The organism is Pseudomonas sp. Root569 (genome assembly GCF_001427465.1).
In the GTDB taxonomy this organism is placed as follows: domain Bacteria; phylum Pseudomonadota; class Gammaproteobacteria; order Pseudomonadales; family Pseudomonadaceae; genus Aquipseudomonas; species Aquipseudomonas synxantha.
The window spans coordinates 124,202-181,872 of sequence record NZ_LMGQ01000006.1 but is presented as its reverse complement, the minus strand read 5'-3'; the positions used below and the strand labels follow the sequence as shown (position 1 = coordinate 181,872).

Genomic DNA, 57,671 nt, shown 5'->3' with positions numbered 1-57,671 from the left:
CAAGCGCTGTTCCAGTACCTCGTTGAATACTGCCGGTTGACGCAACGGGTCCTTGCCGCTGTTGGCATGGCTGCAATCGACCATGATCCGCGCAGCCACCTTGGACTTGGCCAGGTCATGCTTGATATGGGCGACGCTTTGCGCATCGTAGTTCGGCCCACGATGACCGCCGCGCAGCACCAAGTGGGTGTCGGGGTTGCCCGGGGTCTGGATGATCGCCGGATGGCCCTGGCTGTCGACGCCGAAGTGGCGGTGGGGGTGTGAGGCGGAGCGCATCGCATCACAGGCAATCGCGACGCCCCCGTCGGTTCCGTTCTTGAAACCCACAGGCATGCCCAGCCCGCTGGCCATCTCGCGGTGGATCTGCGACTCAGTGGTGCGTGCACCAATCGCGACCCAACTGAGCAGGTCATCGAAGTAGCCGGCGGCCATGGGTTGCAGCAGCTCGGTAGCGACCGGCAGGCCCAGGCGCAGCATTTCGCGCATCAGCTCACGCGAGAGCCTCAAGCCGGCGGCCATGTCATCGCTGCCATCCAGGTGCGGATCGTAGGCCAGGCCTTTCCAACCGATGGTGGTGCGGGGTTTTTCGACGTAGGCACGGATTACCAGCAGCATCTGGTCGCTGACTTCAAGCGCGAGCTTCTTCAGGTTGCGTGCGTATTCCATGGCAGATTCCGGATCGTGGATCGAGCACGGTCCGACAATCACCAGTAAGCGTGAGTCTTCGCCATTGAGGATGGCGCGCGTAGCTTGGCGATGTGCGTGGATCTGTTCATTGAGGAACGGGCTGAGGGGCAACTGATGCTTGAGCTCCAGGGAGCTGGGCAGGCGCAGGGTCAAGGCTTCATTGGCGCTGTTCAGGGCAGAGACGGGCAAAGCGGCGACGGAGGAGTTCATATTCAAGGCTTCCTGGGCAAGCGGCGGGTGATTCCCGCACGCTTGGCCTACTGGGGTGTTCGACAATTGGCCGTATCGGCTGTACGTGTTGGCTTGCCACCAAGAGGTGACCGGTCGGAGGCGGCAGGCTGTCCCGAACGGAGCTGGCTAAATCGCCATGCAGTGCAAGTGTCGTAGCGGTAATAAGTGGTGTAGTTCATGGCGCGGTTCCTTTAAGTTCTTGATCAAACAAAATAAAAAGAGGCTGAAAAAACAAAACCCCCGGTCGGGGAGCCGACCGGGGGTTTAGATTTCTCTGGTAGGCGACCCCTTGAGTAGTGGGCGCCGATTTCAGGTATCAGGCGCGCCAGTGGCTAAACCAATACCCAAAATAAAAGCCAGCCAGTGCGCTCGAACCGTTCACGCGGGTAGCCGACACCGAGCGCAAGGCGCTGGCAGCAGGGCAAACCTGAGTGTGGGTGAGTTGCAACATGAGTAGCTCTCCAAATGTTGGGGGGAGCTTACTAGAGGCGTACGGTTGGATTCAATCAGTAATTTCTATTGCGTGGGGGACTTACGACTATGGGTGTGTGCCGATATGCTGATGACACTTAAACAATGATTGCCAGGACGCGACCATGACTGCCTTGACCCTTGCTGCGGCGCAAACCCTTTCCATTGCGGGCGATGTTGCGGCCAATATCCAACGGCACCTGGTCATGATGCAGGCTGCGGCCGAGCACGGTGTGCAATGGTTGGTGTTTCCGGAACTGTCGTTGACGGGCTATGAACCATTCCTGGCGGCGGACCTGGCTATCGCCCCCGAGAGTGACGTATTGGCTCCGTTGCGTGAAATGGCGCGGGAGTTGCGTTTGACAGCTGTGGTGGGCATGCCGGTGCAGCTGGCGCCACAAGCGGGTGTACTGATTGGTGCGCTCGTGCTGGGAGCGGACGGTTCAATTGGCGTCTACACCAAGCAGCATCTGCACTCTGGAGAAGAGCTGGCATTTACGGCCGGGCAGGGTGGCGAGATTCTGGGATGGGAAGATGAGCGCATTGCGCTGGCGGTGTGTGCGGACTTTTCCCACGCCAGTCACCCACGCCTGGCGGCGGAATCGGGCGCCACGGTATATGCCGCCGGCGTGCTGGTCAGCGAGGGTGGGTACGCGGCGGACAGCGCGCTGCTTCAAGGCTATGCGGCTGAGCATGGCATGCTGGTACTGATGGCTAATCATGGTGGCCCTTCGGGAGGCTGGGCTTGCGCAGGCCGCAGTGCGGTCTGGAGCGCAGATGGCAATTTGCTTGCCGCTGCGCCCGGTGTCGGCGACGCGTTGGTGATCGCCCGTCGCGAAGGCGGGTTGTGGACTGGCCAAGTGGTAGCCCTCTGAATGACGTTTCACTTGCGCCAGGCGACGGACCAAGACCTGCCCTTTGCCCGAAGCCTCACCTATGAAGCCATGAACCGCTATTACCTGCAGTACGGCTTGTTGTGGTCCAACGCCGGCTTCGATACTGCATGGGCGGGTCGCGAAAACTGGCTGGTGTGCAACGATGATGGCGTAATGGGGTTTGTCAGCCTGAGTCGCGACGAGAAAGCTCTGTATATCCGCGAGCTGCACATGCTGGAGCGCTGCCGCAAGCAGGGGGCGGGCAGTTGGGTGCTGGAGCAGATGGCGCTCAAGACACATACCGAGGGCCTGGGCTTGTTACGCTTGACGGTATTCAAGACCAACCCGGCAAGAGGGCTGTATCAGCGCCAGGGGTTGAGTATCGTGGGTGAAGAGGACTGCTTCTGGCGCATGGAGCGTGAGTGTCGGGCACTCACCTCGGACTAAAACAGTCACGCCGTGCGAATAAGCGCATACTGCTGTCAGTTAACGCCTTGCTGATCTTGGGTTCGAGCTTCGGGCTCATCCACGATAATCCCTTCTTTCATGCCCAACAGGACCGCCACCTTATGGGCCTCTCCACGCCGTCCCTTTTTTCGCCCAGCGAGCACTTGATAGGTGGTTGCCGGGTCCACGCCATGCTCCCGGGCAAACGCTTGAACTGACTTTCCTTGGTGTTCAAGCCAAGCCTTGGCTTGTGCAGCAGTGCGGATACCGGGCATAGTTCAAAACCGTTCAAGTTTGTTTAACGAAGTGATGGTGTGTCACCTCTTGGGGTGTGCCAATCTAGGATCATACATCCAAATGAGTGGAATCGGTTCGCGCTTAAGGCAAGAAAGAGAGCGGCTTGGCCTGTCGCAGAAAGTTTTTGGTGAAATAGGAGGCGTGGAAGCCAACGCACAAGGCAAATATGAAAATGGCGGTCGTGCACCCAAGGCCGACTATCTGTCTCGTGTCGCCGAAAGAGGTGTGGACCTCCTTTACGTGTTGACCGGCAGCCCAACGCCAATCCAACTGGATAACCTCAGCCAGGTCGAAGAAAAAGTATTGGGTAACTACCGCGCCATGTTCAAGGAAGACCAGGATGCAATCCGTCGCTTGACCAGCACATTGGCCGAGCATTCATCCGTATTGAACGGAAAATCCAAGCCTACCGCCCCGGATTCCTGACCTTTCACCCAGGAAACAACGCTGTTTGCCTCCCGGCAAACAGCCGCAGCGCGTCAAAACTCTATATATATGCCACTTGCACCTAGGTCTGCGCCTTGGTTTTTTGCTAAGGTGTTCAGCAATCTATAAGACCATATCGCGAGGTGTCTGCTTGATTAGGGTGCTAGTAGTCGATGACCATGATCTCGTTCGTACAGGCATTACACGAATGCTGGCTGACATCGACGGCCTGCAAGTAGTCGGCCAGGCCGAGTCCGGGGAGGAATCCCTGATCAAGGCCCGAGAGTTGAAACCCGATGTGGTGTTGATGGACGTCAAGATGCCGGGCATCGGCGGCCTGGGCGCCACGACCAAATTATTGCGCAGCCATCCCGACATCAAGGTCGTGGTGGTGACGGTGTGCGAGGAAGACCCGTTTCCGACTCGCCTCTTGCAGGCCGGTGCAGCCGGTTATCTCACTAAAGGCGCGGGCCTGGCGGAGATGGTGCAAGCCATTCGCCTGGTGTTTGCCGGCCAACGCTATATCAGCCCGCAGATTGCCCAGCAATTGGCCATCAAGTCTTTCCAGCCCACCAGCGATTCGCCGTTCGATGCGCTGTCGGAGCGGGAAATCCAGATTGCCCTGATGATCGTCGGTTGCCAGAAGGTGCAGACGATCTCCGACAAGCTGTGCCTGTCGCCCAAGACCGTCAACACCTACCGCTATCGTATCTTCGAGAAGCTCGCCATCAGCAGTGATGTTGAATTGACCCTGCTCGCGGTGCGCCACGGCATGGTGGACGCCAGCGCCTGACATGACCACACCGTTTGATCCAAGTGCCTTTCTCTCGACCTGCAGTGGCCGCCCCGGCGTGTATCGCATGTTCGACAGCGAGGCACGCCTGCTGTACGTGGGCAAAGCCAAGAACCTGAAGAACCGTCTGGCGAGCTACTTCCGCAAGACCGGCCTGGCGCCGAAAACCGCCGCTTTGGTGGCGCGCATCGCCCAGGTGGAAACCACCATCACCGCCAATGAAACCGAGGCGCTGCTGCTTGAGCAGACGCTGATCAAGGAATGGCGGCCGCCCTACAACATCCTGCTGCGCGACGATAAATCCTATCCCTATGTGTTTCTATCGGACGGCGATTTCCCACGCCTGAGCATTCACCGTGGGGCGAAGAAGCAGAAGGGCAAGTACTTCGGCCCCTATCCCAGCGCGGGCGCGATTCGTGAAAGCCTGAGCCTGCTGCAAAAAACCTTTTTTGTGCGCCAGTGCGAAGACAGCTTCTACAAGAACCGCACGCGGCCGTGCCTGCAATACCAGATCAAGCGCTGCAAGGCGCCCTGCGTAGGCTTGGTGGAACCGGCAGAGTACGCCGAGGATGTGCGCCACTCGGTGATGTTCCTCGAAGGGCGCAGCAATGCGCTCACCGATGAGCTGTCCGTGGCCATGGAGCAAGCCGCCAGCACTCTGGATTTCGAGAAGGCCGCCGAACTGCGCGACCAGATCTCTTTGCTGCGCCGGGTCCAGGACCAGCAAAGCATGGAAGGCGGCACCGGCGACGTCGATGTGATCGCCGCCTTCGTCAACCCGGGTGGTGCCTGCGTGCACCTGATCAGCGTGCGCGCTGGCCGGGTGCTAGGCAGCAAGAACTTCTTCCCGCAGACCGGTATCGACGAAGACGTCGCTGAGGTGATGGCCGCGTTCCTTGGTCAGTACTATGTCAGCAGCCCCGAGCGCGACCTGCCGTCGGAGCTGATCGTCAACGTGGTACATGAAGACTTTCCCACCTTGATCGAGGCCATCCACGAGCTGCGCGGCCGTGAGCTGGACATCAGCCATCGCGTACGCGGCACCCGCGCGCGCTGGCAGCAATTGGCGGTGACCAACGCCGAACAGGCCCTGGGCGCACGCCTGGCCAATCGACAGCACGTTGCCGCACGCTTCGAAGCCTTGGCCGAGGTCCTCAACCTGGACGAGCCGCCCCAGCGCCTGGAATGCTACGACATCAGCCACTCCAGCGGTGAGGCCACGGTCGCCTCTTGCGTGGTGTTCGGGCCGGAAGGGCCGATCAAATCCGACTACCGGCGCTACAACATCGAAGGCGTTACCGCCGGGGACGATTACGCGGCGATGCACCAGGCCCTCACGCGGCGTTTCAGCAAATTAAAGGACGGGGAGGGCAAGCTGCCCGATATCCTGCTGGTAGACGGCGGCAAGGGCCAGTTATCCATGGCGCGAGACGTGCTCAACGAATTGGCCGTGCCCGACCTGATCCTGCTCGGCGTGGCCAAGGGCACCACGCGCAAGGCCGGTTTCGAGACGTTGTACTTGAATGATGCCGCCCATGAGTTCACTTTGAAGGGCGACTCACCCGCGCTGCACCTGATTCAACAGATCCGCGACGAAGCCCACCGTTTCGCCATTACCGGCCACCGGGCGCGGCGTGGCAAAACCCGGCGAACCTCAACCCTGGAAGGGGTTGCCGGGGTAGGTCCGACACGGCGTCGCGACTTGCTTAAACATTTTGGTGGCTTGCAGGAGCTGTCCCGTGCCAGCATTGACGAGATAGCCAAAGCACCCGGTATCAGTAAAAAGCTCGCTGAGCTGATTTATGCAAACCTGCACAGCGAATAGAATGCCTTCTCACCTCGTAGCCAGTTGTGCCGATGAATATCCCTAATCTGATTACCGTTCTACGCGTCCTGCTTATCCCGATTTTCATATTGTTGTTTTATTTGCCGTATGAATGGAGCTATGTAGCCTCAAGCTCCGTGTTCGCCTTCGCAGCCGCCACCGACTGGCTCGACGGCTACCTGGCCCGCCGCCTGGAACAGAGCACGCCCTTTGGCGCGTTCCTCGACCCGGTGGCCGACAAGCTCATGGTGGCCGTCGCCCTGGTGCTACTGGTGCAGGAGCACGGCAACCTGTGGCTGACCCTGCCGGCTGCGGTGATCATCGGTCGCGAGATCGTCGTCTCGGCCCTGCGCGAATGGATGGCCGAAATCGGCGCCCGCGCTCACGTCGCCGTGTCGAACATGGGCAAATGGAAAACCGCCGCGCAGATGCTCGCGCTGGTCATCCTGCTGGCCAACCCATCGGACTTCTCGTTCTGGGTCCTTACGGGCTACGCCTTGCTGCTGATCGCCGCCGGCTTGACCCTGTGGTCCATGCTCCAATACCTGCGCGCCGCCTGGCCCCACCTACGTACCACCGTTGAAAAGAAATAAAACTTTTTTGAATCAAGGGCTTGACGGGTGCTGAGGATTCTATACAATGCGCATCACCAAGCGGGAATAGCTCAGTTGGTAGAGCACGACCTTGCCAAGGTCGGGGTCGCGAGTTCGAGTCTCGTTTCCCGCTCCAAGCATTAAAGAAAAAAGCCACTCTAACGAGTGGCTTTTTTTTGCCCGCGATTTGTGAAATAGACGCTTTGGCGTCTTTTTTGTTGTTGGAGCAAAACGCTCGTTCCGGCAGTAATGGGCATCTTACTGTCAGCGGCCTTCGCCGCGCTGGCGGTGTTCAATAACCTCACCGCCAGCACCTCAAATGTCAACTTCGACCAGCAATTACTGAGCCTGGACGCCACTTTCTCCGGCAGGGTCGTCATGTCGCACGCGATGCCCGCACCGGATGTCGGGCTTACTTCGTGCAGGTCAGGCGCGAGTACGTCGGCGGCTCAAGCAGGATGCCCGGGGTCATGAATGTCGAGCAGTTGAATACGCGTCCCTTTGCTGTCGTGGCTTTAAACGTCAGTTCAGCACCACCTAGGAAGTCTTCCTTGCCTTTGGTCACTGGGCCCATGGTCAGCTCATCCGTTGAAGCGAGGCCGATCGCCTCGGCGGTGACTTTGTGCATCTGCAGAACATTGGGGGTGGTGGAGCAGCCTGTTAGCAGGCTGGCCAGTACAAACAGTAAGAGAGTGGTTGAGGTTCTGGTCACGGGTGTGGCTCCTTGCGAGTGGCGGCGGCAGCGAGCAGGGAGTTTTGCTACATGCCGCTTGTTCGAATCTTCGAAGGGACAGGGATTTGCCCTACGGCTGCGGAGTCTAGGAACACGTAATTGCTCCCACAATCACTTGGACGAAATCGAGACGGAACCCACGGCAGATATTTCTGGAGCTGTAGGAAATCAGCTACAGCAGGGTTTAGCGGCCCGTTGTTGCTTATCGGTCACGCGGCGGACGCTGATTGATCAAGCTATGGAAACGGCCCATGTCTGATTGAAATGAGCGCGTTGTCATGTTCAACCAACGGGGCTTTGCGGCATAGAAATTGGGCTAGGTGAGCGTCGTGTTTATACCCAGCGAGCCCGCATCGTGAACGGGGCAAAAAAAGACAGGGAGTTACACAAGGAGCAAGGAACGGCTCGCAACGGTTATCGACTTCTGGACGGGAGGGTGTTGGCGACAGGCTCCCGGCAACGTATCCAACCCCGCAGATACTTCATCGTCCGCCGCCCCATGACGGCGTCACTTTTTATGGGTGAGGGCATTCGGACCCGCTGGTTTCCCTGACCGCAAACATCAGGCATCGCACCGCTTCACGATCCTGTTCCGACAAGCAACGGTAGTTGCGCACCAGTTGCTCTTCCTCTCGAGTGAGCTGGTGGGGGTGCAGGGATGTACCGGGGGCAGTACGCAGTGTGGGAGAGTGTGGAGTACTTGGCATGATCCTGATTCTTCATGAGGTGAATGGAGACGTGGGCTTCTTGCCCAGTACAACTGAATACATAACGTTTATTTTGGAAAAGAGCTCGTTATTTTTCGTGACTGTTGGGTATTTCAGATGGGGCCGTCGGAAGTGCTTGGCAAAGATGTAGGAGCGATCTTTCAATGGAGGTGGAAAACACGCGATGAGGGGGACGCTACCGCAGATCGGGTCCTATGCAGTGCCTGAGAGGTCCGGGTGATGGCTTTCGATGAGGCAGCCGCGGGCGTCATCCCGATAGTGAATGTGCTCGCAACCAGCGGATCTTCTTCCCAGAGCAGGTTGCCCTGGGCATCGTAGCTGGAGCGATAGGTACGCCCGGCAGTGTCGGTGACTTCGACAGGCAAGGCCCAGTGCCGCAGGTAGCGGATGTGTTCGCTACGCCCCAATGGGTCACGCGTCTCGATCAGGCGGCCAAGGCTGTCGGTGACGTGAGTTTCACCCCGTTCCAGGTCGTTTTCGAATCGATATTCTTCGCCGTTCGCTGTCCCAGTGGCGGGAGACGCGCCATTCGAATAGTGGCAGAAGTTGGTACGCGGTGCCGTCTGCACGCTTGGGTGTGGGGCGGTTCTCGGGGATGGCAAAGCGCGCCCATTCGTACTCGCGGGAGCCGGTCATCGTATTAAGGCTGCTTCGGTTGATGGCTTGTATTCAGGGCGCGGTGCGTGACTCCAGGTCTATTTCTACTGGCCATCGCACTCTGGGGGCCAAGCGACGCGCGAGATTGAAGGTCACGTCTTCGTTGTTCCAGTCGCGGGGTGGGCGGGGGAAAGCGGGCATCGCCGTGCCAACCCGCGCACCTTCACTTCGAGCGTCCAGGCGTTCCAGCCACCGGGCCTTTAAAACCCAGCGACGCGGTACGTTGATCGGCGATGCCCGAGCGACGCAATCGGCTGAGCAGGTGGTGATCATGGAGATTCTCGACCCGTTCAATCAACAAGCGGTTGCCAGTTTTGTCGAGCATCCTAGCGAGGGGGTGTGGAAGGAGTTGGTGGTCGCCAGCCCAGGAAGGCCGACGTCTGTGCCGCCCCAACGCTCATTGGCAAATTTGAAGCGTGCCGCCGATCAACTGACCGCGCAAAAACAGGACATTCGGCGCTCGATCCATTTCCAGATGAAAAAACTGCAGGATCCGACACGCCGCGAACACGTCGACCCGAGGGATTGGGAGGTCATGCTCACGCAACAAGCCAATAAGCTCAACGCGATCATCCAGGAAATTGAAGCGGCCCACGCGGACAAGCCCGGTGTGGCGGCGTTGCTCGGCGAGTACAGTAGCGAGGTTGCCAGCCTACTCGAAGAAGGGCGCGATTACCGCAGCACAGGCTACAAGGCGCAACGCCCGTCCCAGGAAAATGTTGACTACCTGTGGACCCACCGCAAGGTCGATATCAATTTGGTGCATCGGCGCCAACCCACTGCCAGTGGTGACTACGTCGCTGAATTTTCAGTTCGGGAAAAGCACCAGCCGCACGTGCTCTGGTATGCGCACTTTCACTATGCCGACACCGAGGTGGCGGACGATGCCTACCGCGTCGCCCACCTCAAATTGGCCCACCAGCGCTTCCTGCTGCAGAAGGATCTGGTGCGAGACTCCGGCGCCAACGACAGCGCGGTGTTGAAGGTGATCTATGCTGATGTGACGCCGCCGTTGGATCACAAGCTGTTTCTTGGGTTACTGGCGAGCGTGCGGCAGTAGTGCCTGCCTGGCCCCCGCCGCGGGCAGGGCGGACGCGGGGGCCTAGCCAGCCGCCGTGAAGCGGTACGAGGCAATCAGCTTTTGGCGGCTATCGGCGTGGCATTAACTCTGCGCGCAAACGTCTGGCAGCGCACCGCTTCACGAGCCTGTCCCGACAAGCAACGGTAGTAACGCACCAACTGCTCCTTATGATTGAACCGGCCGGGGCGCAGGGATGTACTGCGCTGAAAGCCGGAGTTGCAACGGGAGATGTCGAAACCATAATAGGCTCGCCCAGTGACTGACAGCCCCGGCTGACACCGAAGATAATCTTTTTTCAATTCATCCCCTCCCGCAAAGCTCTCATCCGTTCGCGCAAAGGCCTTGGCAGGTCTGCACCTCGATAATCGCCCTTCACTCAACCCTGCCGCTGCAACCGAGCACCGCGTACCATGAACCTGCGCACCTTCATCCGTCCCTACTGCCTGAACTCCAGGCTCGCCACGCATGCACTGACCCGTCTGCACAAGTCGCTCTCTTTGCTGGTCTCCTACCTGGCCCAGCAAGGCTTCGATTCCAACACCTGGCCGACCAGCCGTGACGAAGGCGCTTACGACCGTCGCCTCAACAGCCTGTGCCCGGAGTTGGCCGCCACCGTGTTCAGCCACGCGCGCGACGGCATTATCCTCGTCGACCCGTTCGGCCGGGTTATCGCGGTGAACGAGGCGTTCACCCGGCTCACCGGCTACGGGCAGGACGAAGTGCTGGGGCGGGAGTTGAATGCCCATCGCCTGGTGCGTCGGCTCGCGACGTTTTATACGCCAATGAAGAACGCGCTGGATTTCCACGGGCATTGGTCCGGTGAGATCCAAAGCAGCCATAAGAACGGCCGGGAGATGACCTCCCGTATCAGCATCAGTGCGGTGCATGACCGGCACGGGAATGTGCAGCACTATGTAGCGCTGTTCAGCGATGTGACGCAGATGAAGCAGCGCCTCCAGTTGCTGGAGCGTGATGCCCGGTATGACGCGCTCACGCAATTGCCCAATCGGCTGCTGTTGGCCGAGCGGATGCGCCAGGCGCTGGGCAAGGCGCGTCTGCATCAGCAGAAAGTGGCCATCGCGTTTATTGACCTCGATGGGTTCAAGGCGCTTAACGACAGTTATGGGCATGATTGGGGCGATCGGGTCCTGGAGATTGTCGCGGCACGGATCAATGCGACGTTGCGTGAAGGCGATACGCTGGCGCGGCTGGGGGGCGATGAGTTTGTGGCGGGGCTGGTAGGTTTACAGGCCGTGGAAGACAGCGAGCCTTTGCTCAAGCGGATGCTGCAGGCGGCCAATGCCCCGATTGTGATTGGCGCGCAGACGGTTGAGATTGCGGCGAGTATCGGGGTGGCGTTTTATCCTGAGCATGGGGTGGAGATCGATGGGTTGATCAGCAAGGCGGATCAGGCCATGTACCTGTCGAAAAAGGCCGGCGGTAACCGTTTGGCGTTTTGTCCGACGCGGTTCATTTCGCTCAATAGCGAAGCCTGACGGTGGTGCCGAGGGTGCGTTCGCTGCCGGTCATGACGCCGTAGTCACCGGCGCCGAGCAGTGAATACACGGCGGTGATGTAGTGGCGATCGAAGAGGTTGCGCACCCAGCCTTCCACCTCCCAGGCACGGTCCTGGCTGCGCAGCCCCAGGCGCAGATGGGTGAGGCTGTAGCTGGGTTGATAACTGCCTTCGCCGCCTTCGAGGGTGCCGTAGTAGCCGGACCTGAAGCTGTAATCGATGCCGCTGTAGGCTTCCAGCCCATGCGGCAGCGGGTGGCTGTGGTCGAGGCTGCTGCTGAGGTTCCATTGCGGCGCGTTGTAGAGGCGATCGCCACTGAGGTCGCAGGTCCATTGGCCCGAGGCGGGTGGGCATGGCGCGTTGGGGAAGCTGCGGTAGCGCGCATCGCTCCAGGCCAGGCCCAGGCGCCAGGTGAGTTGAGGCTGCAGTTGCCAGGCGGAATCCAGTTCGATGCCGCGCAGGCGGACTTTGCCGACGTTGATCAGGTTGTCGCGCAGCGGGGGCGCGAATAGCGATGTCGGCGGGCTATAGGTCAGCGCTTGATAGTTGTCGACGTCGGCCTGGTAGACGGCGAGGTCGAGCATCGCGCGCTCGTCCCAGAAGCGCGTTTTAATGCCCAGTTCCAGAGACGTGGCGCGCTCCGGCTCGAAAGTAGGGGCGGTGAACGGGCCAACCACATCGAAATTGATGCCGCCGGCCTTGTACCCCCGCGACCCGCTGACATAGCCCATCACGGCATCATTGAAGCGGTAGCTGGCACTGAGCAAACTTGAGACGTTGTGCTCTTCAATCGCATCTTCACGGTAATAACCACCGCCCAGGGCGATGCCGCGCAACAATTGCCCTCCCGCTTGGAAAACCGCGGGCAAGCCATTTAGCGGGGCGAGGTTGCTGACGTCGCGGGAGACCCAGCCGTCTTTGCGATCCTGGCTGTAGCGCAGGCCGCCGGTGAGTTCCAGCGCGTCAATCGGGCGCCAGGAAAGCTGGCCGAAAATGGCCCGGCTGTCGCCCCTTTGCTCGCCGTCGTAACGTTGTCGGGCGCCTTCGAGCAGCATGGCCGGCACCTGCTTTGGATCGGTGAAGTTGATGCCGTAGAGTTTTTTCAGCGGTTCCAGTTGATCGCCGACGAACCAGGGCGCGGCGTCCTTGCCGAATTCGACGTCGATCTTACGGTCGAGCTGCTGACGCAAATAATAGAGCCCGGCGACATAGTCGATGGACGAGCCGGCGGTGCCGGACAGGCGCCATTCCTGGCTGAACTGGCGGTGACCCAGCTCGGTTTCGGACTCGGCCACCGATAGCGCAGTGCTGTCGCCGTCGCGAGCGGCGCGGTAGTCCCAGTCGCGGTAGGCGGTGATGCTGGTCAAGCGCAGCGCCGCGTCGAGGTCCCAGTTCAACTCCAGTGAGACACCGCTCTGCAAGGTGTGCGGACGCCCCGGCGCGTCAATGCGGGTCTCGCGCTTGTAAGGGGCGGGTTCTGCCAGCGGATAGCCGAGGAACTTGGCGCGCTGACGAGTCTGGTCACTGTAGTGATTGACCAGCAGCACGTTGCCGGCCTCGTTTTGCTCGGCATGGTCGGCGATCAGGCGCGCGCTGAAGTCCGGGTTTGGCGTCCACAATAATTGCCCACGCAGGCCCTGGCTGTCGGCGTCGCCGAGGCGGGTGCCATCTTGCAGATTGTCCACTGAACCATCGACCGAACTGTTGAAGACGTTCAGGCGCCCGGCCAATACGTCGTCCTGCAGGGGGCCGGAAATCGCCCCGCGATATTCCCGCAAACCGTGCTCGCCGTAGCGTGCTTCAAAGTTGGCCTCGGGTTGAAAGGTCGGCTGGCGGGTGATGATGTTCAGTGCCCCGGCGGTGGTGTTCTTGCCGAACAGGGTGCCCTGTGGCCCGCGCAGAATTTCGAGGCGTTCGATGTCCATCAATTCAGTGAAGGCCATGCCCTGGCGCGCCTGGTAAACGCCGTCGACGTAGGTGCCAACGCTGCCTTCCAGGCCATCGTTGTAGGCGGTGGCGCCGAAGCCGCGCAGGCCGAACCCGGCGAACCGCGCATCGTGACCGGACACCACCAGGCCGGGCACCCGTTGTTGGATGTCCTGAAGCCGATGCAGGCCGGTCTCGTCCAGTTGCTCGCCGTAAAGCACGCTCATCGGAATCGGCACGTCTTGTGGGGCTTCCTCGCGGCGTCGGGCGGTGACGGTCGTGTCGTCGAGCGTGAGGGTGCTGGGCGCCTGTTGTCCGGCATTCACCGACGCCCAGGGCCAAGCCGCAAGGCAAAGCAAGAGCAGCCGATAACCCGAGCCCGGCATGCTAGAACTCCCGAGCCATTGCGCGGCGCACTGTATCCGTGCAGGCCAGCATCTTGACCCAAGCCAGCAATTCTCGGCTATCGACGGGCTTGAGCAGTACTGCATCGAATACCAGATTGTCTGGATAATCCTGCGGCCGGCGTGGCGGGACCGCGGAATACAGCATCACCGGCAAGTGGCCCCAGCGCTCGCGTACTTGCCGCAACAGTTCCCAGCCGTCCATGCCGGGCATCATCTGGTCGCTGATCAGCAGGTCGACCGATTGTCTGGCCAGGCAGGCCAAGGCGTCTTCGCCGTTCGCCGCCATGCTCACGTCAAAACCGTAGCCGGCCAGCAGGTCATACAGCCACTCGCTGTTCTGCTCGACGTCATCGACCAGCAGAACGTGCTTGCCCTGGCCATCGAGCGGCGTGGCGTAGTTGTCGACGAGGCCGAGTTCCAGGTCTTGTTCCTCAGCGCATCTGAGCCGCAGGCGAAAACTGAAGTGGCTGCCGCCTTGCTCGGTGGCCTGGGGTTCGAGCCGGCTGTCCATGCGCTCCAGCAGTTGGGTGACGATCGACAAGCCCAGCCCGCTGCCGTCGTAGCGCTGCGCATTGCGGCCGCGGCGGAAGGGTTGCAGCAGTTGTTCGAACTCTTGCGGATCAACGCCGATGCCGGTGTCGATCACGCTGAAACGCAATTCCACCTCATCGGCGTTTGCCCCCGGGTAACCGCTCACTTCGAAACGGATCTGGCCGTTGTGGGTGAATTTTGCCGCGTTAGCCAGCAGGTTCATGAGAATTTGCCGAAGGCGTTTGAAGTCGGCCTCGACCAGTGGCGGCAGGTCATCGGCCAGCACCGCTTCGAAGCTGTTGCCCTGACGCGCGGCGAGAAAGCCGCCTTCGTCGACGATCTCCTTGAGGAAACCGTACAAATACCCCGGCGCGAGGGCCAGTTGCATTTGCTCCAGCTCGCCACGGGAGAATTCGAGCATCTCATCGATCAGCTCCAGCTGCTGGCGGGCATTGCGTTCGATTGTGGCTGGGTAGTCGCGGTTTGGCCCGGCGTGCATCAGGCGCGCGTAGTCGATAATGCGTACCAGCGGCGAGCGCAGGTCGTGGCTGATTCGCGCCATCAACGCACTGCGAGCCGCGAGGGAGTCGCGCAATTGCGCGGTGCGCAGTGCAACGGTCCTTTCCAGGCGTTCGTGCTCGGCCTGGCGCTGTTGTTCGAGGCTGGACAGCGCGTGCTTCTCGCGGTCGCGGCTGCGGGCCACTTCCATGATTAAAGTGCACACCAGCAACGCCACGCCTGCCAACGTGGACGATAGGCTGTATTTGCTTTGCGCAGACTGCCAGGGCAGCTGTTCCTGAGGGAAGAAAATCCGCATCAGCAATTGGCCCAGCAAGAGCCCTGGCACCAGCCAGGCCATCCAGCTGTAGCTCAGGCGCCGGCGCCAGGCCATGAATAATGTCGCGAGCAGCACTGCGTAGAAGCTCATCAGCGATACTTGGACCAGCTGCGCGCCCTGGACTGCATCGACTTTCAGCCACCAGAGTCGGCCGAGGATGCAGTCCGACAGCGGCACCCAATAGCTCCAGCCAATGATGCGGGGCAGGCGGGACACCTGCAACAACACGCGCATGTAGGCCAGAAACAGAACGAACGAGACCGCGCTGGCGCAGGTCAGCAACTCGCGTGTCCAGCCCAGTGCGGTGGGCCAATAGACCAGGTAGCCGTTCAGAATGCAGGTGAGCAGGATGTAGCTCAGCACCGCGCCTGCGTTCACGGTCAGCAATCGGGAGCGCAGGATCCAGCCGACGATCAGGCCGAACGGCACGACCAGCAGGACAATGCCGAGGGTGAGTCCATCGCTCAGGTAGGTCTGTTGCTGACTGCGCAGCAGCGCCGGTTCGGACCACAGTTGAGGTTCCAGCAGTATTTGGAAATTGCTCGCCACTCGGACGAACACCGTGACGCTTTCCCGCGCCGCCAGCGAGACCGGGAACGCCGGCTGGCGCGCAGGTAGCTGGGGCCATTCGGCCAGGGGGTGAGCGCTTCCCGCATGCATATCACTCCAACGTCCGCCGGTGGACTGATAGACGCGGATGTCCTCCAGGCGCGGCGCCCCAACCACCAGCAGGCGCGAACAGGCCGCATCGCTTGAATTGGTGAGCTGCATTTTTAACCAGAACGCGGAGCGGCTATAGCCTTGGGGCGGCCAGTCTGGGGTCGGGGTGTTGAAACGCGCTGCGGGCAATCCAGCCACTTCGTCCAGGCTCAGGCTGGCCTGGGTATCCTCGAAAACTTGCAGCGTGGGCATCAGGTCCAGCTGCTCGGCCTGGCAACTTTGCACAGGGGCGGCGCGCAGCAGGCCTGCGGATAACAACGCAAGCGTCAGTAACATGAGCTGTAGAAGCCGCATCAGGTGCGTCCGGCCAGCTCTGCATCCTCAAGGCCCAGGGTTTGCCGACGAAACTGACTGGGCGTCATGCCGATTCGCTGGCGCAAGGCGGTGGCGAAGTTGCAGGCATTGCGAAAGCCCACCAGCTCGGCGACGTCTTGCACGCTCATGGCGCTTTCGCCGAGCAGTTCCTGGCCGCGACGCAGCCGGGCATCGCGTATATAGGCGAACACGGTCAGCCCCAGGTGCTCACGGAAGATCGCGGTGAGACGTTTTTCATGGGTGCCGACTTTTTGGGCCAGCCAGGGCAGGGAGGGTATATCGTCCAGCTGGTTTTCAATCAATCGCATCGCCGCCCTCAGCACGATTTCATCACCTTGTGGTTGCGGATCGACCGGGCCGTCCTGAATGGCCGGCGGCGCTCGCCAAGTCAATTGCAGGTGAATCTTGATGCGTGCCAGCACTTCTTCGGGGGCGTAGGACTTGGGGATGTAGTCGACCGCGCCGACCGCCAGCCCCTCGAGGCGCTCCAGTGGCGTATTGGCCGACGACAGAAACAGGATCGGAGTAAGCCGGGTGGCCGGTGCCTCGCGTAATAGCCGGCACAGGCTGAAACCATCCATCTGTGGCATGTGAACATCCAGCACGATCAGATCCGGGCGCAGGCTGAGTGCCCGTTGATAGCCCTGATGGGCGTCGCTGGCCAGCGAAAGGCGCCAAGGCTGGGTCTTTAGCAGAACGAGCGTGGCACGGATATCTTCAGGAACATCGTCGATCAGCAGAATATGCGGCAACGCGTCGGACACCGCCGTCGCTGCCCGCCTTGCGTATTGTCCATTGTCCATTGGCCACGTTCTCTTATGGTGTTTCGCCAGGTCATTGCGGCGACATTGCCAGCGAGCCCCCCGGAGACTCGCAGCAGGAGTTCACTCAAGAGTTCTGCCTGCCGGATTGCCTTGTCGACAGTTTGCAAGATAAGGCACGTTACGGACGGCGACAAATCGATATAGCAATAGCGGCAGGTGAAGCGAGAACTGAAGCTATCAAATTTTTACTCGGCGATAAATGGTCGGCCTCGTTCGAGATGGCTGCGGTTGCAAATATCTACCATAGACACTGCGGTTCGAATCTTCAGCTCCCGCAACAGCCGGTTTCGACCAGGGCTTAGCTGCCGCCATCGTCAACGAACATCTGGCGATGTCCGGCTTGCCTCCAGCACTGATCGCGTCGGCAAACAGCCTCCCGACAGCACCCGCTGTGCTCAGGTCAGCCGGCAACGCCAAGGCTAGGGCCCCGCAATAGCCTTGTCTGGATTACTTGATTGATGTCAACCGCAGGCGTCGGCCTGCTCTGTATCCTGCTGAAACCCACTCTGCAGGCTTGAACCTGAATGTTGGCGCGGCGGTGTTGCTTGTGCATCCACCCGGCATGACCGCAAAGGTGTTGGCCAAGATCGCCGACGAAGCACGGCCTGACGGTTCCCTCGCCGTAAGTCAATCGTGTCCAGCTCAAATGAGAGCGAGTACCCCATGCTCTATCCGCTGTTTCTGACGTTGCATCTGTTTGCCGCGCTGATTTTCATCGGCACGGTGTTCTTCGAAGTCCTGTTCCTGGAAAGTATTCGTAAACAGCTGCCGGTCAAGGTCATGCTGTTGGTCGAACAGGGTATCGGTCGACGCGCGCGCACCCTGGTTCCATGGGTTTTGCTGGTGTTGTTTGGGGCCGGGGCGGGGATGGTCTGGTTGCGCTATTTGCCGACCCTTGCCACACCATTGGCCTCATCGTTCGGCACATTGTTGATGTTGAAGATCGCAGTCGCCGTCAGCGTGCTGCTGCACTTCCTGGCCGCCATGTATCTGTTCAGAAGTGACCGGATGACTGCTCGATACCTGCATTTCATCCATGCCAGCCTGTTCTGCCACATGATCGTCATCGTGCTGCTGGCCAAAGGGATGTTTTACCTGACCTGGTGACCAGGTTTGCCCGGCGGTCTGTTGCGCCACCAGCATTGGCTTGCGCTTGATACAAATCAAGACGCATTGAACGCCAGGCCCTGACACTGGTAGTGCGCAGCCAGTCTCGGAGACCCGTCATGCTCAATCCATCTCACAACCGCGGCGAGCTGAACGTTCGGTACGATCAAGGCGTGCTCGATCCCGACTGCCCTGTTGGCACTGAAAAGTTCCATGAAGGGATCGGTTCCCTGGATTTGCTTCGCGCTTTACGTGTCAGCCGCCAAAAATGCCGTCCGCTGTCGCTGAACGTGCAACTGCCGGCTAACCCGAGGCCTACCTTGTGTTCCCCGGACGATGTTTCATGCGAGCACAGGGACGGTGAAAACTACCTTCGGCGTCTGCAGCACGAGATTGACCTCGTCAGTTGTCACCTGGGCACGGGGCAGCGGGTCGAGCAGTTTCATCTGGCGGGCGGTATACCCGCAATCGCCCAGCTCAAAAGGCTGATGAACCATCTTCGTGGCCGATTCAACCTTCTGGGGCATGAGTGCGGTGAGTACAGCATTGACGTTGACCTGCACCACACCGACTGGTCGACCATGGGCGTGCTGCGCGACCTTGGATTCAACCATGTCAGCATTGGCGTTCCGGACATCGGTGCCGACAGTGATATGTCGGTGGACTGCTACCAGAACCCGGCCCCCATCCATTCGCTTATCGATGCCGCGCGTACCTTTGGTTATCGTTCCATCAATGTGGATCTGGGGTATGGCCGTGCCTGGCAGACGCCGGAAAGCTTCGCATTGAAATTGGCCACCCTTATCGAACTGGAGCCGGACCGGCTGCTGGTATTTGACTACTCACGGCCACCCCAACGCTATCGGGCGATGGCCGGGGACGAAATCAGAGCGCTGTGCAGCCTGGATGATAAAAGCGCGATGCGCCAGAGCTGTTTTGAACAGTTGCTCGGCGGGGGGTATCACTACATCGGCCTGGGGCAATTTGTCCGGCCCGACGATGATTTGGCGATAGCGCAGGAGCGCGGCCGGTTACGTCGCACCAGTGAAGGTTTTACCCGCCACGGGTATTGCGATCAAATCGGGTTCGGTTTGGGCGCCATCAGTCAGATTGACGAGCTGTACGCGCAAAACACCGACCAACTGCAACGGTATCAACAATGCCTGGACATCGACCAATTGCCGACGAGTCGTGGCTGGCGTTGTGAGCCACGCAGCCAGATCCGGCTCATGGTCATGGAACGCCTGGCGTGTGATTTGGAGCTGGATATCCAGGCCATCGAGACGCGTTGCGGACTGATCTTTCGCCAGTACTTTTACGCCGCCTGGCCTGTGCTGGAGCAATTGGCCGGTGACGGGTTGATTGAGCTGTCTGAGCGTTTCATCAGTATCCTTCCGGCCGGTCGGCCGCACGTAGATGCCATCTGCAACCTGTTTGAAAAGGACTCGAGCGGCGCGGGGCGTGAACCCTATAGCGAGTGGATTGATCATGACACCTTCATTTGATTTCAATCGCGCCCTGGTCGAAAAATATGACCGACCGGGCCGCGCTATACCTCCTACCCAACCGCACCGCAATTTCATCAGGCGTTCGCCGTCGATGACTATCATTGTGCCGTCACCGATAGCAACCTGGCGCCTGTGCCCAAGCCCCTGTCGGTGTACATTCACATTCCGTTCTGCAAGAGCCTTTGTTACTACTGTGCCTGCAACAAAATCATTACGCAGAAAACCCACCGTGCCGTCGAACCAGGATGTTCGGTTGGATCGAGTACATATCCATTGTTTAGGTGACGGCCGCTATTGGTTCCGCCCTTACGGCGGGTCACTTTTGAAAAGCGCAAAGTAACCAAACGCTCTTGCCCCACCACTCGGCACCTCGCCCAGGCTCGGTGTGCCCGTAATCCGACAGGGATTTGGGGGGCCGCCGCCACGCGCCATCCATGGCGCGGGGCGGCTAAACCGGCATCCCTGCCGGTTTACCCCCCAAATCCCTGTCGAATTCCGGCCAGCGTGGTTTAACGGGGCGCCTAAGATCAAAAGCAAGATCAAGAGCGGATCGCTTCGCATCGTGGTTACTGACGGTCGCATGTCAGAGTTGTGTAGATACCCATGGTTGCAGATGGGCAACCAGCCGCATTGCGCGCAACGGCCGCCCACAGCACGGGGGGGGCTCACGCAATCTCGACAGCAGCGCATCCGGCTGATCCAGCCAGAGCGTGCGAAAGGGCGTGTGCCGGACATTGCCCACCGAGTGCTGCCACCAATAGGTGTCCGGGTGCACTTCGCCGGTATTGTCGATATTGGCGATACCGCTGCCCGAGGCATTGCCGCCCCAGGCGCGAAGCATGTTTTCCAGGTGCGGGTAGTGCGCAGGCAAGCGGCTCGCGGCCCATTGCAGCAAGAGAATGGCGTCGGCATCGTTGTTGCCAGAAGCAGATCGAGGCTTTCATTAAGTACCCGATGCTTGAGCAAGACGCGGGCCATGCCTGGAGGCCTTTATTTATGGGGATGGGAAGGCGCGGGGGTAAAAATGACCCTGGCCGATAGGGTTTGAATAACCGCATCAGGGTTATTTTTACCCTGACCTGTTCACCGTTGCAGCCGTGCAGGCCCGCACCGGCAATAAGTCGCCTCAGGGCACGGCCCTTGCACTCTTGATCTGCGACAACGGCGACTGATCGCCTATACCCGATGATGCATCCGGATTTACCTCGGCACTCGCGACTAAGTGTCAGGTCGGCAACAGGTTAGAGGAGTGGCGTTATGCAAGTGCTTGAGCGGCGTAAAGCGATGGCGATCCCGCCGCTGTTACGGCTGGCCTTCCGGCCTTTTTTCCTTGCCGGCTGCCTGTTTGCGGTGTTGGCCATTGCGCTGTGGCTGGCAGCCTTCGGCGGTTCGATTTCCCACTGGACTCCCGCAGGCGGTTGGCTGGGCTGGCATCGGCATGAACTGCTGTTCGGCTTCGGGCTGGCGATCATTGCAGGTTTTTTGCTGACGGCGGTGCAGACCTGGACCAGTCGCCCCGGGCTCAGCGGCAAGCCGCTGGCTGCCCTGGCGCTGTTGTGGCTGTGCGCACGGGCGGCCTGGTTGCTCAATGCGCCCTGGCCGCTGCTCATGGTGCTGGAATTGGCATTCCCACTGGCGGTGGCGTTGCTCATGGGGTTGAGCCTGTGGAAGGTGCGACAGAAACGTAACTATCCGATTGTGATGGTGTTGCTGTTGTTAGCCGTGGCCGATGGGTTGTCGCTTTATGGCGTACGCGAAGGCCATGAAGGCTGGCAGCGCCAAGGCGTACTGGCGGGCATCTGGCTGGTGGCAGCGATGATGGGGTTGGTCGGCGGGCGGGTCATTCCGTTTTTCACCCAGCGTGGTCTCGGTCGGGTCGAGGGGGTTGCTCCATGGCCTTGGCTGGACGGGGTGTTGTTGATCGGTGCGGCGCTGGTTGCGTTGCTGTATGCAGCGGGTCCGGCCCTCAACCCCAATGTCTGGGTAGGGCTGCTGTTTGCGGTGTTGGCGGCGGGGCATCTGGTGCGCCTGGTTCGCTGGCATGATCGGGCGCTCTGGCGTGTGCCGTTGTTGTGGTCGCTGCACCTGGCCTATGGCTGGTTGGCAGTGGCGTGCCTGGGCATGGCGCTGTGGCATTTCGGCATGCCGGTCAACCCGAGCCTGGCGGTGCATTGCCTGACGATCGGTGCCATGGGGGGGTTGGTGCTGGCGATGATTGCACGGGTCAGCCTGGGGCATACCGGTCGGCCACTTGAGCCGCCCTCGGGCATGACCCTGGCGTTCATCTTGCTCAATCTGGCGTGTCTCAGCCGGGTTGTGTTGATTGTGTTCCTGCCCTTGCCGGCGCTGTGGCTGGCCGGCCTGTGCTGGGCGCTGGCGTTTGCGTTGTACGCCTGGCGTTACGGGCCGATGCTGCTGCGCACTCGGGTTGACGGTCATCCGGGTTGAGCCGGCGAATGTATGGAGGTGGACAGTGATATACCCCTTTTTGCTGGTGACCCACTTGCTCGCGGCAATCGCCTTCATTGGTACGTTGTTTTTCGAAGTGGTGATCTGGCATCACGCCCGCCAGCAGTTGCCGGATGCGCCACGGTCGACGGCCGATCAGGCCATTGCCCTGCGCTCGCGCAAGGTCCTGCATGGCGTGGTGGTGCTGTTGTATGGCGCCGGCATCAGTCTGGCGTGGCAGTACCGGGGCGCCTTGAGCCAGCCGCTGGCCAGCAGTCTTGGCACGTTGTTGAGCCTGAAGATCCTGTTGGCCCTGAGCATCATCGGGCATTATTTGCTGTTGGCCTATTGGCTGAAAAACGCCCGGCTGAGCGCTCAGCGGGCAAGCTGGATTCGCCGCAGCATCCTCGGGCACATGGTGTTGATCGTGATCCTCGCCAAGGCCATGTTTTATTGGCATAGCTGATCGATAAAAGTGCCCGGCAGACAAAACCCGCGACAACCGATGGGCTGGCGCGGGTGGGTTGCAAGCGGCAATCGATCAGTGCCTGGGGGTCAGGGCGTTTACGAACAGCACATTGTTTTCCAGGTGGATGTGTTGCATCAGGTCGTTGCGAAACTCCAGCAGCCCGCGATACAAGGCACGCCAGGTGTTACAGGCATCCGCTGGCGGGGTGATGTTGTTGGTCAGGGCCAGCAGTTCCTCCAGTTGGATTTCAACGGTTCCCCAGCCTTGTTGCATCCGGCATGCCATGTTTAATGGATTGATAAATAACGATTAATTATTAGGTGTGGTGATAGTTACCCTGACGCTCTAGGGTGAATGCCACCATAGAGGGTGATGACTACCATGCTGCGAGAAAGCCTGGCCGCCGACTTGATCGTCGAGTTGCCCAATGCCGTACGGTTCCAGCGCCTGGTCCAGACCCTGCGCGAATATTTCAACAGCGGTGCCGTGGGCTTGCTGCGCCTGGATGAAGATAGCCTCAGGCCTGTCGCGACAGTGGGGTTGGTCCACGAAGCGTTGGGGCGCCGATTTGTCATCGCTCAGCATCCTCGACTGGCTGCGATCATGGCGTCGCGCGAGCCGACGTGGTTCGAGCCGGACAGCCGCCTGCCGGACCCCTACGACGGCTTGCTCGACAACCACGTGGGAGAACCGTTGCCGGTGCATGACTGCATGGGTGTGAGCCTTTACGTGGAGGGACGCATCTGGGGCGCCATTACCCTTGATGCGTTGCATGCCGGCACCTTCGACAGCCAGGCGCGGGAGGAACTCAAGCGTTGCACCTTGCAGATCGAAGCCGCCGTGCGCGTCACCCGTCTTGAACAGGAAAACCGCAGCTTGCGCTTGTCCCGCAGCGGCCTTCAAGACGTTCGCTTGCCCGCCGATGAAGGCGAAATCCTCGGCCAGAGCGAGGCGTTGCACCAGTTGCTCAATGAGCTGGATGTACTGGCCGATTCCGACCTGCCGGTATTGCTGTTGGGCGAGACCGGTGTCGGCAAAGAGTTGTTCGCCCGGCGCCTGCATCGTTTGTCGGGGCGCAGCCACAAGCCGTTGATACAGGTCAATTGCGCCGCCTTGCCGGAATCCTTGGCAGAAAGCGAGTTGTTCGGGCACGTCAAGGGCGCCTTTTCCGGCGCCACCAGTGACCGCGCCGGACGTTTCGATGCGGCCAACGGCGGCACACTGTTTCTTGATGAAGTCGGTGAGTTGCCGCTAAGCGTGCAGGCCAAGCTGTTGCGCGCATTGCAAAACGGCGAGATCCAGCGGCTGGGGGCGGATAAACCGTTGCACGTGGATGTACGGATCATCGCCGCGACCAACCGGCACCTGCCCGACAGTATCCGCGATGGCCTGTTCAGGGCTGACCTGTATCACCGGCTCTCGGTGTACCCGGTGCCGATTCCGCCTCTGCGCGAGCGCGGTAACGATGTGCTGATGCTCGCCGGGCATTTCCTCGAGCTCAATCGGGCACGGCTCGGCTTGCGCGGTTTGCGCTTGTCGCCCGCGGCCGAGCGGGCCTTGCTGGCCTATACTTGGCCGGGCAATGTGCGCGAGCTGGAACATGTGATCAGTCGCGCTGCGTTGAAGCAACTCAGCCGCGGCACCAGTCGCGCGCTGATCATGACGCTGGAGGCGCAAATCCTCGATCTTGACAGTGCGATGGGGGCGTCGGGAATGCTCGTCGAGCGCTCGCTGGAGCTGATGCCTGATGCGCCGTTCCAGGCCTTGGGCGCTGCGGTGGATGACTGTCAGCGAGAAAAAATTCTTCACGCCCTGAGTCTTTCTGCCCACAACTGGGCGGGCGCCGCACGGCTGCTGGACGTCGACCCCAGCAACCTGCACAAATTGGCCCGGCGTCTTGGCTTGAAGTAAGCCGTGGCGGCGCCGCCTGTTGATGGCGATCAAGGTGAGGTCAGCCAGTGGCTTGCACACTGGGACAAACCCCCACGGAGATCACCGTTATGCCACTTTCCCTGGCTCAGATGCGCCGTAACTACACCCTCAACGGTCTGCTGGATGAGGCAGCGCCGGACGATCCACTGGCCATGTTCCGCCAATGGCTGCAGCAAGCGAGTGACACCGAATGCGCGCCTGTCGAGGCCAACAGCATGATGTTGGCAACGGTCGACGGTGACGGGCAACCGCACTGCCGGGTCCTGCTGCTCAAGGGCTTGAGCGACGATGGCTTCACGTTTTTCGGCAATTACCAGAGCGACAAAGGCCTGCAACTGGCCGCTAACCCGAATGCCGCCATGACGTTTTTCTGGCCAGGTCTGGAGCGTCAGGTGCGCATTGAAGGCCAGGTATCCAGGCTCGATCCGCAACTCTCGGATGCCTACTTCGACTCCCGCTCAGTAGCCAGCTGCCTGGGCGCCTGGGCTTCACCGCAAAGCCAGCCGCTGGCCAGCCGGGCAGCGCTGGATTCGCGTTTGGCCGAAACCATCAAGCGTTTCGTTGGTCAGGCCGTGCCGCGACCGCAGCACTGGGGTGGTTACTGCCTGCGCCCGGCACGCCTGGAGTTCTGGCAGGGGCGTGCCGATCGCCTGCATGATCGACTCGACTACCGTTTGCAGAACGGCGAATGGTGTCGCCGCCGCCTGGCGCCATGAGTCTGTATTCGCCCTGTGGAGGTACCTCGTTGGAGGAATAGGCCGGGCGGCGATTCCGGTTCAGGCTTGGCCAAACCCTCATCTACGGGAAGGCTTTTATATGGCCCATTTGGCGCAACGCACCTTTATTCCCCTGAACATCGCCGTGCTGACCATCAGCGATACACGCACCTTTGACACCGATACCTCGGGGCAGACCCTGGCTGGCTTGCTGCAGACCGCCGGCCATGTGCTGATCGACCGGGCGCTGGTCAAGGACGACATTTATCAGATTCGCGCCATTGTTTCCCGGTGGATCGCCGACCCCCAGGTTCAAGTGGTACTGATGACCGGCGGCACCGGTTTCACCGCGCGCGACAACACGCCGCAAGCGGTCCTGCCATTGCTCGACAAACAGGTTGAAGGCTTTGGCGAACTGTTCCGCCAGGTCTCCCTGGCGGAAATCGGCATGTCCAGCTTGCAATCGCGGGCCCTGGCTGGAATGAGCAATGGGGTTCTGGTGTGTTGCGTCCCGGGTTCGCCAGGTGCATGCCGGACAGCCTGGAACATGATCCTGCTGGGACAGCTGGACAGCCGCACCGGCCCCTGCAATTTCGCCCCGCATTTGAAACCGCAGCCGCAACGAGGCAATGATGCCTGCGAGACGCGCTCATGACCGGTCGAGTGTGCGACCTCGGTCATCTGATGCCGGTGGACGAGGCCATCCAGCGTTTGTTGGATCACGCCCCGACACCTCCGTTGGCGCAAATGATCGGCCTTGATCAAGCCTTGGGACGAGTGCTGGCAACCGACATTCATTCCCTGGTGAACCTGCCGGCCTGGGACAACAGCGCCATGGATGGCTATGCGCTCCGGGCAGCCGACCTGCCATCCCAGGGGGGTTACTTGCCCATTGGTGGGCGAATTGCTGCCGGGGATCAAGCCGGCTCGCCGTTGCTCGCCCAGCAGGTGGTGCAGATTTTCACCGGCGCACCATTGCCTGCGGGCGCCGATACAGTGGTGCCGCAAGAGCGCTGCCGGATCGACGACGAGCGCGTCTGGTTCCCGTCCGTCAGTGCGGGCGATCACGTGCGCAAGGAGGGTGAAGAGGTTCGCCGTGGGGACCTGTTGCTCAAGGCCGGCAAGCGCCTGCGTGCACAAGAATTGGGCTTGTTGGCTGGCGCAGGCGTGGCGCGGGTCGCGGTTCATCGACCGTTGCAAGTGTGCTTGCTCAGCAGCGGCAATGAGCTGCGCGAGCCGGGCGATACCTTGGCGCGGGGTCAGATTTACAACAGCAACCGCTATTGCCTGTCTGCGTTGCTGCGCGGCTGGGGCATGGAGGTGCACGACTATGGCGTCATGGCAGATGAGTTGGCGGCCAGCCGCGATGCCTTGAGCCTGGCGTCGTCGGAGTGCGATTTGCTGCTCAGTTCCGGTGGTGTGTCGGTCGGCGAGGAGGACCATCTCAAACGGGCGATTGAGGAGCTGGGTAGTCTGGATTTCTGGCGGCTGGCCATTCAGCCGGGTAAACCACTGGCCTTTGGCGAAGTCGCCGGCAAACCCTGGATCGGCATGCCGGGCAATCCTTCGGCGGCACTGATTACCGCGTTGGTGGTCGTGCGGCCGTTTCTGCTCCGGGCGCAGGGCGTCACGGACGTGATGCCTGTGCCATTGGCCGTACCGGCCGGGTTCGACTGGTTGCAACGCAACAAACGCCGTCAGTACCTGCGGGCCAGGCTGACGCCCGGTGCCGACGGCCAATTGAGCTTGGCGCTGCACCCTCAGCAAAGCTCGGCGATGTTGACCGCTGCGTGCTGGGCCGACGGGTTGGCCGTGATCGAGTGCGAGCAGCAAGTGTTCAAGCACGACAGCGTGATGTTCCTGTCCTTCGCCGACCTGATGCATTGATCGCAATTGATTGTCGTCAAGGCCATGGCTGCTGGTCTGGCTAGACTGGCAGCGCCTTTCTGATCGCTGCACTACCGATCCCGGGCGAGGGGCAAGACGCGTTTTTCATGAGGATTACCCATGCAACTGGTTTGTCCGGCAGGGAATCTGCCTGCGCTTAAAGCGGCGGTGCGCGAAGGCGCGGATGCCGTCTATGTCGGTTTTCGCGATGACACCAACGCCCGGCATTTTGCCGGCCTGAATATGGATGACAAGCAGTTCGACGCTGCGGTCGCCCACATCCGTCAGCACCAACGCAAACTCTACGTCGCGGTGAATACCTACCCGCAACCCAAGGGCTGGGAACGCTGGCAGCGGGCAGTCGACCGGGCTGCCGATTTCGGCGTGGACGCGCTGATCGCCGCCGATCCCGGGGTGCTCAACTATGCCAGCCAGCGGCACCCGCAACTGGCGTTGCACCTGTCGGTCCAGGGCTCGGCCACCCACGCTGCGGCGCTGCAGTTTTACGCCCAGCGCTACGGTATCCGGCGTGCGGTGCTGCCACGGGTGCTGTCGTTGGCGCAGGTGCGTCAGGTCGCCGCCTCCAGCCCAGTGCCGATCGAAGTGTTTGGCTTTGGCAGCTTGTGCATCATGGCCGAAGGGCGTTGCCACCTGTCCTCCTACATCACCGGCGAGTCGCCGAACCTGTGCGGTGTCTGTTCGCCGGCCAAGGCTGTGCGCTGGAGCGAAGACGCCCAAGGCTTGAGTGCGCGGCTCAGTGAAGTACTGATTGATCGTTACACCCCAGACGAGCCGGCCGGTTACCCAACGTTGTGCAAGGGCCGCTTCCTGGTCGACGGCAAACGCTTTCATGCGCTGGAAGAGCCCACCAGCCTCGACACCCTCGACTTACTCCCTGAGCTGAGCGCCATTGGCGTCGAGGCGGTAAAAATCGAAGGTCGCCAACGCAGCCCGGCCTATGTCGAGCAAGTCACCCGTGTCTGGCGGGCCGCACTCGATGCCCATCGCGGCTCACCGGGCAGTTTTCAGGTCAAGGCGCAATGGCGCCAGGTGCTGGCTGGTTTGTCCGAAGGCAGCCAGACCACCCTGGGTGCTTATCATCGATCGTGGCAATGAGGGACGAAACATGCAGCTCAGCCTTGGACCGGTCCTGTTTTACTGGGACAAAGAGCAACTCAGCAACTTTTACGCCGAGATGTCGGCCTTGCCCCTGGATGTGATTTATCTAGGGGAAACCGTGTGCTCGAAACGCCGGGCTTTTTCACTGGATCAATGGCTGGGGTTGGGGCGTGAGTTGCAGGCCTGCAGCCAGGCGCAATTGGTGATCTCCAGCTTGACGCTGATCGAAGCCGCGTCCGAACTTTCCAGCCTGCGGCGGCTCTGCGACAACGGCCAGCTGCTGGTGGAAGCCAATGACATGGGCGCGGTGCAGTTTCTGGCTGAACGCAAGTTGCCGTTCGTGGGTGGCCCGGCGCTCAACCTGTACAACGGGCATGCGCTGGCGCAATTGCTCGACTGCGGCATGACCCGTTGGGTACCGCCGGTGGAGTGTTCAGCTGCGTTGATCAGCGATGTGATCGCGCAGGTCCGCGAGCTCGGCCGTGACGTGCCGGAAGTGGAAATCTTCGCCTATGGGCATTTGCCCTTGGCCTATTCCGCCCGCTGCTTTACCGCCCGCGCGGAAGATCGACCGAAGGACGACTGCCAGTTCTGTTGCATCAACTACCCCGATGGCCTGGCGCTGGCCAGCCAGGAAGGCCAGCCGTTGTTCACCCTTAACGGCATTCAAACGATGTCGGCGCAGGTGACCAATCTGCTGGCCGATTATTCCGGGTTGGTGGCCTGCGGGGCCGATCTGCTGCGCCTGAGTCCACGAGCCCAGGGCATGAGCGAGGTGATCGAGGCGTACCAACGGGTTCGCCTGGGCCAGACACCGCCGCTGTTCGTCGAGGGTTGCAATGGTTACTGGCATGGCCAGGCCGGCATGCTGCGCGTTGAGGAGGTCGGCCTGTGTTGAACCGCAAAGCGTGGCTATTGAAAGGCGCTGATCGCTTACTGCCGCTGGTACGCCGAGTGCCCTTTGCGGTGCAGCGCCTGGCGCTGCAGCAGGCGCTGAATCGCTGCCTCGCCGAGCCGTTGCGCGACGGTGAATTCGAAGTGCTGCGCGGGCGTTGGCTGTGCCTGCGAATTGCCGATCTGGGGTTGTCCTGGTACCTGACCCTGGGCCGCGAGGGCTTGCAAATTGCCCGTCAGGCCCAGGCTCATGTGACCATCAGCGGCAATTGGCGAGAGTTCCTGCTCCTGGCCAGTCGCCAGGAAGATCCGGACACGCTGTTTTTTCGACGGCGTCTGGTGATTCAGGGCGATACCGAGTTGGGGTTGGCGCTGAAAAACCTGATCGACAGCCTGGACCCTGACGTCTTGCCGGTCTGGTTGTGGCGCAATCTTGAGCGGGCGGGCAAGGGGCTGGCGGTGCAGTAGAGGCATAGGTATCTACACCACTTTGCCACGCCGCTGCTCCCTGACAATTTATCGCTGTCTACTGATGCACGCGGTCCAAATGTGGGAGGGGCGGTGCGACGATTCGACTTGCTCCCGATGGCGGCCTGACAGCCGACCAGGGTCTTGGATCAGACCGAGTACATATCCATTATTTAGGTAACGGCCACTATTGGTTCCGCTTTTACAGCGGGTCACTTTGAAAAGCGCAAAGTAACCAAACGCTCTTGCCCCACCACTCGGCACCTCGCTCAGGCTCGGTGTGCCCGTAATCCGACAGGGATTTGGGGGGCCGCCGCCACGCGCCATCCATGGCGCGGGGCGGCTAAACCGGCATCCCTGCCGGTTTANGGGGGGCCGCCGCCACGCGCCATCCATGGCGCGGGGCGGCTAAACCGGCATCCCTGCCGGTTTACCCCCCAAATCCCTGTCGAATTCCGGCCAGCGTGGTTTAACGGGGCGCCTGAGATCAAAAGCAGATCAAGATCAAGAGCGGCTCGCTGCGCATCGTGGTTAGCGTCGGCTGCTACACAGTTGCGTAGATACCTATGCAGTAGAGCCTGGTATTGCGCATTGATCGCAGCCAATCGTGCCTATTGGAACGCAGCCAGTTCCTTTTCGGCGAGGATGCTGATGTTGCGTCGTTGCATCTGGATCAGTCCGCACTCGACCAGGCGATGCAAAATCCGCGAAAAGGTTTCCGGTTGAATCCCCAGCTTCGACGCCACCAGGCGTTTGGATACCTGCAAGACAATCTGCCCGGTAACCGGGTGGCGTTCCTGGAGGAGAAAACTGATCACCCGACGGCTCGCGCTCGCCATGGTCAAGGTGTCGATGTCCCGCAGGCGCAGGTGCAGATGGACGCTCATGCTCGCCAGGATAGCCAGGCAGACTTTCGGCTGGTCTTCCAGCGCCTTGCGGTAATGGTGGCCCTCGATACTTACCAACACGCTGTCCTTGAGGGCGGTGCCGCTGACCGGGTAAAGCCGGGCCTGGCTGAAGAGCAGGGCTTCGGCGAAGGTCTGGCCGGGCTGAATGATTTCCACCAGGTTTTCCTGGCCTTCACCGTTGAGGCGGTAGAGTTTGATCTGGCCGCTGACCAGCAGGAAAAAGCGCTTGGCCGGATCGCCCTGGTACATCAGCGTGGCGTGGCACGGCAGGCGCTTGAGCATGGCCAGGCCGCAGACTTGCTCGAAAACGTTCTCCGGCAATTGGCTGAACAGATGATGACGACGCAGCGTCAAGACGATGGAAGGGTGGGTCAGCATGGCGTACCTCCGCTGACGGTCATTGTAGAGCGCGCAGGGGGGTTGACCTATGCCTCTGCCGGCCTACCTCCAAGGAGGCATGCCTCAGCCCGTAATGCGCAGATGCTCCATGGCCCATACCGCCGCTTCGACCCGTGAACGCAAGCCGAGTTTGTGCAGCAGGTTCTTGACGTGGACCTTGACCGTTCCTTCGGTGATGCCCAGCTTGTGTCCGATAACCTTGTTGCTGTAGCCGCTGGCGATGGTCTTCAACACCTGGCGTTCACGCTCGGTCAGTTCTACCACCGCTTGACGCGGCGGTGAGCGCAACGCCTGGGCCATGACCTGCGTCAGGCCAGGGCTGATGACCAATGCGCCGTCGAGGGCATCGCGGATGTACTGGATCAGCAGCTCGGGCTCCATGTCCTTGAGCAGGTAACCGTCGGCATCCAGGCGCAGCGCATCGCGAATGTCGTCTTCGGCATCCGACACGGTAAACAGCAGTACCTTGCCGGTGTAATGCATGGCCCGTAATCGACGCAGGGTCTCAATGCCATTCATCTGCGGCATGTTGTTGTCGAGTAGTACCAGGTCCGGTTGCAGTGGCTCGATCAGGGTGAGTGCTTCTTCGCCATGGTTGGCTTCGCCGACGATCAGGAAATCATCTTCGAGTTCAAGCATCTGGCGAATGCCGTGACGCATCATTGGATGATCGTCTACCAGCAGGATTCTATGGTGGGGGGACGGGGTCATGCGACGCTACCTTCTGTTTGCCGTTCGAGAAACTCGGGATGAAACTCCAGTTGGACGCGGGTCCCTTGCGGCGTCCTGGAAAATATCTGCAACTGGCCGCGCAGGCTGCGCGCACGTTCATCCATGATGTTCAGGCCGTGGTGTTCGCGTTGGTCGACAGTGCCGCTGAAGCCGCGCCCGTCATCTTCGACCGAGAGCCTGACGGTTTCGCCGTCCTGGCGCAGTTGCAGCCAGACGTTTTGCGCATGGGCATGGCGCAGACAGTTGGAAAGCGCCTCGCGGGTGATCTGCAAGATGTGGATTTGCTCGCTGGCGCAGAGCTGGAAGGCCAGCGCATCGACGTGCAGGTGGACCTTGAACTCGCCGCGACGGGAGAACTCCTCGGCGGTGTCCTTGAGCTCCTGCACCAGGCCTGCATCATTGATCTGCAAACGAAAAGTGGTCAGCAGTTCGCGTAGCTGGCGGTAGGCATTGTTCAAGCCCTCGCGCAACTCAGCGGTGACGGTTTCCAGGGTTTCGACCGGTTCGCCGCGGCGCATCAGGGTTTGCATGCGGCTGACTTGCAGCTTCATGTAGGACAGGGCCTGCGCCAGTGAATCGTGCAATTCGCGGGCGATGATCGTGCGCTCTTCAAGTAGCAGCAGGCGATGGTCCTGTTCCCGTTGGCGTTTGAGCGAAAGCGAGGTGCCAATCAGGTTGGCGAGGGCCTGGATCAGTTGGGTTTCCCAGGCTTGCGCGCAGTGGCCGTCGACAAAGTGGGCCTTGAGCTCGCCCAGTTCGCTGCCCTGGTTGCTGATGCTGAAGGTTTGCGGGCTGGTTTTGTGGTGTTTCTGGCACGTGGCGCAATCGCTGCTGGCGCAGACATCCCGACTGTTGGCACCGTGCAGGGCGAGTAATTGCTGGGCCGGTGCCTGCAAGTGTCCTTGCAGGCACAACGACAGGCGCAAGCCGGGCAGGCGTTGCTGGAAGCGCCGGATCAACTCGTCCAGCCCCTCGGCATTGGCCAGGCGCGTGGCCAGGCTTCGGCTGCTTTGATAGAGCAGTTCCAGCGCCGCGTTGGCTTGCTGCAGGTTCAAGGTTTTTTGCTGGACCTGGCTTTCAAGCGTGCGATGCGACTCCTCGATCGTCTCGGCCATGGCGTTGAAACTGGTGGCCAACTGGCCCAGTTCGTCATGGGACTGATGGTTGACCCGCACCTGGAACTCGCCGCGACGAAAGCGCTGGGTGGCGGCCACCAACTCTTGCAGCGGCGAGACGACGCCATACTGCAGTTCGTAGAGCCCGAGCAGCAAGACGATCAGCGTGGTGAACAAGGCCAGGCCTTGAATGACCTGTTGCCAGCCTTGCTTTTGCTCGCTCTGGCGCTGCAGCAGGCTGACGAACTGGTTCAGTTGTTCGACGAAGGGCAGGGCCATGGCCTGAAAAGCATTTGCATCGCCACGTTGAAGTGCCGGGTGCAAATCATCCTTCCAGCGTTGCTGGATCTGCCCATAGCTAGTTTGCAAATCGGTGGTCGGGCCATCTTCCAGCACCGCTTTGAGGGAATGGCTATTGAGGCGGGTTTGCAGGCTGTCGGTGATGGCAGCGATTTCTTCGCGGGGAGCGCCAGCGGCCAGTTTCCAGCTCAGGTGGTAAGTCTCCATGCGCACCGAGCCAGCGGTATTGATGGCGGCGGCATCGCCTTGGCTGAACCAGGCGATCAATCCGGCGCTCAACGAGCTGGCCAGGGCGAGGATGGCGATGAGGATCACCGCCAGCCCGGCGCGAGCGGGCAGGGAGCTGCGCAACCAGCGCATCATCAGCGCTGACCCTGGGCAAAGCCACGAAAACTGAGCATACGGCGTCCCGGAACACGGTTTTGCATCCCGTCCCGGGTGCGCTACCTCTAAAGAGTTGCCGACCGCTCCCTGTCAGTAAAGGTGGGGCTGGAAAACCTTAAGAGGCTGATAAATAAAGGCTTTCCAGGTGTCCATGCTCTACCTCCTTAGAGGTAGACAGGCTAAGCATAGGCCTATGCCCCCTTGGGCTTCGTTGACATGGGTCAAGTTTTTGCAGGGTTGGCGTCTCTAGTCTGCCGGCATGGTTAGCTGACTGGAGAACATTGTGACCCAACCCCGTGTACGACAAGGCTTGGTGCTTGGCATGAGCACACTGGCCTTCACCGTGTGTTTTATGGTCTGGATGATGTTCGCCGTGCTCGGCGTGCCGATCAAGGAACTGCTCCAGCTCAACGAAACGCAATTTGGCCTGCTGGCCGCCACCCCGGTGCTGACCGGCTCACTGGCGCGTCTGCCCCTGGGCCTGCTCACCGACCGCTTTGGTGGGCGCAGCGTGTTCCTGGTGCTGATGCTGACCTGCGTCGCACCGTTGTACCTGATCAGCCACGCCACTGCTTACTGGCAGTTCCTGGTGCTGGGCCTGTTCGTCGGCCTGGCCGGCGGCTCGTTTTCGGTGGGGATTGCCTACGTCGCCAAATGGTTCGACAAAGAGAACCAGGGCTTTGCGATGGGCATCTTTGGCGCCGGCAACGCGGGGGCTGCGGTGACCAAGTTTCTCGCGCCGGCCCTGATCGCCGCGGGTAGCTGGCAACTGGTACCGAAAGTCTTTAGCGCCATCCTCTTTGTCACGGCGTTGCTGTTCTGGTTTCTCAGTGCAGAAAACAAGGACCATCGCAGTGCGACCGGCGCCAGTTTGCGTGAGCAATTGAGCGCCCTGAAAGACCCTGCGGTGTGGCGCTACTGCCAGTACTACTCGATCGTCTTCGGCGGCTATGTGGCCCTCGCATTATGGATGACCCAATACTACGTGCGCGAATACGGTTTCAGCCTGCAAAGCGCCGCGTTGCTGGCCGCCTGTTTCTCCCTGCCTGGCGGTGTATTGCGTGCCGTCGGCGGCTGGATGTCGGATCGCTGGGGCGCGCAAAGCGTGACCTGGTGGGTGTTGTGGGTCAGTTGGATCTGCCTGTTCCTGCTTTCGTACCCACAGACCCAGTTGCAAGTGCAGTCGATCAACGGCCCGGTCAGTTTCCACATCGGCCTCACACCCACGCTGTTCACCGTGCTGCTGTTTGTCATGGGCATCGCCTTCGCATTCGGCAAGGCCTCGGTCTTCAAATACATCGCCAATGACTACCCGCAAAACATGGGCGCGGTGTCGGGCATTGTCGGCCTCGCGGGCGGCCTGGGCGGCTTTGTGTTGCCGATCCTGTTCGGCGCCCTGGTGGACCTCACCGGCGTGCGCTCTTCCTGCTTCATGTTGATGTACGGCGTGGTCTGGGTCTCCCTCACCTGGATGTACTTCAGCGAAATACGCAAGCGCCCGCTGCTGGGCAAACAGCCGCCAGCGACGTCGTCCCCGTTTTCCAGCATTGCCCAAGGAGAAGAACATGTCCGTTCTGCAAAAGCCTGACAAAGGCCCGGTCATCCATGACTGGCGCCCCGAAGACCCTGCGTTCTGGGGAAGCAGCGGCAAACAGACCGCCACCCGCAACCTGTGGATCTCCATTCCTGCACTGCTGCTGGCCTTTGCGGTGTGGATGGTCTGGAGCACGGTGATCGTGCGGTTGAACGCCATCGGGTTCAGCTTCACCACCGACCAGTTGTTCTGGCTGGCGGCATTGCCGGGGTTGTCCGGGGCGACCCTGCGCGTCTTCTATTCGTTCATGGTGCCGATCTTCGGGGGCCGGCGCTGGACCGCCGTGAGCACCGCGTCACTGCTGTTGCCGTCGATCTGGATGGGCTTGGCGGTGCAAGACCCGAGCACCTCGTACAGCGTGTTCGTGTTGATCGCGTTGCTCTGCGGCTTTGGTGGCGGCAACTTTGCCTCGAGCATGTCCAACATCAGCTTCTTCTATCCCAAGTCTCAGCAGGGTACAGCCCTTGGTCTCAACGCCGGGCTCGGCAACCTGGGTGTTTCGGTGATGCAGTTCTGCGTGCCGCTGGTGATTACTTTTGGCGTGTTCGGTTTCCTGGGCGGCCAGCCGCAAGTGCTGCAGGACGGCGCTCAGTTGTGGTTGCAGAACGCCGGGTTCATTTGGGTGCCATTCATTGTGTTGGTGACAGTGTTGGCCTGGTTTGGCATGAATGACCTGTCCAGTGCCCGCGCCTCGTTCAGCGAGCAGGCGGTGATCTTCAAGCGCAAGCACAACTGGTTGATGTGCTGGTTGTACCTGGCGACCTTCGGTTCGTTCATCGGCTTCTCCGCGGCGTTTCCGCTGCTGATCAAGACCTCCTTTCCGGACGTCATCGCCTTGAAGTTCGCGTTCCTCGGCCCGCTGGTCGGCGCATTGGTTCGTCCGTTGGGCGGCTGGCTGGCGGACAAGCTCGGCGGCGCGAAAGTGACCCTGTGGAACTTCGTGCTGATGATCGTGATGGTCTTCGGTGTACTGCACTTTTTGCCCCAGGACGGATCGGGCGGCAACTTCTACGGTTTCCTCGGCATGTTCATGCTGCTGTTCATCACCACCGGCGTGGGCAACGGCTCCACCTTCAGGATGATCCCGGTGATCTTCCGCACCCTGCATGAAAGATCCGCTGCTGGAAAACCCGCCGCCGTGCGCGAACAAGCGCTCAAGGATGCCGGCAAGGAATCGGCCGCCGTCCTGGGTTTCAGTTCGGCCATGGGCGCCTTTGGTGCGTTCTTCATTCCCAAATCCTTCGGCACTTCGATGGCCCAGACCGGCGGCCCGGAGATGGCCTTCTACATGTTCGTCGGCTTTTACCTGAGCTGCATCCTGGTGACCTGGTGGTGGTACGCGCGCAAAGGCGCCGCGACACCCTGCTGAGTCGAGCCCGAATCCAACCATTGCGTGGGCGGGGCACAGAACCCCGCAGCAAGCCTGAGAGGTGTACACCGTGAGTCATTTACTGGACCAATTGCGGTTTTTCAATCGCAAGCAAAACGAGTTTTCCGACGGTCATGGAGAGACCCGCAAAGAGTCTCGCGACTGGGAAAACGTCTACCGTTCCCGCTGGCAGTACGACAAGATCGTGCGCTCCACCCACGGGGTGAACTGCACCGGGTCCTGCTCGTGGAAAATCTACGTCAAGAACGGCTTGATCACCTGGGAAACCCAACAGACCGACTACCCGCGCACCCGCAACGATCTGCCTAACCATGAACCCCGTGGTTGCCCGCGTGGCGCCAGTTATAGCTGGTACATCTACAGCGCGAACCGGCTCAAGTACCCGAAAATCCGCAAGCCGTTGCTGAAATTGTGGCGCGATGCGCGCCAGACCCTGGCGCCGGTCGAAGCCTGGGCGAGCATCGTTGAGGACAAGGCCAAGGCCGAGTCCTATAAAAGCCAGCGCGGCATGGGTGGCTTCATTCGTTCCAACTGGGAAGAAGTCAACGAGATCATCGCGGCGGCCAACGTCTACACCATCAAGCAATATGGGCCCGACCGCATTGTCGGCTTCTCGCCGATCCCGGCCATGTCGATGGTCAGCTACGCCGCCGGCTCGCGTTACCTGTCGCTGATCGGCGGCGCATGCCTGAGCTTCTATGACTGGTACTGCGACTTGCCACCGGCCTCGCCGATGGTCTGGGGCGAGCAGACCGACGTGCCGGAATCGGCCGACTGGTACAACTCCAACTACATCATTGCCTGGGGCTCCAACGTCCCTCAGACCCGGACCCCGGACGCGCACTTCTTTACCGAAGTGCGTTACAAGGGCACCAAGACGGTCGCCATTACCCCCGACTATTCGGAAGTCGCCAAGCTCACCGATCTGTGGCTGAACCCCAAACAAGGCACCGATGCGGCACTGGCGCAGGCGTTCAACCATGTCATCTTCAAAGAATTCCACCTGGACAAACCGAGCGCCTATTTCACCGAATACGCCAAGCGCTTCACCGATTTGCCGGTGCTGGTGCTGCTCAAGCAAATGGTCGACAAGGCACCGGGTGCCGGCTATCAGCCGGACCGTTTCCTGCGCGCCAGTGACCTGACCGACAACCTCGGCCAGGAAAACAACCCGGAATGGAAAACCATCGCCCTCGACGTCGACGGTGAACTGGTGTCCCCTCAGGGGTCCATCGGTTATCGCTGGGGAGAGAAGGGCAAGTGGAACATTCTTGCCCGTGAAGGTGGCGAAGGTCGCGAGATCGATCTGAAACTGAGCCTGATGGGCGATGACGTCGCCGAAGTGGCGTTCCCATATTTTGCCGGTGAGTCCCACGAACACTTCCAGCACGTCGCCGGCGATGCCGTGCAATACCGCCGGGTGCCGGTGCATAACGTGGTGCTGGCCGATGGTAGCGTCGCTAAAGTGGCCACCGTGTTCGACCTGTCGGCGGCCAACCTGGCGATTGATCGTGGCCTGGGTGGCGAAAACGTCGCCAAGGATTATGACGACGCCTCGGTGCCCGGCACCCCGGCCTGGCAGGAGAAGATCACCGGCGTGAGCCGCGAAAAAGCCATCCAGATCGCTCGTGAGTTTGCCGATAACGCCGACAAGACCAAGGGCCGCTCGATGATTATCGTCGGCGCGGCGATGAATCACTGGTACCACATGGACATGAACTACCGCGGGCTGATCAACATGCTCATGCTCTGCGGGTGTGTCGGCCAGACCGGTGGCGGTTGGGCGCACTACGTCGGCCAGGAAAAACTGCGCCCACAATGCGGTTGGCTGCCCCTGGCGTTCGGCCTGGACTGGAACCGTCCACCGCGGCAAATGAACGGCACCAGCTTTTTCTACGCCCACAGCTCGCAATGGCGCCACGAGAAAATGAGCATGCACGACGTGCTCTCGCCGTTGGCCGATAAATCCCAATTTCCCGAACACGCCCTGGACTACAACATCCGCGCCGAACGGGCCGGCTGGCTGCCCAGCGCGCCGCAACTCAATACCAACCCGCTGCACATCTGCCGCGATGCGGCCGCCGCCGGCATGGACCCGAAAGACTATGTGGTCAAGTCGTTGCAGGACGGTTCGTTGCGCTTCTCCTGCGAGCAGCCGGACAGCCCGGTGAACTTCCCGCGCAACATGTTTATCTGGCGTTCCAACCTGCTGGGCTCCTCGGGCAAGGGCCACGAGTACATGCTCAAGTACCTGCTCGGCACCAAGAACGGCGTGATGAACGAAGACATCGGCCAGGTCGGCGACTGCAAACCCGAAGAAGCCGAATGGGTCGACGAGGGCGCCATCGGCAAGCTCGACCTGGTGACCACGCTGGACTTTCGCATGTCCTCGACCTGCGTGTATTCCGACATCGTCTTGCCGACCGCGACCTGGTACGAAAAAGACGACATGAACACCTCGGACATGCACCCGTTCATTCACCCCTTGTCGGCCGCCATCGACCCCGCGTGGGAGTCGCGTTCCGACTGGGAGATCTACAAGGGCATTGCCAAGGCGTTTTCCAGCATGTCCGAAGGGCACCTGGGCGTCGAACAGGACCTGGTGACCCTGCCACTGATGCACGACAGCGTTGGCGAACTGGCTCAGCCGTTTGGCGGCACCGACTGGAAAAGTGACGGAGTGGCGCCAGTGCCGGGGAAAAACGCACCGAACCTGCATGTGGTCGAGCGTGATTATCCGAACATCTACAAGCAGTTCTCGTCCCTGGGGCCATTGCTGGAAAAACACGGCAACGGCGGCAAGGGCATCAACTGGAACACCGAAGACGAAGTGAAATTCCTCGGTGAACTGAACCACCACGAAGGCGATGCCGGCATCAGCCACGGTCGGCCGAAAATCGACACGGCCATCGACGCCGCTGAGGTGATCCTGTCCCTGGCGCCGGAAACCAACGGCCAGGTTGCCGTGAAAGCCTGGGCCGCGCTGTCGGAATTCACCGGCATCGACCACAGCCACCTGGCGCTGTCCAAGGCCCACGAGGCGATTCGTTTCCGCGACATCCAGGCCCAGCCGCGCAAGATCATTTCCAGCCCGACCTGGTCGGGTCTCGAAGACGATCACGTCAGCTACAACGCCGGCTACACCAACGTGCACGAGGCGATCCCATGGCGCACCATCACCGGCCGCCAGCAGTTCTACCAGGATCACCCGTGGATGCAGGCGTTCGGCGAACAGCTGATGAGTTATCGCCCACCGGTCAATACCCGCACCATCGAAGGGGTGAAGGGCAAGCGCAGCAATGGCGAGATCGAGATCGTCCTGAACTGGATCACCCCGCACCAGAAATGGGGTATCCACAGTACCTACAGCGACAACCTGCTGATGCTGACCCTCAGCCGCGGCGGGCCGATTGTCTGGCTCTCGGAGAATGATGCGAAAAGCGCCGGTATTGAAGACAACGACTGGATCGAGTGTTTCAACGTCAACGGTGCGCTGACCGCCCGTGCGGTGGTCAGCCAGCGGGTCAAGGACGGCATGGTGATGATGTACCACGCCCAGGAACGAATCGTGAACGTGCCCGGTTCCGAAACCACCAAGACCCGTGGCGGCCACCATAACTCGGTGACCCGCGTCGTGCTCAAGCCGACCCACATGATCGGTGGCTACGCCCAGCAAGCCTACGGTTTCAACTATTACGGCRCCGTSGGCTGCAACYGCGATGAGTTTGTCGTGGTGCGCAAAATGTCCAAAGTCGACTGGCTCGATGGTTCGTCCGGTGATGACCTGCCGCGTCCGCTGCCGACCGATATCGAGGAGAACTGAGATGAAGATTCGCTCACAAATCGGCATGGTTCTGAACCTGGACAAATGCATCGGTTGCCACACGTGTTCGATCACCTGCAAAAACGTCTGGACCAGCCGCGAAGGCATGGAATACGCCTGGTTCAACAACGTTGAATCGAAGCCGGGCATCGGCTATCCGAAGGAATGGGAAAACCAGGACAAGTGGAAGGGCGGCTGGATTCGCAACGCCAACGGCACGATCAACCCACGCATCGGCGGTAAATTTCGCGTATTGGCGAACATTTTTGCCAACCCGGACCTGCCGAGCCTCGACGACTACTACGAGCCGTTCGACTTCGACTACCAGCACCTGCACACCGCTCCGCTGGGCGAGCACCAGCCCACCGCGCGCCCGCGTTCGCTGATCTCCGGCAAACGCATGGAAAAAATCGAATGGGGCCCGAACTGGGAAGAAATCCTCGGTACCGAATTCGCCAAGCGTCGCAAGGACAAGAACTTTGACAAGATCCAGGCGGACATCTACGGCGAGTACGAAAACACCTTCATGATGTATCTGCCGCGCCTGTGCGAGCACTGCCTCAACCCGACCTGCGCGGCGTCGTGCCCCAGCGGGGCGATCTACAAGCGCGAAGAGGACGGCATCGTCCTGATCGACCAGGAAAAATGCCGTGGCTGGCGGATGTGCATCAGCGGCTGCCCGTACAAGAAGATCTACTTCAACTGGAAAAGCGGCAAATCCGAGAAATGCATCTTCTGCTACCCGCGTATCGAAGCCGGGATGCCGACGGTTTGCGCCGAAACCTGTGTCGGCCGTATCCGCTACCTCGGGGTGCTGCTGTATGACGCCGACCGTATCAGCGAAGTCGCCAGCACCGCCGACGAGCAGGACCTGTACGAAAAACAACTGGAGATCTTCCTCGATCCGAACGATCCAGCAGTCATCCGCCAGGCCTTGGCCGATGGTGTTCCGCAGTCGGTGATCGACTCGGCACAACGCTCGCCGGTCTACAAGATGGCCGTGGACTGGAAGCTCGCGCTGCCGCTGCACCCGGAATACCGCACCTTGCCGATGGTTTGGTATGTGCCGCCGCTTTCGCCGATCCAGAACGCCGCCACCGCCGGCACCGTGGGCATGAATGGGGTGATCCCGGATGTGGACAGCCTGCGCATTCCCCTCAAGTACCTGGCCAACCTGCTGACGGCGGGCGATGAAAAACCGGTCAAGCGTGCGCTCAAACGCTTGCTGGCGATGCGCGCCTACAAACGTTCCGAGCAAGTCGATGGCGTGCAGGACTTGCAAGTGCTGGCGGATGTCGGCTTGAGCGTGGCCCAGGTCGAAGAGATGTATCGCTACCTGGCGATTGCCAACTATGAAGACCGCTTCGTGGTACCGAGTGCGCACCGTGAAGACGCCATGAGCGACGCCTTCGCCGAGCGCTCCGGTTGCGGCTTCAGTTTCGGCAGCGGTTGCAGCGGCAGTTCCGACACCAACCTGTTTGGGGCGAAGAAAGCCAACCGCCGCGACATCCTCAAAACCGTGCAGGTGTGGGAGCAATGAGCATGCAAATTCTCAAAGTGATTTCGCTGCTGCTCGACTACCCGACCGAGGCACTGACGGGCGGTCGCGACGAACTGGAACAAGCAATTGTCCAGTCCCGGAAAATCAGCCCGACGCAACGTGGCGCATTGTTCGAGTTGCTGGAACTGATCTGCGCCAATGACCTGATGGACGGGCAGGAGCACTACGGTGCGCTGTTCGGCCGCGGGCGCTCGCTGTCGCTGCTGTTGTTTGAGCACGTGCACGGTGAGTCCCGTGACCGTGGCCAGGCGATGGTCGACATGATGGCCCAGTACGAAGCCGCCGGTTTTGCCATTGGCGTCAAGGAGCTGCCGGACTATATCCCGCTGTACCTGGAGTTCCTCTCGACCCGCGAAGACATTGAGGCCCGCGAAGGCCTGGCGGATGTGGCGCATTTGCTGGCCTTGCTGGCGGCGCGCCTGGAGGAGCGTGAAAGCGCTTACGCCAGTTGCTTCCGGGCGTTGCTGCAGATCGCCGGGGCCGAGCCCCATCAAGCGGTGGCTGACCTGCGCGAACAGGTCGCCGCAGAACCGCGCGATGACTCCCTCGAAGCCCTCGACAAGATCTGGGAAGAAGAGGCCGTGGACTTTCTGCAAGCCGAACAGCAGGACCGTTGCAGTTCGCTGCCAAGCGCGCCGGGCAAGGCCCGGGAAGAAAGCGCGGTGCCGCTGCACTGGGTCGATTTTCAGCATGAAGGGCTGGCCGCTGTGCCAGCCAAGGAGGTGGGTAATGTCTAAATGGAATCTTTTGCTGTTCGGGGTTTACCCTTATGTGGCCCTGGCGATTTGCCTGCTTGGCAGTTGGGCACGCTTCGATCTGTCGCAGTACACGTGGAAGGCCGGCTCCAGCCAGATGCTCAACCAGCGTGGCATGCGCGTGGCGAGTAATTTTTTCCATATCGGCGTGTTGTTCGTGCTGGCCGGGCACTTCGTCGGCCTGCTGACGCCGGCATCGGTCTACCACCATGTGATCAGCACGCAGAACAAGCAGTTACTGGCGATGGTTTCCGGTGGGGTCTTCGGCCTGTTATGCCTGGTGGGGTTGCTGATGCTGATCAAGCGGCGGCTGACCGACCCACGGGTTCGCGCCACTTCCAGCCCGTCGGACATCTTGGTCCTGCTGGTGCTGCTCGCGCAATTGCTGCTCGGCCTGCTGACGATCGTCGCGTCCACCGACCACATGGACGGCTCGGTGATGGTGATGCTCGCCGACTGGGCGCAGAACACTGTGCTGCTGCGGCCAATGGAAGCAGCGGCGTCTATCGCACCCGTCGGGCTGACCTACAAGCTGCATGTATTTCTCGGCTTGACCTTGTTCGTGCTGTTTCCCTTCACCCGTCTCGTACACATGATCAGCGCACCGGTCTGGTACTTGGGGCGTCGCTATCAAATCGTTCGGCAGAAATTCTGAGGAGACAATCATGTCAGGTGGATGTGGATGTGGCGGCGGTAACGGGGGCAGCGGTGGCTGCGGTTCTTCAAAAAAACTCGAGGCCGATGTAGTGGATATCGCGCCGACCGATGTGGTGCAGGTTGATGAGCTGCCGGTTGCGCCAGCAGCCGATGACGCCCCGGCGCAGTTGATCGCCAGCAGCGAGCAGGAGTGGCCGATCATCAGCGTCAATGAGGTGTCGATCACCCCACAGGCGCTGGCCCAGGAGTTGCAATATCACCCGGCGCCAACCCGCGAGGAGGCGGTCTACCAGGCCGCTCGAGCGCTGGTGATCCGTGAGTTGTTGCAGCAACGCATTGCCGAACTCGGTGTGTCGCTGCAGATCGGCGCCGGTGAGAACGAAGAAGAAGCAGCCACGCGCTTGTTGCTTGAGCGTGAGGTGCATGTGCCGCAGTGCGACGAAGAAACCAGCCGGCGTTATTACGAAAATAACCGCGGGCGCTTTCACAGCGCGCCGTTGCTGGCCGTGCGGCACATCCTCCTTGAATGTGCGCCGGACGATGCCGAGGCCCGTGCACTTGCGCATGCCCAGGCTGAAATCCTGCTGCAACGGCTGGCGGACCTCCCCGGCAGTTTTGCCGAGCTGGCGGTGAAGTATTCGGCCTGCCCGTCGAAGGCTCAGGGCGGCTCCTTAGGGCAGATCAGCAAGGGCCAGACCGTGCCCGAACTGGAACGCCAGCTGTTCACCCTGGCACCCGGGCTGGCCAGTAAACCTTTGGAAAGCCGTTACGGCTGGCACGTGGTCAGTGTCGATCAGCGGATCGAAGGCATGCCGTTGCCCTACGAAGTGGTGTCGACGGCGATCCGCACGCAGTTGCAGCAAGGCGTCTGGCAAAAAGCCCTGGTGCAATACCTGCAAACCCTGATCGGTGCGGCGGATATTCGCGGCATCCATTTGCAGGGTGCCGACTCGCCGCTGGTGCAGTGAGCCTTGGGGCAACGGGAGAAGTGATGAACGCGGTCATGCAGGATGGTTTTGGACGGCAGATTGACTATCTGCGAATGTCGGTGACGGACCGTTGTGATTTTCGCTGTGTGTATTGCATGGCGAAAAACATGACGTTCCTGCCGCGTCAGCAGGTCCTGACGCTGGAGGAGTTGCAGCGTCTGGCGACGCTGTTCGTCGGCCTCGGTGTACGCAAGATTCGCCTGACCGGTGGTGAGCCGCTGATCCGTCCCGGCATTGTCGATTTATGCCGCAGTATCGCCGCGTTGCCGGGTTTGCGGGAACTGGTGATGACCAGCAACGGCTCGCAACTCGGCCGTTTGGCCCGGCCGTTGGCGGAGGCGGGCGTCAAGCGCATGAACATCAGCCTCGATAGCCTGGACGCGCAGAAATTTCGCGCGATCACCCGCAACGGCGATCTCGACCAAGTGCTGGGCGGCATTGAAGCGGCGCGCGGCGCGGGGTTTGAGCGGGTCAAGCTCAACTGCGTGGTGATGAAGGGGCGCAACTTCGATGAAGTGCTGGGGCTGGTGCAGTACGCCATCCGGCAACGCATCGACATCAGTTTCATCGAAGAAATGCCCTTGGGCGACGTAGGGCGCTCACGGGGCGAAGCGTTTTGCTCCAGCGATGAGGTGCGAACGCTGATCGCCAGCCGGCACCGGTTGCTCGACAGCGCCGAAAACAGTGGGGGGCCGGCGCGTTACGTGCGCCTGGAGAGCCATCCCGATACTCGCATCGGCTTCATCTCACCCAACAGTCACAACTTTTGTGGCAGTTGCAACCGGGTACGGATGACCGTTGAGGGGAAGCTGTTGCTGTGCCTGGGGCAGGACGACGCGCTGGATTTGCGTGGCTTGCTGCGCCGCTATCCGCTGGACGATCAACCGCTGATCGACGCCGTGCACAAAGCCCTGCACGGCAAGCCATTGCGCCACGACTTCAACCCTGGCGGCGAGGTGCAAGTAGTGCGCTTTATGAACATGAGTGGCGGCTGAACGGGATACGCCGAGCCACCGTGGACCCTCGTTGGCCATGTATTTGTCATCGGTCCTGGGGGCGTTTTTTTGCCTCACAATCTTGATATTGATCAATTGCAAAAGCACCTATTGCCCGTAGTCTTCACTGCATATTGTGTTTTTTGTTTATTAAATACCTATATGTAGTGTTTGGAGGCTTAATGCAGAGCACGCTGGTTTCAGTGGGATTTACCCGTTTGCACAAGCGCGACGGCAACCTGGTCGCCTTCGATGCGGACAAAATTCGTCAGGCATTGATCGCGGCGGGCAAGGCCACCGGGGAATATACCGAGGTAGAAGCCGAAGGATTGCTGCAGGCGGTACTGGCCCGGCTGGAAGGCTTGTCCAGGCTGCATGTCGAGCAAATCCAGGACGGCGTTGAAAGGGTGCTGATGGACGCCGGTTATTTCCTTTCCATGCGGGCCTACATCGTCTATCGCGAACAACACGGGCGTTTGCGCCGTGACCGGCGGACCCTGGTCGAAGTGGCGGCGTCGATGAACGAATACCTGGACCGTGAAGACTGGCGGGTCCAGGCCAATGCTAATCAGGGCTACTCCCTGGGTGGGCTGGTGCTGAATGTGTCGGGTAAGGTCACTGCCAACTACTGGCTGGACGAGGTGTACAGCGAAGCCATTGGCCAGGCACATCGCGAGGCTGATCTGCATGTGCACGACCTGGACATGCTGGCAGGATATTGCGCCGGCTGGTCGCTGCGGACCTTGTTGCACGAGGGGCTCAACGGCGTGCCAGGGCGTGTCGAAGCCGGGCCGCCAAAGCACTTGAGCAGTGCCCTGGGGCAAATGGTGAATTTTCTCGGCACGTTGCAAAACGAATGGGCCGGCGCCCAGGCTTTCAGCTCGTTCGATACCTACCTGGCGCCGTACCTGCGTAAGGATCAATTGAGCTATGCGCAGGTTCGCCAGGCGATCCAGGAATTCATCTACAACCTCAACGTACCGTCGCGCTGGGGCACCCAGACCCCGTTCACCAACCTGACCTTCGACTGGGTGTGCCCGCAGGATCTACGCGAGCAGATCCCTGTCATCGGTGGTGAGGAAATGCCGTTTGCCTACGGCGACCTGCAAGTTGAAATGGATATGCTCAACCGCGCCTACATCGAGGTGATGCAGGCCGGTGATGCAAAAGGGCGGGTGTTCACTTTCCCGATCCCGACCTACAACATTACCCATGACTTTCCGTGGGACAGCGAGAACGCTGATCGCCTGTTCGAAATGACGGCCCGTTATGGCCTGCCGTATTTCCAGAACTTCCTCAATTCCGATCTGCAACCCAATCAGGTGCGGTCCATGTGCTGCAGGTTGCAGCTGGATGTACGCGAATTGCTCAAGCGCGGCGGCGGTTTGTTTGGCTCGGCGGAACAGACCGGATCGCTGGGCGTGGTAACCATCAACTGCGCGCGCCTGGGTTATGTATTCAAGGGCGACACCAGCGGTCTGCTCAAGCGGCTGGACTCGCTGATGGAATTGGCGATGGAGAGCCTGGAAGTCAAACGCAAGGTCATCCAGCACCATATGGATGCCGGTTTGTACCCTTACACCAAGCGCTACCTGGGTACCTTGCGCAACCATTTCTCCACCATCGGCCTCAATGGCCTGCATGAAATGCTGCGCAACTTCACCGCTGACAAAGAGGGCACGCACACCGAACAGGGCCGCCAGTTCGCCCTGAAGCTGCTGGACCATGTGCGCGCCACGTTGCTGCGTTTCCAGGAAGAAACCGGGCACCTCTACAACCTGGAAGCGACCCCGGCGGAAGGCACTACCTATCGTTTCGCCAAGGAAGACCTCAAGCGTTACCCCGACATCCTCCAGGCCGGCACGCTGCAAGCGCCGTATTACACCAACTCCTCGCAACTGCCGGTGGGCTACACCGACGACCCCTTTGAAGCCCTGCAACTGCAAGACGAACTGCAATGCAAATACACCGGGGGCACGGTCTTGCATCTGTACATGGCCGAGCGGATTTCCTCGACCCAAGCCTGCAAGCAACTGGTGCGCAAAGCCCTCGGGCGCTTCCGCCTGCCTTACCTGACCGTGACCCCGACGTTCTCCATCTGCCCGGTGCACGGTTACCTCGATGGCGAGCACGAGTTCTGTCCCAAATGTGACGAGGTTCTGCTGTTGAAAGAACAGCAACCCGGCACCGCTCATTGATTTCGATTCACTCAATCGCAAGGAGCTTCACCATGACTGCATCGCAAACACTGCCCCAGGCTCAACGTCAACGCTGCGAAGTCTGGACTCGGGTAATGGGTTATCACCGTCCGGTATCGGCGTTCAATCCGGGCAAACAATCCGAGCACCGCGAGCGGATGCACTTCACTGAAAGCGCGGCGCTGGCCGCTCGCCAATGAGTCGAACGCTGCGGGTTGGGGGCATGGTGCCCCTGACCACCATCGACTATCCAGGGCTGCTCGCCTGTGTGTTGTTTTGCCAGGGGTGCGCCTGGCGTTGTCGTTACTGCCATAACCCGCAGTTGATCCCGCCTCGCGGCACCGACGAAGTCGATTGGCGGCGGGTATTGGCGTTCCTGCAACGCCGGCAGGACCTGCTCGATGCGGTGGTGTTCAGCGGCGGTGAGCCAACCTTGCAAGAGGGTTTACTGGGCGCCATGAACGAAGTGCGGGCGATGGGCTTTCGCATCGGTCTTCACAGTGCCGGCATCAAGCCAACAGCCTTTGCCAGGGCGCTGACCGGTGCCGATTGGGTCGGTTTCGATGTCAAGGCCTTGCCCGAGGATTGCCAGGCAATCACTCGGGTCCAAGGCAGTGGAGCGGCGAACTGGCGCAGCCTTGAGCATCTTCTGGCCAGCGGTGTGGACTACGAATGCCGTACCACCGTGCATTGGCATCTGTTCAAGCCGGCAGGTCTGTTGACCCTGGCGCAGCGCTTGAGTGAACTGGGGGTCAAACGCTTTGCCGTGCAGCTGGTACGCACCGAGCAGATGTTTGATCCTCAGCTGCCGAGTGTGCTGGCACCTGCCTTGCTTACGGATCTTTGGGCGGCCATGCGCGAGTTGTTTCCAGCGTTCGTGTTGCGGGGGTAATCGAGGCTACGGATAAAACCTTTATTCGAGGTTAATAGCTTGATATCCGTCAAGGATGGCTTCGCACGGAAGCTGTAGGTTGTAAAAACGCCTCTCAATGATTGGAGATCGGCATGGCCAAGCACTTCCCCGTCAACCCCAGCCACCCCGAACGAATCTGTTGGGGGTGCGACCGCTATTGCCCGGCCAAGTCATTGGCGTGCGGCAATGGCTCCGAGCGTACGATGCACCCAGCCGAACTGTTTGGTGAAGATTGGTGCGTGCCCGGTGACTGGGGGATCGAGCGACCTATCGTCACCGACAAGGCGGCGGATGAAAGCCAGTCATAGGTCACCGCTCACGGCAACCCTCGGACCGCAGGCTTTTTTACGATGGTCTCAGCTTGCTTTTCATCTGCAGGGCAAGTATGCCGATGGCCACCAACGCAGCACCTACGCCCGCAATCGGTATAAAGGCGAGCCCGAAACGGGTAATGATCCAGCCTGCGCCGATGCCACCCAATGCGGTTCCTAAGTTGAACGAAGCAATATTGAGTCCTGAAGCCACGCTACTGGATTGCGGAACATAGTGGTGTGCCAGGCGCAGCAGGCGCAGGGTTGACATGGTCACTATGGCGAAGAACACCACACCCAATAACCCCACCAGCATTAACGTGGCGATCAGCGAATCGCCCCACACGTACAAGCTCAACAGGTTAAGCATCAACGCCGTCAACCCACCGAGCAAACATCGATCGGCGTCGAAGGCATCGACGAGATAGCCGCCAAGCAAATTGCCGAGAATGGAGCAGACACCGAACACCAGCATTGCCAGGCTCAGGATCTGCGGCTGCACACGGGTGATATCCAGCAGGAACGGCGACACGAAGGTAAAGAATGAAAAAGTCGCCACGCTCACCAGCATCGCGATCGTGGCCGCCACCAACAGTTCGCGGTGCAATAGGGCCGCGAGGCTTTGTTTCAGGTCTGTGGCTTGGTGAGTCGAGCAAAGGGGGCGCTGACGCATCAGAAGCGCCAGGCCAGCGGTGCTGATGAGGCCCAGGCCACCGATGGCCAGGAACACTATGCGCCATGACCAGTAGCTGCCGAGGAAGGTGCCGATAGGCACGCCAAAGGCGATCGAAAGGGTCAGTCCCATCCACACCAGCGATAGCGCTCGCCCTGAGCGCAGCGGGTCGACCAGTTTGACCGCGGCGTTGGAGGCCACGGCCATGAATACCCCATGGGCCAGGCCGATAATGAAACGTACGCCATGCAGGGTCAGAATATCAGGCGCCAGGCTGATGACCACGCTGCCAGCGGCAAGCACGCCGAGAGTCAGCAGCAATACGGTTTTGTCGCGCCAATTGGCCAACAGGGCCGTGATGATCGGCGCGCCAATGGCGGCGCCCAAGGCATAGGCCGCGATGGCTGAGCCGACGTGCGAGATGGACTCATGCAGATCCACCGAGATGGCCGACACCAGGCCGGCCACGACGAACTCGGACAAGCCGAATGTAAAAGTGCAGAGCGAAAAAATATAAATGACGGCTGGCATTCAGCGTCTCCTTGTCGGTGCATGAATCGGGGATCCTGCCGGTGCAAGCGCACTAAGTTGGTGTCGTCATGAACCGACTGCCATGGTGGTGCCCGGAACTCGTTCTTGCAAAAGTGGCGGTGATAGTGCGGTGCTGACAGGGAGATGAGAAATACTATAAAAGTCTCTGTTTAAGACTATTGGCGGGCATTAGTCACGTGTTGATGACAGGAGTATCAATCCCGGGTGAACGGTTTGGTTAGTTGTAATACGTAGCAGGGTGGTGTATCGCGGGGAAAGGGGCACGAATATAACTAACTAAGATCCTCCCCCTCAACCTGGGAAACGGCATTGAAATCGAGCATGGAAATGAAACTGTCCATCAACGGTGATTCGTTGTGGGTGTTCCAGCTCATGTACAGGCCGATTGCCGGGTTGGGGGAGGCGGTCACGGGGATGATCCGGCGGAACAGGACCTTGTCGCGCATGATTGAGTTGGCAATCGACTCAGGTACCAGGGCGACGCCGAAACCACAGGCCACCAGGCCGATCAGGGTATGGATCTGCGCGGCCTCCTGCACCACCTTGGGGTAAAAACCAGCGGCTTCACACAAGGCGATAAGTTGACTGTGATAACCGGTACCCAGGGCTTCTGGGGTGAATACGAAGTCTTCCCCGGCGAAATCCCTCAAGTCGATCTGACCTTCCTTGGCCTTGGGGTGATGGGCGGGCAGCGCCATCACGATCTCTTCATCCAGTAACAGGCGTGACTCGATGTTTTCTGCCGAGATCGGCAACTTGCGCATGAAGGCAATATCCGCTTCTCCTGACAGAATGGCCTTGGCCTGGCTGGAAGAGGGCATCTCCTTGATGATCAACTGGACTTTGGGGTAGGTCTCGCGGAACTGGCGCAGGGTACTGAGCAGTGACTCGTAGTAGGCGATCGATACCGCAGTCACCGTGAGTTTGCCGGCAATCCCCTCGGACACCTGGCGGGCATGTTCTATGCCCAGCTCCAACTCCTTCAAGGTGCTGTAGGCCGCGCTCAGGAATGCGCCGCCGGCCGGGGTCAGCTTGACCCCGCGTTTATTGCGGGTGAACAGACTGAACCCCAGTTTGTCTTCCAGGCGCTGGATCGCCTGGCTCAATGGCGGCTGGGCCATGTGCAGGCGAATGGCGGCCTTGTGGAAATGCAACTCTTCAGCCACGGCGATAAATTGGCGCAGCAGGCGGGTTTCGATCATTTCTTCTGTTCCTTCATTTGAACTGATCAGTGGACTGGGGCTGCAATGGTACCTCATCACGGATTACGCGGATTTAACATCAACTTGATATGCGCCGAGTATCAACTTGCGCCGCCGTTAGTATTAAACAGCGTAGATAGACCTTGTTAAGGTGAGGGGGCACTCAAGAGGAAACAGCCAATGAACTTTACAGGAAAGACTGCCGTTGTAACCGGCGCTGGCCGGGGGTTGGGTTTTAGTTACGCGCAAGCGTTAGCCTCGCTGGACGCCAATGTGGTGATCAGTGATATCGGCGCGGATAAGCTCGGCGCAGGGGGCGATGGCTCCATCGCCATGCAGGCGGCAAAAAACCTCAGTGACCAGGGTTTCAACGTGATAGGGCACCAAGGTGACCTGTCCAGCGAACAAGGTTGCGAGCAACTGGTGGCAACCGCCATCGAGGCGTATGGCCAACTCGATATTTTGATTCACAACGCCGGTTGGGTCGGCTACCAATCTATTGAAGAGGCCGATACAACCTTCATAGGCCGTGCGGTGGATATCAATATCTATACCCCCGTGTGGCTATGCAAACATGCCTGGAAATACCTCAAGCAGTCTAGTGCCGCGCGGGTCGTGCTGACGTCATCCGACCGTGCGATGTACCAGCAATATGCCCAACCGGGCCTGGTGGCGTATGCCGCCGGCAAGATGGCACAACTGGGCATCATGAATGCGCTGAGCATGGAAGGCGCGCAAGCAGGCATTCTGGTCAATGCGGTATCCCCAGTAGCCAAGACCCGCATGTGGGGCGTGACGGGCGAACCGGAGAACCTCAAGCCTGAATGGGTCACGCCTGGCGTGGTGTTCCTGGCGTCGCAGCATTGCCAGGACTCCGCTTATGTGTTGCGCGCCAGCAATGGTCAGTTTACGGCGACGCGGTTTGTTGAAAACCCAGGCGTCGACTACCCCTTCGACCTGGCCCGAGTGAAGGCCACCAGCGCCGCACAAGTTGCCCAGCTTTGGGATCAAATCAAGGCGTGTTGAATATGTCTGCTCAGGAAGAACTCCATCTGTATTCACCGTGCCAGGCCGATCTGGGTGAAAGCCCGGTCTGGGATGACATCCATCGCTGTAAAAGCGGAACCCTAAGTTGCCGCTACCGCAGCAATGGATATGTACTGGGTGTGATCCAAGATCCCGGTCGGCTGTCAGGCCGCCACAAGAGCAAGCTCCCTAGTTTGCTGCGCGACAGCGTCACATCGAAGATGTGGTGGGGACTCCCACATTTGACCGAGGTGTGTCACGTAGATGCCTGTCGATTATGAGGCTACAACGCCTGTTCCTGTATGAAGCGCACAGTGTAGCCAATACAATCGGTGGCTTTCTGACCTGAAGACTTTAAAAGCACAGAATCACTAGGGATACGACTGTTGGATAATGAATTGGATATCGCTAAACGTTATGGACTGTTCTGGGCATTAAGCCTAGTGACGGAGGACGATGGGACGCCAATAGCAGACGGTACTTATATTTACCAGCCTGAGCGATTCTCTGAGACCTTCTGGGTTCTCTTCGAAAAACTTCAGCAGCTCAATGACTACTGCTTCCTGCAGCTCGTGACAGTCGATCAGCACCACTCGACACTCGTCGATCAGCGCGAGTCGTACATGGCGGGTTCTGGTCCCGGCGCTGAAGCGCTGGACTGGCTCGATGACCAGATTCCACGCTGGGAAGACAATCTGACCGTAGTCACTCAGGCGACCTCCATTGTATTGCTATGCAGCTTTGTGGAGTGGGGTTTGAAGCGTGTGGTGAAGGATCTGTATGGAGCTATTGCGCGCAAACCTTCCGGGTCTCGCTTGAGCGATATCCAGTTCCTCTTGGAGCACCTTGAATCCTCAGGACTGTCTTATGTGGTAGATGCGCAAGTCCTGCATACCGTTCACAGCTTTCGAGGCATTAGAAATGATTTTGCTCATGGTGAGTGGGCCGCTATCGAAGAGCAGCTAGCCAATGTTTCGCTACGCGACTGTTTCGAAAACGTTTCACAACTGTTTGCGTGTTTAGAGGCAGCCTCGTGGGAAGGTCCCTGGAGGAGCGACGTCTTGTCGTCATCCAAGCCTCCTGCTCCGTAGCCAGTTGCTTATGGCTTCAACCAGTTCCCTCTTGCACTCCACCGGCAACCAATGCCCGCCGGGTAGGCTGGTAACGGTGAGATCTGCGCAGGCCGCCCGCATTGGATCGCCCAGCCGATTACCCTCAATGGTATTCATCTGGTCGTAATCGCCATTCACAAACAGCACGGGCAATGACAAAAGGCCGCCATCGGGCGCCCGTTGGGCATACTCAATGTTGGCAGCGTCGTTTAAATACCACGCGCAGGGAGCGCGGAAACCATGCGCCTCGAAACTGCGCACCAATTGCGCGAAGTCTGTCTGTGGCCAGAGCGCAAGGTCTGGTTGGGTAGGTGGGGCCCGGTGCGCCTGGCCAAACCGTCCGCCTTTGCGGGTCACTTCGGCATTGGCTGCAACCTTGCCGATACTCGCCGGGTCGCCTCGTCGATAAATCGACGCCAGCGATGCAGCTTTATCCGCATCAAGGTCAGCAATAGCGGGTTCAAAGTGTGTGTTGTAGTAGCGGTAATAATCCCATTGACCGTCCGGATACGTGTCCGCCGGATAGATCGAGCGGTCAACCAGTGGGACGAGTGTTGGCAGGGCGTTGGTAGTGGGAAAGTACGGGACCGAAATCAATACAACCCCGCGGCTACGCTGGGGTTCATGGGCGGCCAGTTCACCCGCTACGACGCTGCCCCAATCGTGGCCCACCCAAATGGCCGGCCCGCCACCGAGATGGTCATGAAGTTCCGCCATGTCGGCCACGATGTTTTCAAGGGTGTACGCATGAGTGGGGGCTGGTGCAGAAGAGCTGCCATAGCCGCGCATGTCGGGTGCAACGCAGTGCCAGCCTTGTGCAGCGAACGCTTCTATCTGTGCGCGCCAGATCAGACTGAGCTCCGGCCAACCGTGCAGGAACAGCATCAATGGCCCATCGGCCGGTCCCATCTCTACATAGTGCGTCGTATGGCGCGGGGTCTTGAGGACACGCGAGGTCAGCTTGGAAGTGGACACAGTCTCTCCTCATGCTACGTCGGCTGATAAACTCGAAGCGGCAACACTATAATGAGCGTTAGTTGCATGTTTCGTTCCCATTTAGTCTCCCAGTGCCTATAGCTACCCGGGCAAAGTCTTGCGTGTGAATGAAATTTAACCAAGGTGAAATGCCATCTCAGCACATACACTCAGGGAAGAGCTGAAGGCGGCAAGAGCAGGCGCGTTTTCAACACAGGTGCATTGAGGATGAAGTATGTTGAATGTTGACCGGTCCCCCAGAGCCACACGCGAACCCAGTGAATACGAGAGCCTGGTCGCGATGGGGACTCACTTGCTCGATGTCATTCCGGGGGCGATTTACCTCTGTGACCGCGACGGGTGGCTCGTCAGGTTCAACAGCGATGCGGTTGATTTATGGGGACGAACACCTGCCCTGGGTAAGCATGGGGACCGCTATTGCGGCTCATATCGACTTTATACGACAGACGGCGCGCCATTGGCGGTCGACGAATGTCCGATGGCGTCGACGCTCAACGCAGGCCTGTGTGCGCGTAACCAGGAAGTCATGATCGAGCGCCCGGACGGGTCGCGATTCGTCGCGCTCATGAATATCCGCACCCTCAGAGACCGGCATGGAGAAATCCAAGGCGCGATCAATTGCTTTCAGGACGTCTCGGCGCACCACGCAATAGCCGAAGAATTGCGGCGCAAAAGCTCCGATCTGGAAGACTTTTTCGAAAACAGCGCTGTGGGCCTGCATATTGTCAGCGGCGAGGGCATTATCCTGCGCGCCAATAAAGCCGAGTTGTCGCTGCTGGGCTATACCGCGGACGAGTACATCGGCCGTCATATCACTGAGTTTCATGTGGATGAACCGGTGATCGGCGACATCCTGCATAAACTCGGCAGCGGTGATTGCCTGAACAGTTACCCGGCGCGCCTGCGGGCCAAGGACGGCACCATCAGGCACGTCGCGATTACCTCGAATGGGCGATTCGAAGACGGCAAGTTCTTCAACACGCGTTGCTTCACCATCGACGTGACCCGCGTGCACGATGCTGAAACCGGGCGTCAGGAGAGCGATGACCGGCTGGCGGCGACCTACGAGGCGGCGACCATCGGCATTGCCGAGGCGGGCGAGGACGGCCGTCTGCTGCGGGTCAATGATGCCCTTTGCACCATGCTCGGTCGCTCTCGTGAGCAATTGCTGGCGATGACCTTCCTGGACTACACCCACCCAGACAGTGTCGAGCAGGACGCGGCGTTATACGCCCGACAAGTAGCGGGTGAACTGGACAACTACGTGCTGCGCAAACGGGCGGTGAAGCTCGATGGCCAGGCGCTTTACCTGGATGTGCATAGCTCGTCGGTCAGGGCGCCCGATGGCCGGTTCCGCTATGGTGTGCGGGTCATCCAGGACGTCACGCTGGCCCGAGAAATGGAAAACCGCGTGCGTGAAAGCGAGCGGCACATGCGCGATCTGCTCGAGGCCATGCCGGCGGCGGTCTACACCACCGACGCCGAGGGGCGTATCACCTTCTTTAACCGTGCGGCCGTCGAGTTGTCGGGACGCACGCCGCAACTGGGCGACCTGTGGTGTGTCACCTGGAAACTGTTCAACACCGACGGCTCTTTTCTGCCTCACGACCAATGCCCGATGGCCGTGGCGCTCAAGGAAAACCGCGCCATACGCGGCGTCGAGGCCGTCGCCGAGCGTCCGGATGGCACCCGCGTGCCTTTCACGCCTTATCCGACCCCGCTGCACGACGCCGAGGGCAACCTGATCGGCGCGATCAACATGCTCGTGGATATTACCGAGCGAAAGCAGGCCGAAGACCGACAAAAGAACTTGATCGACGAACTCAATCATCGGGTCAAGAACACCCTGGCTACGGTCCAGTCCCTGGCGTCCCAGACCGCACGCAACGCGCAGGATGCCAAGGACGGCTACACCCGGTTCGAAGCCCGGTTGCTGGCCTTGTCGCGTGCCCACGACCTGCTGACGAAGCGGCACTGGGGCCTTACGCCGCTGGGAGTGTTGGCCCAGGAAGTGTTGGTGCCGGTATTTGGCCATGATTCCGGTCGCGTGGTGATCGCCGGTGATGCCATCGAGGTCGACACCCGCGTCGCCCTGAACCTGACCATGACGCTCAACGAGCTGGCGATCAACGCCCTTAAATACGGGGCGATGTCTACCGACGCGGGGACACTCTCCGTGAGCTGGAGCGTTCGGCCTCAGCCGAGCGGCGCGCTACTTACCGTGGATTGGCGCGAACAAGGCGGCCCCTTTGTGTCCACGCCGGAACGCGAAGGCCTGGGTTCGCGGCTGATGAAGCGCTGCATCGAGCGTGATCTAGGCGGTTCGTTTGAACTCGACTTCGCCCGTGAGGGCGTTCACTGCCGCTTCTCGTTTATGCTCGCTGAGAACCAGACATGACCACGTTCCCAGGCACTAAAGTGCTCTTGGTTGAAGACGAAGGCACCATTGCCATGTTGATCGAGGAAATGCTCGAAGACCTGGAATGTACGCTAGTCGCTTCCGTAGCCCAACTCGAGAAGGCGATGCAAGTAGCACGTGTGGTGGATGTCGACTTGGCGATCCTGGACGTGAACCTGGCTGGAGAGCGCGTTTTCCCTGTCGCCCAGATTCTACGTAGACGCCATATTCCGTTTTTGTTCAGTACGGGCTACGGCAACAGCGGCCTGCCGGAAGAGTTCAAGGACTGTCAGGTGCTGCATAAGCCGTTTGCGGAAAAAGACCTTCGGTTGAAAATTGCGCAGACGCTGGAGTCTTAAGTAAAACCCACGACCCTGTCGCGAACAACATCGCCGTTTTCCGTAAGGCTGAGCCACTTACGAACAGCAATCAACCGACAAAAAAAGTCCGGGCAAGCGCAGCGGCGCTCCCGGACCAAAGGTTGCTACATGCTCATCAGACTCCTCTAATCAAAACCTCGGCTTGACCGCCTTCCACGTCGGGTCATAACGCTGCATCTGCCGCACATCGTCGCGCTGGCGAATGCCACAGGTCAGGTATTGATCATGCAGCTTGCCGAGCTGATCGTGGTCCAGCTCCAGGCCCAGCCCCGGGGCCCGGGTAATTTTCACGCAGCCGTCGACAATCGGCACCTTGCCGCCCTTGATCACTTCTTCGTCCGGCTCCTGCCAGGGGTAGTGGGTGTCGCAGGCGTAATCGAGGTTGGGCACCGAGGCGGCGACGTGGGCCATGGCCATCAGGCTGATACCCAGGTGCGAATTGGAATGCATGGACACCCCCAGGCCAAAGACCTCGCACATTTTTGCCAGCACTTGGGTGTCGCGCAGGCCGCCCCAGTAGTGGTGGTCGGCGAGGACGATCTGCACGCTGTCTTGCGCCACGCTGCGGCGCAACTCTTCGAAATCGGTCACCACCATGTTGGTCGCCAGTGACAGGCCGGTGCGTTTATGCAACTGGGCCATGCCCTCCAGGCCCGGTGTCGGGTCTTCGTAATATTGCAGGTCATCACCGAGCAGTTCGGCCATGCGGATCGAGGTTTCCAGCGACCAGTTACCATTCGGATCGATGCGCAGCGGATAGCCGGGAAACGCCCTTTTCAAGGCCTTGATGCACGCCACTTCATGCTCCGGTGGCAAGGTACCGGCCTTGAGCTTGATGC

49 protein-coding genes, 1 tRNA gene and 3 pseudogenes (2 of these 53 running past the window's edge) are annotated in these 57,671 nt (G+C 60.1%); 38 read left to right on the top strand and 15 right to left on the bottom strand.

Annotated features, from left to right (window positions below):
- On the bottom strand, nt 1–897 hold the 5' portion of the coding sequence (locus ASD70_RS07535) for a 3-deoxy-7-phosphoheptulonate synthase (protein ID WP_056846086.1). It extends 186 nt beyond the left edge of the window; the window shows 897 of its 1,083 coding nt (coding positions 1–897); it begins with the start codon at nt 895–897; the stop codon falls past the left edge of the window.
- A gap of 617 nt (nt 898–1,514) precedes the next feature.
- Between ASD70_RS07535 and ASD70_RS07530 the strand changes: the two genes are divergently transcribed.
- A complete protein-coding gene (locus ASD70_RS07530) occupies nt 1,515–2,264 on the top strand; it encodes a carbon-nitrogen hydrolase family protein (RefSeq protein ID WP_056846085.1) in 750 nt (249 codons plus the stop codon).
- Entirely contained in the window at nt 2,265–2,711 is a 447-nt protein-coding gene (locus ASD70_RS07525; RefSeq protein WP_046072004.1) for a GNAT family N-acetyltransferase, read from the top strand.
- A gap of 35 nt (nt 2,712–2,746) precedes the next feature.
- Here ASD70_RS07525 and ASD70_RS07520 read toward each other — a convergent pair whose 3' ends face one another.
- Nucleotides 2,747–2,986 carry a DNA-binding protein gene (locus ASD70_RS07520; protein ID WP_046072005.1) on the bottom strand — a complete coding sequence of 80 codons (240 nt, stop codon included), beginning with the start codon at nt 2,984–2,986 and terminating at the stop codon, nt 2,747–2,749.
- An 82-nt stretch (nt 2,987–3,068) separates the two neighbouring features.
- Here ASD70_RS07520 and ASD70_RS07515 point away from each other — a divergent pair, with 82 nt between their 5' ends.
- The 6 genes from ASD70_RS07515 to ASD70_RS29935 all read left to right on the top strand — a co-directional run bounded on the left by ASD70_RS07515 (nt 3,069) and on the right by ASD70_RS29935 (nt 7,119).
- A complete protein-coding gene (locus ASD70_RS07515; RefSeq protein ID WP_046072006.1) occupies nt 3,069–3,434 on the top strand; it encodes a helix-turn-helix domain-containing protein in 366 nt (121 codons plus the stop codon).
- Between the two features lie 151 nt (nt 3,435–3,585).
- On the top strand, nt 3,586–4,227 hold the full coding sequence (gene gacA / locus ASD70_RS07510) for a response regulator transcription factor GacA (protein WP_003190387.1): 642 nt from the start codon (nt 3,586–3,588) through the stop codon (nt 4,225–4,227).
- A 1-nt stretch (nt 4,228) separates the two neighbouring features.
- Nucleotides 4,229–6,052 carry an excinuclease ABC subunit UvrC gene (gene uvrC, locus ASD70_RS07505; protein ID WP_043050236.1) on the top strand — a complete coding sequence of 608 codons (1,824 nt, stop codon included), beginning with the start codon at nt 4,229–4,231 and terminating at the stop codon, nt 6,050–6,052.
- A 32-nt stretch (nt 6,053–6,084) separates the two neighbouring features.
- Nucleotides 6,085–6,645: a CDP-diacylglycerol--glycerol-3-phosphate 3-phosphatidyltransferase gene (pgsA, locus tag ASD70_RS07500; RefSeq protein ID WP_034119069.1), complete on the top strand. Its 561-nt coding sequence runs from the start codon at nt 6,085–6,087 to the stop codon at nt 6,643–6,645.
- A 60-nt stretch (nt 6,646–6,705) separates the two neighbouring features.
- A tRNA-Gly gene (locus ASD70_RS07495) sits at nt 6,706–6,781 on the top strand.
- Between the two features lie 113 nt (nt 6,782–6,894).
- Nucleotides 6,895–7,119 carry a DUF2165 family protein gene (locus tag ASD70_RS29935; protein ID WP_082561417.1) on the top strand — a complete coding sequence of 75 codons (225 nt, stop codon included), beginning with the start codon at nt 6,895–6,897 and terminating at the stop codon, nt 7,117–7,119.
- Here the strand turns inward: ASD70_RS29935 and ASD70_RS07485 are convergent.
- A complete protein-coding gene (locus ASD70_RS07485) occupies nt 7,058–7,357 on the bottom strand; it encodes a hypothetical protein (protein WP_056846083.1) in 300 nt (99 codons plus the stop codon). The genes ASD70_RS29935 and ASD70_RS07485 overlap by 62 nt on opposite strands.
- Nucleotides 7,358–9,034: 1,677 nt before the next feature.
- On the opposite strand from ASD70_RS07485, the gene ASD70_RS07480 reads away from it, so the two are divergent.
- A complete protein-coding gene (locus tag ASD70_RS07480; protein ID WP_056846082.1) occupies nt 9,035–9,823 on the top strand; it encodes a hypothetical protein in 789 nt (262 codons plus the stop codon).
- 431 nt (nt 9,824–10,254) lie between these two features.
- Nucleotides 10,255–11,340, top strand: coding sequence for a sensor domain-containing diguanylate cyclase (locus ASD70_RS07475; protein WP_056846081.1), 1,086 nt, complete (start codon nt 10,255–10,257; stop codon nt 11,338–11,340).
- Here the strand turns inward: ASD70_RS07475 and ASD70_RS07470 are convergent.
- Genes ASD70_RS07470 through ASD70_RS07460 form a run of 3 tightly spaced genes read right to left on the bottom strand, consistent with a single transcriptional unit; the run spans nt 11,324 to nt 16,900 of the window.
- Nucleotides 11,324–13,672 (bottom strand): TonB-dependent receptor, encoded by a 2,349-nt coding sequence (locus ASD70_RS07470; RefSeq protein WP_056846080.1) that lies wholly within the window; start codon nt 13,670–13,672, stop codon nt 11,324–11,326. The genes ASD70_RS07475 and ASD70_RS07470 overlap by 17 nt on opposite strands.
- Before the next feature lies 1 nt (nt 13,673).
- Nucleotides 13,674–16,058, bottom strand: coding sequence for a hybrid sensor histidine kinase/response regulator (locus tag ASD70_RS07465; protein WP_236708692.1), 2,385 nt, complete (start codon nt 16,056–16,058; stop codon nt 13,674–13,676).
- A gap of 17 nt (nt 16,059–16,075) precedes the next feature.
- Nucleotides 16,076–16,900: a response regulator transcription factor gene (locus ASD70_RS07460; protein WP_046072039.1), complete on the bottom strand. Its 825-nt coding sequence runs from the start codon at nt 16,898–16,900 to the stop codon at nt 16,076–16,078.
- A gap of 684 nt (nt 16,901–17,584) precedes the next feature.
- Here ASD70_RS07460 and ASD70_RS07455 point away from each other — a divergent pair.
- From ASD70_RS07455 to ASD70_RS28225, 3 genes and pseudogenes are all read left to right on the top strand, one after another.
- Nucleotides 17,585–18,028, top strand: a complete 444-nt coding sequence (locus ASD70_RS07455; RefSeq protein ID WP_056846078.1) for a CopD family copper resistance protein — start codon at nt 17,585–17,587, stop codon at nt 18,026–18,028.
- A 119-nt stretch (nt 18,029–18,147) separates the two neighbouring features.
- Entirely contained in the window at nt 18,148–19,533 is a 1,386-nt protein-coding gene (locus ASD70_RS07450) for a coproporphyrinogen III oxidase (protein WP_056846077.1), read from the top strand.
- Nucleotides 19,517–19,776: pseudogene (locus ASD70_RS28225) on the top strand (oxygen-independent coproporphyrinogen III oxidase); the annotation flags it as partial. The gene ASD70_RS07450 and the pseudogene ASD70_RS28225, both read left to right, overlap by 17 nt.
- A gap of 366 nt (nt 19,777–20,142) precedes the next feature.
- Here the strand turns inward: ASD70_RS28225 and ASD70_RS29065 are convergent.
- Nucleotides 20,143–20,461: pseudogene (locus tag ASD70_RS29065) on the bottom strand (heme d1 biosynthesis radical SAM protein NirJ); the annotation flags it as partial.
- A gap of 332 nt (nt 20,462–20,793) precedes the next feature.
- Between ASD70_RS29065 and ASD70_RS07440 the strand changes: the two are divergent.
- Both ASD70_RS07440 and ASD70_RS07435 read left to right on the top strand, forming a co-directional pair.
- The gene (locus ASD70_RS07440) at nt 20,794–21,984 is read left to right on the top strand and encodes an NnrS family protein (protein WP_056846075.1); all 1,191 of its coding nucleotides are present in this window, start codon (nt 20,794–20,796) and stop codon (nt 21,982–21,984) included.
- A 28-nt stretch (nt 21,985–22,012) separates the two neighbouring features.
- Nucleotides 22,013–22,450 (top strand): hypothetical protein, encoded by a 438-nt coding sequence (locus ASD70_RS07435; protein ID WP_082363193.1) that lies wholly within the window; start codon nt 22,013–22,015, stop codon nt 22,448–22,450.
- A gap of 75 nt (nt 22,451–22,525) precedes the next feature.
- Here ASD70_RS07435 and ASD70_RS07430 read toward each other — a convergent pair.
- Nucleotides 22,526–22,693: pseudogene (locus ASD70_RS07430) on the bottom strand (iron-sulfur cluster repair protein YtfE); the annotation flags it as partial.
- A gap of 141 nt (nt 22,694–22,834) precedes the next feature.
- On the opposite strand from ASD70_RS07430, the gene norR reads away from it, so the two are divergent.
- The 7 genes from norR (at nt 22,835) to ubiT (ending at nt 29,469) form a co-directional block, all read left to right on the top strand.
- On the top strand, nt 22,835–24,364 hold the full coding sequence (gene norR / locus ASD70_RS07425; protein WP_056846141.1) for a nitric oxide reductase transcriptional regulator NorR: 1,530 nt from the start codon (nt 22,835–22,837) through the stop codon (nt 24,362–24,364).
- A gap of 89 nt (nt 24,365–24,453) precedes the next feature.
- Nucleotides 24,454–25,101, top strand: coding sequence for a pyridoxamine 5'-phosphate oxidase (pdxH, locus tag ASD70_RS07420; RefSeq protein WP_056846072.1), 648 nt, complete (start codon nt 24,454–24,456; stop codon nt 25,099–25,101).
- 100 nt (nt 25,102–25,201) lie between these two features.
- Entirely contained in the window at nt 25,202–25,756 is a 555-nt protein-coding gene (moaB, locus tag ASD70_RS07415) for a molybdenum cofactor biosynthesis protein B (protein ID WP_056846071.1), read from the top strand.
- Nucleotides 25,753–26,988, top strand: a complete 1,236-nt coding sequence (locus tag ASD70_RS07410) for a molybdopterin molybdotransferase MoeA (RefSeq protein WP_056846070.1) — start codon at nt 25,753–25,755, stop codon at nt 26,986–26,988. The genes moaB and ASD70_RS07410 overlap by 4 nt, the downstream gene beginning before the upstream one ends.
- 120 nt (nt 26,989–27,108) lie before the next feature.
- The gene (gene ubiU, locus ASD70_RS07405; RefSeq protein ID WP_046072049.1) at nt 27,109–28,104 is read left to right on the top strand and encodes a ubiquinone anaerobic biosynthesis protein UbiU; all 996 of its coding nucleotides are present in this window, start codon (nt 27,109–27,111) and stop codon (nt 28,102–28,104) included.
- 10 nt (nt 28,105–28,114) lie between these two features.
- Nucleotides 28,115–29,005 (top strand): U32 family peptidase, encoded by an 891-nt coding sequence (locus ASD70_RS07400; RefSeq protein ID WP_056846069.1) that lies wholly within the window; start codon nt 28,115–28,117, stop codon nt 29,003–29,005.
- Nucleotides 28,999–29,469: a ubiquinone anaerobic biosynthesis accessory factor UbiT gene (gene ubiT, locus ASD70_RS07395; protein ID WP_046072051.1), complete on the top strand. Its 471-nt coding sequence runs from the start codon at nt 28,999–29,001 to the stop codon at nt 29,467–29,469. The genes ASD70_RS07400 and ubiT overlap by 7 nt, the downstream gene beginning before the upstream one ends.
- Nucleotides 29,470–30,080: 611 nt before the next feature.
- Here the strand turns inward: ubiT and ASD70_RS07390 are convergent.
- From ASD70_RS07390 to ASD70_RS07380, 3 genes are all read right to left on the bottom strand, one after another.
- Nucleotides 30,081–30,755, bottom strand: a complete 675-nt coding sequence (locus tag ASD70_RS07390) for a Crp/Fnr family transcriptional regulator (protein WP_046072052.1) — start codon at nt 30,753–30,755, stop codon at nt 30,081–30,083.
- Between the two features lie 84 nt (nt 30,756–30,839).
- Nucleotides 30,840–31,487 carry a two-component system response regulator NarL gene (gene narL / locus ASD70_RS07385; protein ID WP_056846068.1) on the bottom strand — a complete coding sequence of 216 codons (648 nt, stop codon included), beginning with the start codon at nt 31,485–31,487 and terminating at the stop codon, nt 30,840–30,842.
- On the bottom strand, nt 31,484–33,286 hold the full coding sequence (locus ASD70_RS07380; RefSeq protein WP_056846067.1) for a histidine kinase: 1,803 nt from the start codon (nt 33,284–33,286) through the stop codon (nt 31,484–31,486). The genes narL and ASD70_RS07380 overlap by 4 nt, the downstream gene beginning before the upstream one ends.
- Before the next feature lie 304 nt (nt 33,287–33,590).
- On the opposite strand from ASD70_RS07380, the gene ASD70_RS07375 reads away from it, so the two are divergent.
- The 12 genes from ASD70_RS07375 to ASD70_RS07320 all read left to right on the top strand — a co-directional run bounded on the left by ASD70_RS07375 (nt 33,591) and on the right by ASD70_RS07320 (nt 48,490).
- Complete coding sequence (locus ASD70_RS07375; protein ID WP_043051184.1) at nt 33,591–34,895, top strand: MFS transporter; 1,305 nt, start codon at nt 33,591–33,593, stop codon at nt 34,893–34,895.
- On the top strand, nt 34,873–36,270 hold the full coding sequence (locus tag ASD70_RS07370; protein WP_046072055.1) for a NarK family nitrate/nitrite MFS transporter: 1,398 nt from the start codon (nt 34,873–34,875) through the stop codon (nt 36,268–36,270). Before ASD70_RS07375 ends, ASD70_RS07370 begins: the two co-directional genes overlap by 23 nt.
- A gap of 70 nt (nt 36,271–36,340) precedes the next feature.
- Entirely contained in the window at nt 36,341–40,114 is a 3,774-nt protein-coding gene (locus ASD70_RS07365) for a nitrate reductase subunit alpha (protein ID WP_056846066.1), read from the top strand.
- A 1-nt stretch (nt 40,115) separates the two neighbouring features.
- Nucleotides 40,116–41,654 (top strand): nitrate reductase subunit beta, encoded by a 1,539-nt coding sequence (gene narH, locus ASD70_RS07360; RefSeq protein ID WP_046072056.1) that lies wholly within the window; start codon nt 40,116–40,118, stop codon nt 41,652–41,654.
- A 2-nt stretch (nt 41,655–41,656) separates the two neighbouring features.
- Entirely contained in the window at nt 41,657–42,412 is a 756-nt protein-coding gene (narJ, locus tag ASD70_RS07355) for a nitrate reductase molybdenum cofactor assembly chaperone (RefSeq protein ID WP_056846140.1), read from the top strand.
- Nucleotides 42,405–43,085 (top strand): respiratory nitrate reductase subunit gamma, encoded by a 681-nt coding sequence (gene narI, locus ASD70_RS07350; protein ID WP_046072058.1) that lies wholly within the window; start codon nt 42,405–42,407, stop codon nt 43,083–43,085. The genes narJ and narI overlap by 8 nt, the downstream gene beginning before the upstream one ends.
- Before the next feature lie 10 nt (nt 43,086–43,095).
- A complete protein-coding gene (locus ASD70_RS07345) occupies nt 43,096–44,055 on the top strand; it encodes a peptidylprolyl isomerase (RefSeq protein ID WP_056846065.1) in 960 nt (319 codons plus the stop codon).
- Between the two features lie 23 nt (nt 44,056–44,078).
- Nucleotides 44,079–45,071, top strand: a complete 993-nt coding sequence (moaA, locus tag ASD70_RS07340; RefSeq protein ID WP_056846064.1) for a GTP 3',8-cyclase MoaA — start codon at nt 44,079–44,081, stop codon at nt 45,069–45,071.
- A gap of 182 nt (nt 45,072–45,253) precedes the next feature.
- Nucleotides 45,254–47,269 carry a ribonucleoside triphosphate reductase gene (locus ASD70_RS07335; RefSeq protein ID WP_056846063.1) on the top strand — a complete coding sequence of 672 codons (2,016 nt, stop codon included), beginning with the start codon at nt 45,254–45,256 and terminating at the stop codon, nt 47,267–47,269.
- Nucleotides 47,270–47,301: 32 nt separating this feature from the next.
- Nucleotides 47,302–47,469, top strand: a complete 168-nt coding sequence (gene nrdD, locus ASD70_RS29725; protein ID WP_046072062.1) for an anaerobic ribonucleoside-triphosphate reductase — start codon at nt 47,302–47,304, stop codon at nt 47,467–47,469.
- Nucleotides 47,466–48,161 (top strand): anaerobic ribonucleoside-triphosphate reductase activating protein, encoded by a 696-nt coding sequence (locus ASD70_RS07325; RefSeq protein ID WP_056846062.1) that lies wholly within the window; start codon nt 47,466–47,468, stop codon nt 48,159–48,161. Before nrdD ends, ASD70_RS07325 begins: the two co-directional genes overlap by 4 nt.
- 113 nt (nt 48,162–48,274) lie before the next feature.
- Nucleotides 48,275–48,490 carry a DUF3079 domain-containing protein gene (locus tag ASD70_RS07320; protein ID WP_056846061.1) on the top strand — a complete coding sequence of 72 codons (216 nt, stop codon included), beginning with the start codon at nt 48,275–48,277 and terminating at the stop codon, nt 48,488–48,490.
- 37 nt (nt 48,491–48,527) lie between these two features.
- Here the strand turns inward: ASD70_RS07320 and ASD70_RS07315 are convergent, their stop codons facing one another.
- Together ASD70_RS07315 and ASD70_RS07310 are read right to left on the bottom strand one after the other, a co-directional pair.
- Entirely contained in the window at nt 48,528–49,697 is a 1,170-nt protein-coding gene (locus ASD70_RS07315) for an MFS transporter (protein ID WP_056846060.1), read from the bottom strand.
- Nucleotides 49,698–49,990: 293 nt separating this feature from the next.
- The gene (locus ASD70_RS07310) at nt 49,991–50,920 is read right to left on the bottom strand and encodes a LysR family transcriptional regulator (protein ID WP_056846059.1); all 930 of its coding nucleotides are present in this window, start codon (nt 50,918–50,920) and stop codon (nt 49,991–49,993) included.
- A gap of 180 nt (nt 50,921–51,100) precedes the next feature.
- Here ASD70_RS07310 and ASD70_RS07305 point away from each other — a divergent pair, with 180 nt between their 5' ends.
- Both ASD70_RS07305 and ASD70_RS07300 read left to right on the top strand, forming a co-directional pair.
- A complete protein-coding gene (locus ASD70_RS07305) occupies nt 51,101–51,946 on the top strand; it encodes an SDR family NAD(P)-dependent oxidoreductase (protein WP_056846058.1) in 846 nt (281 codons plus the stop codon).
- Nucleotides 51,947–52,332: 386 nt separating this feature from the next.
- The gene (locus ASD70_RS07300) at nt 52,333–53,037 is read left to right on the top strand and encodes a hypothetical protein (RefSeq protein ID WP_056846057.1); all 705 of its coding nucleotides are present in this window, start codon (nt 52,333–52,335) and stop codon (nt 53,035–53,037) included.
- On the opposite strand, the gene ASD70_RS07295 is transcribed toward ASD70_RS07300, so the two are convergent.
- Nucleotides 53,014–54,033 carry an alpha/beta fold hydrolase gene (locus tag ASD70_RS07295; RefSeq protein WP_046072069.1) on the bottom strand — a complete coding sequence of 340 codons (1,020 nt, stop codon included), beginning with the start codon at nt 54,031–54,033 and terminating at the stop codon, nt 53,014–53,016. The genes ASD70_RS07300 and ASD70_RS07295 overlap by 24 nt on opposite strands.
- 235 nt (nt 54,034–54,268) lie before the next feature.
- Here ASD70_RS07295 and ASD70_RS07290 point away from each other — a divergent pair, with 235 nt between their 5' ends.
- Together ASD70_RS07290 and ASD70_RS07285 are read left to right on the top strand one after the other, a co-directional pair.
- The gene (locus ASD70_RS07290) at nt 54,269–56,452 is read left to right on the top strand and encodes a PAS domain-containing sensor histidine kinase (protein ID WP_056846056.1); all 2,184 of its coding nucleotides are present in this window, start codon (nt 54,269–54,271) and stop codon (nt 56,450–56,452) included.
- Entirely contained in the window at nt 56,449–56,811 is a 363-nt protein-coding gene (locus ASD70_RS07285) for a response regulator (RefSeq protein WP_046072071.1), read from the top strand. The genes ASD70_RS07290 and ASD70_RS07285 overlap by 4 nt, the downstream gene beginning before the upstream one ends.
- A gap of 150 nt (nt 56,812–56,961) precedes the next feature.
- Here ASD70_RS07285 and ASD70_RS07280 read toward each other — a convergent pair whose 3' ends face one another.
- Nucleotides 56,962–57,671, bottom strand: partial view of a glucarate dehydratase family protein gene (locus ASD70_RS07280; protein ID WP_056846055.1) — the 3' portion only. The gene runs 565 nt beyond the window's last position; the window shows 710 of its 1,275 coding nt (coding positions 566–1,275); the start codon falls outside the window, past its right edge; the stop codon is at nt 56,962–56,964.

Coding starts and splice junctions, on each gene's coding strand:
- ASD70_RS07530 (WP_056846085.1), top strand. CDS start 1,515: ATGACTGCCTTGACCCTTGCTGCGGCGCAAACCCTTTCCATTGCGGGC.
- ASD70_RS07525 (WP_046072004.1), top strand. CDS start 2,265: ATGACGTTTCACTTGCGCCAGGCGACGGACCAAGACCTGCCCTTTGCC.
- ASD70_RS07520 (WP_046072005.1), bottom strand. CDS start 2,986: ATGCCCGGTATCCGCACTGCTGCACAAGCCAAGGCTTGGCTTGAACAC.
- ASD70_RS07515 (WP_046072006.1), top strand. CDS start 3,069: ATGAGTGGAATCGGTTCGCGCTTAAGGCAAGAAAGAGAGCGGCTTGGC.
- uvrC (WP_043050236.1), top strand. CDS start 4,229: ATGACCACACCGTTTGATCCAAGTGCCTTTCTCTCGACCTGCAGTGGC.
- pgsA (WP_034119069.1), top strand. CDS start 6,085: ATGAATATCCCTAATCTGATTACCGTTCTACGCGTCCTGCTTATCCCG.
- ASD70_RS29935 (WP_082561417.1), top strand. CDS start 6,895: ATGGGCATCTTACTGTCAGCGGCCTTCGCCGCGCTGGCGGTGTTCAAT.
- ASD70_RS07480 (WP_056846082.1), top strand. CDS start 9,035: ATGGAGATTCTCGACCCGTTCAATCAACAAGCGGTTGCCAGTTTTGTC.
- ASD70_RS07475 (WP_056846081.1), top strand. CDS start 10,255: ATGAACCTGCGCACCTTCATCCGTCCCTACTGCCTGAACTCCAGGCTC.
- ASD70_RS07470 (WP_056846080.1), bottom strand. CDS start 13,672: ATGCCGGGCTCGGGTTATCGGCTGCTCTTGCTTTGCCTTGCGGCTTGG.
- ASD70_RS07465 (WP_236708692.1), bottom strand. CDS start 16,058: ATGTTACTGACGCTTGCGTTGTTATCCGCAGGCCTGCTGCGCGCCGCC.
- ASD70_RS07460 (WP_046072039.1), bottom strand. CDS start 16,900: ATGGACAATGGACAATACGCAAGGCGGGCAGCGACGGCGGTGTCCGAC.
- ASD70_RS07455 (WP_056846078.1), top strand. CDS start 17,585: ATGCTCTATCCGCTGTTTCTGACGTTGCATCTGTTTGCCGCGCTGATT.
- ASD70_RS07450 (WP_056846077.1), top strand. CDS start 18,148: ATGCTCAATCCATCTCACAACCGCGGCGAGCTGAACGTTCGGTACGAT.
- ASD70_RS07440 (WP_056846075.1), top strand. CDS start 20,794: ATGCAAGTGCTTGAGCGGCGTAAAGCGATGGCGATCCCGCCGCTGTTA.
- norR (WP_056846141.1), top strand. CDS start 22,835: ATGCTGCGAGAAAGCCTGGCCGCCGACTTGATCGTCGAGTTGCCCAAT.
- pdxH (WP_056846072.1), top strand. CDS start 24,454: ATGCCACTTTCCCTGGCTCAGATGCGCCGTAACTACACCCTCAACGGT.
- moaB (WP_056846071.1), top strand. CDS start 25,202: ATGGCCCATTTGGCGCAACGCACCTTTATTCCCCTGAACATCGCCGTG.
- ASD70_RS07410 (WP_056846070.1), top strand. CDS start 25,753: ATGACCGGTCGAGTGTGCGACCTCGGTCATCTGATGCCGGTGGACGAG.
- ubiU (WP_046072049.1), top strand. CDS start 27,109: ATGCAACTGGTTTGTCCGGCAGGGAATCTGCCTGCGCTTAAAGCGGCG.
- ASD70_RS07400 (WP_056846069.1), top strand. CDS start 28,115: ATGCAGCTCAGCCTTGGACCGGTCCTGTTTTACTGGGACAAAGAGCAA.
- ASD70_RS07390 (WP_046072052.1), bottom strand. CDS start 30,755: ATGCTGACCCACCCTTCCATCGTCTTGACGCTGCGTCGTCATCATCTG.
- narL (WP_056846068.1), bottom strand. CDS start 31,487: ATGACCCCGTCCCCCCACCATAGAATCCTGCTGGTAGACGATCATCCA.
- ASD70_RS07380 (WP_056846067.1), bottom strand. CDS start 33,286: ATGATGCGCTGGTTGCGCAGCTCCCTGCCCGCTCGCGCCGGGCTGGCG.
- ASD70_RS07370 (WP_046072055.1), top strand. CDS start 34,873: ATGTCCGTTCTGCAAAAGCCTGACAAAGGCCCGGTCATCCATGACTGG.
- narH (WP_046072056.1), top strand. CDS start 40,116: ATGAAGATTCGCTCACAAATCGGCATGGTTCTGAACCTGGACAAATGC.
- narJ (WP_056846140.1), top strand. CDS start 41,657: ATGCAAATTCTCAAAGTGATTTCGCTGCTGCTCGACTACCCGACCGAG.
- narI (WP_046072058.1), top strand. CDS start 42,405: ATGTCTAAATGGAATCTTTTGCTGTTCGGGGTTTACCCTTATGTGGCC.
- ASD70_RS07345 (WP_056846065.1), top strand. CDS start 43,096: ATGTCAGGTGGATGTGGATGTGGCGGCGGTAACGGGGGCAGCGGTGGC.
- moaA (WP_056846064.1), top strand. CDS start 44,079: ATGAACGCGGTCATGCAGGATGGTTTTGGACGGCAGATTGACTATCTG.
- ASD70_RS07335 (WP_056846063.1), top strand. CDS start 45,254: ATGCAGAGCACGCTGGTTTCAGTGGGATTTACCCGTTTGCACAAGCGC.
- nrdD (WP_046072062.1), top strand. CDS start 47,302: ATGACTGCATCGCAAACACTGCCCCAGGCTCAACGTCAACGCTGCGAA.
- ASD70_RS07325 (WP_056846062.1), top strand. CDS start 47,466: ATGAGTCGAACGCTGCGGGTTGGGGGCATGGTGCCCCTGACCACCATC.
- ASD70_RS07320 (WP_056846061.1), top strand. CDS start 48,275: ATGGCCAAGCACTTCCCCGTCAACCCCAGCCACCCCGAACGAATCTGT.
- ASD70_RS07315 (WP_056846060.1), bottom strand. CDS start 49,697: ATGCCAGCCGTCATTTATATTTTTTCGCTCTGCACTTTTACATTCGGC.
- ASD70_RS07310 (WP_056846059.1), bottom strand. CDS start 50,920: ATGATCGAAACCCGCCTGCTGCGCCAATTTATCGCCGTGGCTGAAGAG.
- ASD70_RS07305 (WP_056846058.1), top strand. CDS start 51,101: ATGAACTTTACAGGAAAGACTGCCGTTGTAACCGGCGCTGGCCGGGGG.
- ASD70_RS07290 (WP_056846056.1), top strand. CDS start 54,269: ATGTTGAATGTTGACCGGTCCCCCAGAGCCACACGCGAACCCAGTGAA.
- ASD70_RS07285 (WP_046072071.1), top strand. CDS start 56,449: ATGACCACGTTCCCAGGCACTAAAGTGCTCTTGGTTGAAGACGAAGGC.